The 45332-nt window shown below is 69.1% G+C and carries 45 protein-coding genes, 1 tRNA gene and 1 pseudogene; 29 read left to right on the forward strand and 18 right to left on the reverse strand.

From position 1 onward, the window contains the following. The 6 genes from V7E46_RS06380 to V7E46_RS06405 form a co-directional block, all read left to right on the forward strand. On the forward strand, positions 1-718 hold a 718-nt coding region (locus tag V7E46_RS06380), incomplete at its 5' end, for a ricin-type beta-trefoil lectin domain protein (RefSeq protein ID WP_333767488.1). A gap of 683 nt (positions 719-1401) precedes the next feature. Next, on the forward strand, positions 1402-1749 hold the full coding sequence (locus V7E46_RS06385; RefSeq protein ID WP_333767489.1) for a WXG100 family type VII secretion target: 348 nt from the start codon (positions 1402-1404) through the stop codon (positions 1747-1749). Between the two features lie 29 nt (positions 1750-1778). Then, complete coding sequence (locus V7E46_RS06390; protein WP_333767490.1) at positions 1779-2078, forward strand: WXG100 family type VII secretion target; 300 nt, start codon at positions 1779-1781, stop codon at positions 2076-2078. Further along, complete coding sequence (locus V7E46_RS06395) at positions 2075-3478, forward strand: hypothetical protein (protein ID WP_333767491.1); 1404 nt, start codon at positions 2075-2077, stop codon at positions 3476-3478. Before V7E46_RS06390 ends, V7E46_RS06395 begins: the two co-directional genes overlap by 4 nt. A 51-nt stretch (positions 3479-3529) precedes the next feature. Further along, on the forward strand, positions 3530-4009 hold the full coding sequence (locus V7E46_RS06400) for a hypothetical protein (protein ID WP_333767492.1): 480 nt from the start codon (positions 3530-3532) through the stop codon (positions 4007-4009). A 198-nt stretch (positions 4010-4207) separates the two neighbouring features. Continuing rightward, complete coding sequence (locus V7E46_RS06405; RefSeq protein WP_333767493.1) at positions 4208-4615, forward strand: SRPBCC family protein; 408 nt, start codon at positions 4208-4210, stop codon at positions 4613-4615. A 23-nt stretch (positions 4616-4638) separates the two neighbouring features. Here the strand turns inward: V7E46_RS06405 and V7E46_RS06410 are convergent, their stop codons facing one another. Continuing rightward, the gene (locus V7E46_RS06410) at positions 4639-4869 is read right to left on the reverse strand and encodes a hypothetical protein (RefSeq protein ID WP_333767494.1); all 231 of its coding nucleotides are present in this window, start codon (positions 4867-4869) and stop codon (positions 4639-4641) included. A gap of 57 nt (positions 4870-4926) precedes the next feature. Between V7E46_RS06410 and V7E46_RS06415 the strand changes: the two genes are divergently transcribed. Next, entirely contained in the window at positions 4927-5091 is a 165-nt protein-coding gene (locus V7E46_RS06415) for a hypothetical protein (protein ID WP_333767495.1), read from the forward strand. Between the two features lie 171 nt (positions 5092-5262). Further along, the gene (locus V7E46_RS06420; protein ID WP_333767496.1) at positions 5263-5907 is read left to right on the forward strand and encodes a dihydrofolate reductase family protein; all 645 of its coding nucleotides are present in this window, start codon (positions 5263-5265) and stop codon (positions 5905-5907) included. A gap of 217 nt (positions 5908-6124) precedes the next feature. On the opposite strand, the gene V7E46_RS06425 is transcribed toward V7E46_RS06420, so the two are convergent. Continuing rightward, the gene (locus V7E46_RS06425) at positions 6125-6565 is read right to left on the reverse strand and encodes a hypothetical protein (RefSeq protein WP_333767497.1); all 441 of its coding nucleotides are present in this window, start codon (positions 6563-6565) and stop codon (positions 6125-6127) included. Between the two features lie 452 nt (positions 6566-7017). Here V7E46_RS06425 and V7E46_RS06430 point away from each other — a divergent pair, with 452 nt between their 5' ends. The 7 genes from V7E46_RS06430 (at position 7018) to V7E46_RS06460 (ending at position 18753) form a co-directional block, all read left to right on the forward strand. Next, positions 7018-7683 (forward strand): vWA domain-containing protein, encoded by a 666-nt coding sequence (locus V7E46_RS06430; protein WP_333767498.1) that lies wholly within the window; start codon positions 7018-7020, stop codon positions 7681-7683. Between the two features lie 35 nt (positions 7684-7718). Then, the gene (locus V7E46_RS06435; RefSeq protein WP_333767499.1) at positions 7719-9140 is read left to right on the forward strand and encodes a protein kinase domain-containing protein; all 1422 of its coding nucleotides are present in this window, start codon (positions 7719-7721) and stop codon (positions 9138-9140) included. Next, on the forward strand, positions 9137-12559 hold the full coding sequence (locus tag V7E46_RS06440) for a DEAD/DEAH box helicase (protein ID WP_333767500.1): 3423 nt from the start codon (positions 9137-9139) through the stop codon (positions 12557-12559). The genes V7E46_RS06435 and V7E46_RS06440 overlap by 4 nt, the downstream gene beginning before the upstream one ends. Beyond that, positions 12543-13976 carry a hypothetical protein gene (locus V7E46_RS06445; RefSeq protein ID WP_333767501.1) on the forward strand — a complete coding sequence of 478 codons (1434 nt, stop codon included), beginning with the start codon at positions 12543-12545 and terminating at the stop codon, positions 13974-13976. The genes V7E46_RS06440 and V7E46_RS06445 overlap by 17 nt, the downstream gene beginning before the upstream one ends. Before the next feature lie 9 nt (positions 13977-13985). Then, the gene (locus V7E46_RS06450; protein ID WP_333767502.1) at positions 13986-16370 is read left to right on the forward strand and encodes a hypothetical protein; all 2385 of its coding nucleotides are present in this window, start codon (positions 13986-13988) and stop codon (positions 16368-16370) included. Then, positions 16367-18301, forward strand: a complete 1935-nt coding sequence (locus tag V7E46_RS06455; protein ID WP_333767503.1) for a DUF2357 domain-containing protein — start codon at positions 16367-16369, stop codon at positions 18299-18301. The genes V7E46_RS06450 and V7E46_RS06455 overlap by 4 nt, the downstream gene beginning before the upstream one ends. Before the next feature lie 218 nt (positions 18302-18519). Then, positions 18520-18753: a hypothetical protein gene (locus V7E46_RS06460; protein ID WP_333767504.1), complete on the forward strand. Its 234-nt coding sequence runs from the start codon at positions 18520-18522 to the stop codon at positions 18751-18753. Between the two features lie 182 nt (positions 18754-18935). Here the strand turns inward: V7E46_RS06460 and V7E46_RS06465 are convergent, their stop codons facing one another. Next, positions 18936-19661 (reverse strand): SDR family oxidoreductase, encoded by a 726-nt coding sequence (locus V7E46_RS06465; RefSeq protein WP_333767505.1) that lies wholly within the window; start codon positions 19659-19661, stop codon positions 18936-18938. 134 nt (positions 19662-19795) lie between these two features. Here V7E46_RS06465 and V7E46_RS06470 point away from each other — a divergent pair, with 134 nt between their 5' ends. Further along, positions 19796-20644 (forward strand): LysR family transcriptional regulator, encoded by an 849-nt coding sequence (locus tag V7E46_RS06470; protein WP_333767506.1) that lies wholly within the window; start codon positions 19796-19798, stop codon positions 20642-20644. 192 nt (positions 20645-20836) lie between these two features. Here the strand turns inward: V7E46_RS06470 and V7E46_RS06475 are convergent, their stop codons facing one another. Beyond that, entirely contained in the window at positions 20837-21706 is an 870-nt protein-coding gene (locus V7E46_RS06475) for an NAD(P)H-binding protein (RefSeq protein ID WP_333767507.1), read from the reverse strand. 90 nt (positions 21707-21796) lie between these two features. On the opposite strand from V7E46_RS06475, the gene V7E46_RS06480 reads away from it, so the two are divergent. Then, positions 21797-22525, forward strand: a complete 729-nt coding sequence (locus V7E46_RS06480; protein ID WP_333767508.1) for a TetR/AcrR family transcriptional regulator — start codon at positions 21797-21799, stop codon at positions 22523-22525. Positions 22526-22625: 100 nt separating this feature from the next. Here the strand turns inward: V7E46_RS06480 and V7E46_RS06485 are convergent, their stop codons facing one another. Further along, complete coding sequence (locus V7E46_RS06485) at positions 22626-22802, reverse strand: hypothetical protein (protein ID WP_329177393.1); 177 nt, start codon at positions 22800-22802, stop codon at positions 22626-22628. 240 nt (positions 22803-23042) lie between these two features. Here V7E46_RS06485 and V7E46_RS06490 point away from each other — a divergent pair, with 240 nt between their 5' ends. Further along, positions 23043-24230 carry a PP2C family protein-serine/threonine phosphatase gene (locus V7E46_RS06490; RefSeq protein ID WP_333767509.1) on the forward strand — a complete coding sequence of 396 codons (1188 nt, stop codon included), beginning with the start codon at positions 23043-23045 and terminating at the stop codon, positions 24228-24230. Positions 24231-24351: 121 nt separating this feature from the next. Here V7E46_RS06490 and V7E46_RS06495 read toward each other — a convergent pair whose 3' ends face one another. Further along, positions 24352-25185, reverse strand: a complete 834-nt coding sequence (locus V7E46_RS06495; protein ID WP_333767510.1) for a PIG-L family deacetylase — start codon at positions 25183-25185, stop codon at positions 24352-24354. Between the two features lie 244 nt (positions 25186-25429). Beyond that, positions 25430-25822: a nuclear transport factor 2 family protein gene (locus V7E46_RS06500; RefSeq protein WP_333767511.1), complete on the reverse strand. Its 393-nt coding sequence runs from the start codon at positions 25820-25822 to the stop codon at positions 25430-25432. 273 nt (positions 25823-26095) lie between these two features. On the opposite strand from V7E46_RS06500, the gene V7E46_RS06505 reads away from it, so the two are divergent. Then, the gene (locus V7E46_RS06505) at positions 26096-27064 is read left to right on the forward strand and encodes a helix-turn-helix domain-containing protein (protein ID WP_333767512.1); all 969 of its coding nucleotides are present in this window, start codon (positions 26096-26098) and stop codon (positions 27062-27064) included. Positions 27065-27186: 122 nt separating this feature from the next. Beyond that, on the forward strand, positions 27187-27375 hold the full coding sequence (locus V7E46_RS06510) for a hypothetical protein (protein ID WP_333767513.1): 189 nt from the start codon (positions 27187-27189) through the stop codon (positions 27373-27375). Here the strand turns inward: V7E46_RS06510 and V7E46_RS06515 are convergent. The 6 genes from V7E46_RS06515 to V7E46_RS06540 form a co-directional block, all read right to left on the reverse strand. Then, positions 27372-27593 (reverse strand): hypothetical protein, encoded by a 222-nt coding sequence (locus tag V7E46_RS06515; RefSeq protein WP_333767514.1) that lies wholly within the window; start codon positions 27591-27593, stop codon positions 27372-27374. The genes V7E46_RS06510 and V7E46_RS06515 overlap by 4 nt on opposite strands. Before the next feature lie 710 nt (positions 27594-28303). Continuing rightward, the gene (locus V7E46_RS06520; protein ID WP_333767515.1) at positions 28304-28726 is read right to left on the reverse strand and encodes a PIN domain nuclease; all 423 of its coding nucleotides are present in this window, start codon (positions 28724-28726) and stop codon (positions 28304-28306) included. Further along, positions 28723-28938, reverse strand: coding sequence for a type II toxin-antitoxin system VapB family antitoxin (locus V7E46_RS06525; protein WP_333767516.1), 216 nt, complete (start codon positions 28936-28938; stop codon positions 28723-28725). The genes V7E46_RS06520 and V7E46_RS06525 overlap by 4 nt, the downstream gene beginning before the upstream one ends. Before the next feature lie 905 nt (positions 28939-29843). Then, entirely contained in the window at positions 29844-30002 is a 159-nt protein-coding gene (locus V7E46_RS06530; protein WP_333767517.1) for a hypothetical protein, read from the reverse strand. A 148-nt stretch (positions 30003-30150) separates the two neighbouring features. Beyond that, positions 30151-30291, reverse strand: coding sequence for a hypothetical protein (locus V7E46_RS06535; protein WP_333767518.1), 141 nt, complete (start codon positions 30289-30291; stop codon positions 30151-30153). 34 nt (positions 30292-30325) lie between these two features. Then, the gene (locus V7E46_RS06540) at positions 30326-30904 is read right to left on the reverse strand and encodes a hypothetical protein (RefSeq protein WP_333767519.1); all 579 of its coding nucleotides are present in this window, start codon (positions 30902-30904) and stop codon (positions 30326-30328) included. A 531-nt stretch (positions 30905-31435) separates the two neighbouring features. Here V7E46_RS06540 and V7E46_RS06545 point away from each other — a divergent pair. The 4 genes and pseudogenes from V7E46_RS06545 (at position 31436) to V7E46_RS06560 (ending at position 34283) form a co-directional block, all read left to right on the forward strand. Then, positions 31436-31771, forward strand: coding sequence for a hypothetical protein (locus V7E46_RS06545; RefSeq protein WP_333767520.1), 336 nt, complete (start codon positions 31436-31438; stop codon positions 31769-31771). A gap of 5 nt (positions 31772-31776) precedes the next feature. Further along, entirely contained in the window at positions 31777-32088 is a 312-nt protein-coding gene (locus tag V7E46_RS06550) for a hypothetical protein (RefSeq protein ID WP_333767521.1), read from the forward strand. 430 nt (positions 32089-32518) lie between these two features. Continuing rightward, a pseudogene (locus V7E46_RS06555) lies at positions 32519-33129 on the forward strand (DUF4291 domain-containing protein). Between the two features lie 62 nt (positions 33130-33191). Beyond that, positions 33192-34283, forward strand: a complete 1092-nt coding sequence (locus tag V7E46_RS06560; protein ID WP_333767522.1) for a hypothetical protein — start codon at positions 33192-33194, stop codon at positions 34281-34283. A gap of 318 nt (positions 34284-34601) precedes the next feature. On the opposite strand, the gene V7E46_RS06565 is transcribed toward V7E46_RS06560, so the two are convergent. The 3 genes from V7E46_RS06565 to V7E46_RS06575 form a co-directional block, all read right to left on the reverse strand. Then, positions 34602-34934, reverse strand: a complete 333-nt coding sequence (locus V7E46_RS06565) for a helix-turn-helix domain-containing protein (RefSeq protein ID WP_333767523.1) — start codon at positions 34932-34934, stop codon at positions 34602-34604. Continuing rightward, on the reverse strand, positions 34931-35317 hold the full coding sequence (locus tag V7E46_RS06570; protein WP_333767524.1) for a type II toxin-antitoxin system RelE/ParE family toxin: 387 nt from the start codon (positions 35315-35317) through the stop codon (positions 34931-34933). Before V7E46_RS06570 ends, V7E46_RS06565 begins: the two co-directional genes overlap by 4 nt. 173 nt (positions 35318-35490) lie before the next feature. Continuing rightward, positions 35491-35997 (reverse strand): HAD domain-containing protein, encoded by a 507-nt coding sequence (locus V7E46_RS06575; RefSeq protein WP_443054029.1) that lies wholly within the window; start codon positions 35995-35997, stop codon positions 35491-35493. A 583-nt stretch (positions 35998-36580) separates the two neighbouring features. Here V7E46_RS06575 and V7E46_RS06580 point away from each other — a divergent pair. The 5 genes from V7E46_RS06580 (at position 36581) to V7E46_RS06600 (ending at position 43378) form a co-directional block, all read left to right on the forward strand. Beyond that, positions 36581-36955: a hypothetical protein gene (locus tag V7E46_RS06580; protein ID WP_333767526.1), complete on the forward strand. Its 375-nt coding sequence runs from the start codon at positions 36581-36583 to the stop codon at positions 36953-36955. Further along, a complete protein-coding gene (locus tag V7E46_RS06585) occupies positions 36952-38244 on the forward strand; it encodes a WXG100 family type VII secretion target (protein ID WP_333767527.1) in 1293 nt (430 codons plus the stop codon). Before V7E46_RS06580 ends, V7E46_RS06585 begins: the two co-directional genes overlap by 4 nt. 100 nt (positions 38245-38344) lie before the next feature. After that, positions 38345-39256: a hypothetical protein gene (locus V7E46_RS06590; RefSeq protein WP_333767528.1), complete on the forward strand. Its 912-nt coding sequence runs from the start codon at positions 38345-38347 to the stop codon at positions 39254-39256. Positions 39257-40151: 895 nt separating this feature from the next. Continuing rightward, complete coding sequence (locus V7E46_RS06595; protein ID WP_333767529.1) at positions 40152-40556, forward strand: hypothetical protein; 405 nt, start codon at positions 40152-40154, stop codon at positions 40554-40556. An 83-nt stretch (positions 40557-40639) separates the two neighbouring features. Then, entirely contained in the window at positions 40640-43378 is a 2739-nt protein-coding gene (locus tag V7E46_RS06600) for a tetratricopeptide repeat protein (RefSeq protein WP_333767530.1), read from the forward strand. 265 nt (positions 43379-43643) lie between these two features. Here the strand turns inward: V7E46_RS06600 and V7E46_RS06605 are convergent, their stop codons facing one another. Then, positions 43644-45053, reverse strand: coding sequence for an endonuclease NucS domain-containing protein (locus V7E46_RS06605; protein ID WP_333767531.1), 1410 nt, complete (start codon positions 45051-45053; stop codon positions 43644-43646). Positions 45054-45195: 142 nt separating this feature from the next. Further along, a tRNA-Ser gene (locus tag V7E46_RS06610) sits at positions 45196-45283 on the reverse strand. Positions 45284-45332 lie beyond the last annotated feature (49 nt).

A 45332-nucleotide genomic window follows, 5' to 3' on the forward strand; every position in this document is an offset into this window, starting at 1 on the left:
GGCGGGCGACGACACCGGCGGCGACGGCACCGCGGTCCAGCTGTGGGACTGCCAGTCGGCGGCCAAGGACCAGCACTGGACCTGGAGCGGCCAGACCCTCCAGACCCTCGGCAAGTGCCTTGACATCGCCGGCGGCAACAGCGCCGCGGGTACGAAGCTGCAACTCGCGACATGCAACACCAGCGGCTACCAGGCCTGGGTACGGCAGACCGACGGCTCGCTGCGGAACCCGGCCAGCGGCCGGTGCATCGACTCGCCCTCGGGCGCCACCGCGAACGGCACGCGGCTGCAGATCTGGGACTGCAACGGCGCCGCCGCCCAGAAGTTCGCCATCGGCACCCCGGTCTACGGTCCTGGCGGCAAGTGCGTCGACGTGGCGGGCGACGACACCGGCGGCGACGGCACCGCGGTCCAGCTGTGGGACTGCCAGCAGGCGACCGCGCTCGACCAGAAGTGGACCTGGAACGGCCAGACCCTGCGCACCCTGGGCAAGTGCCTCGACATCGCCGGCGGCGTCAACGCGGCGGGCACGAAGCTCCAGTTGGCCACGTGCAACGGCGGGGGCTACCAGAACTGGGTCGCCAACGCCGACGGTTCGATGTCCAACCCGACCACGGGCCGGTGCGTCGACTCGCCCTCGGGCGCCACCGCGAACGGCACGCAGTTGCAGATCTGGGACTGCAACGGCTCCGGAGCCCAGAAGTTCGCCCTGGCGTGAGGGGGACGAGGGCCTCGGGCCGGGCCGTCTGAACCGCACCGGCCAAGTCGTAGCAATCGGGTCGGCCAAGGGAGCAGCCAGCCCCGCTCCCTTGGCCGACCCGCGCCATCCCCGCCGCAGCCGCGGTCACGACCCGGCCCATCCGCCGCGGCACGCGCCGCTCAGCTGTCCGAGAAGAAGCCGTCGGCGTCCACGACGAGTTGGCTGGTCCCCCTGCGCCGGCGAAGGAGACCGCACCCGCCGTGCCCTTTCCGGCGAAGGTGAGTTTGGCGACCGTAGCCCCGGCACACTGCCAGTTCACCGTGGAGGTCACCAGTGCGGCGGGCCCGGCGGGACAGACGGCCCGAAAGCCCGCTGAAATGGTGGCGGGTCCGAGGCCCTGACCGACGATGCCGAGTAAGACCCGAGCCAACGGAAGCCGAGTCGATCGCAGCCGAACAGGCACGTGCTGACCTGCGGCAGGCCGGTGCCCGGCCGGGTCCGGCATGGCCGCACCCTTGGTGGCAGATGCGAGCCCGGGCCCACGGTCGAGGTCCGCCTGACGTGAAGGGTGTGGGGCACGCACGCCCACCCCGTCCTTGCCGCCTCACAAGACGGCTTTGACCCTTCCTTTACCATATGTCCCAACCGGTCGGGGTGTGGAGGTGCCACGATCGGGAGAGGACTTCCGGGGGAGGCGGGCCATGACGGAGCCGTTGCTGAGGCTCACTGCGGACGAGCTGACGGGCCTCGCAAACGAGATGAGTACGGCCGAGGGACTGTTGGAAGCGCTGGAGCGTCGGCTCACTGCGCTCGCCGAGACCGCCGAGGCCTGCTGGCTGAGCGGCGCAGCATCGGAATACCACGACATCCATCGGCGGGTGACCGGCGATACGGGGACGGTCCGACGGACTCTGGCCTTCGTCAGAGAGGCGGTCGAACTGAGCCGCGACGGGTTCAGTGCACAGGATCTGGAGACGCTGGACTCCTTCCGCGAATTGCACGTGGAACCGTCGGCGCCGCCGCCGCACAGCAGGGTGGCGGACCTCTGACGGTTCCGGCGCAGGGAGGGGAGTACGCGATGACACCGCGTCTGAAAGTGGAGTTGGCCGCATTAGCCGAGTTGAGCGGCGAGCTGTCGGGCCAGGCCGACAACCTGGAGAGCCTGCTGGCCCAACTGGACGCAGGCATGAAGCGCTTCGAAAGCTCGTGGGAGGGAGAGGCGCGGAACCGGTTCGGCACGGTATTCGCCCAGTGGCGGCAGGCGTCGAGTGACCTGCACAAGGCGCTGAGCGACATGCACCACGTCACGAACACGGCGCACGGCAACTACCACGGCGCCGAGACGGCGAACCTGCGAATCTGGGCTGGCAGCACGTGAGTTGGGGTGAGCCGAGCGGCCCCATCGACGTCACTCCGGCGGATCTTGACGCGGCGGCGACGACCTTCGCCGGCGGCCAGTCTTGTCTTGACGGCATCGCCGACACGCTGGGTTCGGCGCTGCGGGACGCGTCGGGCATGGCGGGCGACGACAAGTACGGCAAGCAGTTCGCGAAAGGGTACGACCCGGCGGCCAAGGCGCTGTTCCGAACGATATCCGCGGCGGTCCGGGCCATCGGCCAGTCGGCGGAGGGTCTGGTGCGTACGGCGAACAACTACTCTAAGGCCGACCACCACTCCAACCCGAGAGCGGGCAAGGGCGCACCGCAGCTCTTCGGCTGGCCCGACGTCGTTGACGACGTCACGTACCCCGATCCGCCCACCGCGATCGGCGGCGGCAGCAACCACTGGCCGCCGCCGATCGGCAAGTACTGGGTCAACGGCCACCAGGACAGGCTCCGCAATGCCGCGGCGGCCTTCCGTACTGCCGCGACGGACATCAACGGCCTCGGGGTGAGCCTGCACTTACAGGTGCAGGCAATCACCGACGTCAACACCAGTGGCGCCATCTCCGCGATGGCCGCCTTCTGGGGACAGATCTGGAAGGACGGCGATCCGGGCGGCTCGGCCCCACTGTCCACCGCCTACCTGGCCTGCACCCAACTCGCCTCCGTGTGCGAGAAGTTCGCCCGCGCCATCGACGAGGCGCACAGCGAGTTCGAGCACAAGATGTCCGAGGCCGGCATCACCATGGGCATCACCACCGCTCTCGGCGTCATCGGCACCGTCTTTACGTTCGGCGGTTCCGACGCCGGAGCCGCGGCCCTGGACGCCGGAGAGGCCGCCGCCCTGTTCGCCTCCGTCGACACCGTCATGGACGCCACCCTGGCCGACTACGCCGCCGAGGGCCTGGCCGAACTGGAGACCGTGCTCGCCTCCGCCGCCGAGAACGTCCCCGAGATCGAGGCAGTGGACGCCGAGACGGTGGAGGTCAGCCAGGCCCTGGACCGCGAGATGGCCCAGGCGGAGGCCAAGAGCGGCGGCTCAGGAGGAGGGGGCGGTGGAAGAGGAGGCGGAGGCACGCCGCCCGAGGAGGGGCCTCCCGCCCCCGACGGACCTGAGCCGTGGGGCACCAGCGATTCCGACGTCGTCGCCGACCGCATCGTCAATCACGCCCCGGGCCGCGACATCCCCGGCGTCGAAGAGGAAGACCTGCCGGAATACCTCGAGAACATCATGAACAAGCCGGGCTACCGGTTGCGGCCCACGCCGAACAGCTCTCCTCGCATGGCGTGGTGGGACGAGGACACGCAGACCGTGGTGATCCGCGAAGGCAACGGCGGGACGTTCTTCCAGCCCTCCGACGGCTATCCCTACTTCGCGAAGCTCCTTCTCGAATGACCGGCCGCCCTTCCCGGCTACCCTTTCACCTCACCGCACGAAAGGTCAGCGATGTCCCCGCTTTCCACCCCGGTCGCCGACGCCTGCTTCTCCTCGCTCTCCCACGCCGCCGCAGAAGCGATTGCCGCTCTCGACGCGGTGGCCCTGCGCGAGCAGAAAGCCCGCATGGCCCCCTGGGCCGCCGAGAAGCTGAGGGAGGCGACCAACAGCGTGCCGCGCCGCAGCCGGGAGTGGGAGCGCCTCACGGCGCGCATCGTGCACGACTGGCCCCCGGACGGCACCTACCTCGTGGACGAGTACGTCAACGACCTGGCGACCCGGGACACGCTGGAACGCACCAAACACGAGCTGCCGGCTTCCGCGGCCACCGAGTTCACGGCCATGTTGACGCGGCTCGACGATGCCTTCCGCGAGGTCACCGTCGACGACGGTGGCGCGTCGATCGCCTGGCGGACGAACGCGTCCGAGCCCGACCTCGCACAGCGTCCGTGGTGGTGGCACCGCCGCCCGGTGAACGCACCGTGGACATGATGTCCCCACAGCCGTGGAGCGCACGCCGATCCATACGAACGGTGCGTAGTCGCCGGCCGATCCACCGTCGAGGGGCGATGGTGAGCGACGCGTCGGATGTCTCGGCGAGCCCGGCGGGCAGGGTCAAGCTCCGCCGGCCGGCCGCCATGGCCGATTCGTTCAAGACGGCGTCAGCAGCGGCCCGATAGCGTCGCGGCCATGGAAACCACGGCTTCGGGCTCTCGGCACATCAGCAGGCATATCGATCGGCCTGCCCAGCAGGTCTACGACTACGCCTCGAATCCGGCCAACCTCCCCGGGTGGGCTTCCGGGCTGGCCGGGGACATCGACAGGGTCGGGGGGCAATGGATCGCCGAGTCACCCATGGGGCGGGTCGTGGTCGTCTTCGCGGACAGGAACGAGTTCGGCGTACTCGACCACCACGTCACCTTGCCCTCGGGCGAAACCGTCTACAACCCCGTGCGGGTCATCGCGGACGGCGCCGGGTGCGAGGTGCTGTTCACGCTGCGCCGGCAGCCGGGGATGAGTGACGAGGTCTTCGAACACGACGCGGATACCGTCGCCGCCGACCTCGCCGCACTCAAGAACGCGGTGGAGCGCGCGTAGCCGCGGGCCGGGTGGTGTCCCGTCTAGCGGAGGTGGGAGACGATTGCTCCGGCGAATTCCACCGCCAGGCCGACCGTGCCCGGTCCCTTCGGGGCGCCCGCACCGAATGAGGCGACGATCAGCCGGAAGGAATGCCCGGCGCCGACATCGACGACCATGAAAGCGGAGTCGTCACGCTGGTAGGTGCCCGCCCGGGCGCCGTGCCCGGGGACCGTCTTGCGGGTGAGGTCCCGGAAGCGGGCGTCCTCCGTCACGTCGGTCGAGGTGTACGGCCCACCGGCCCGTGGAGCCCCAAGCGCGCCGCCCACGTCGTGGCCAAAGTCCGCCGCCGCCTGAGCAGCGAAGCCGCCATCACCGGCCTCCTCGGAGACGACGTCCCCCCGCCGGTCGGCAACGCCCTCAACCACAACCTCATCACCGACCTGTTCCTCACCACCACGATCACCAAGGCCGACCTGCGGCTGCCGGGCGAATAACCCCCCTCCCCCCGGCGCCTTCCGCGTCACGGCCACCCCGCCGAGCCGGCCGCGCGCTGACGCGCCCCGAAAAAAGCGGTGGCCCGCTGTCGATCCGGCCGGGTCCCGTTCGACGCCATGATGTGCGGCGCCCGCCGCACGACGACGCGACAGGTCCGGACAGGGAAACCCATGAGTCAACTACTGAGAGTAATGAATTTCACCGTATCGAGTGACGGCATCGGCGCCGGAGAGGATCAGACACTGGAGCGGCCGTTCGGCCATGTCGATCCCGGGCGGCTGTTCGCCTGGGCAGGCGCCACGGCGAGCTGGCCCATGCGCACCGACGCCGGGGGCAGCCGGGGCATCGACGACTACTTCACGCGGGACTTCGCACGCGACATCGGCGCCGAGATCATGGGCCGCAACAAGTTCGGTCCGCAGCGCGGGCCGTGGCAGAACCACGAGTGGCAGGGCTGGTGGGGCGACGAACCCCCCTTCCACACACCGGTCTTCGTCATGACCCACCACAAGCGACCGTCGTTCGCGCTCTCGGACACCACCTTCCACTTCGTCGACGGCGACCCGTCCGCGGTCCTCGAACAGGCACGGGAAGCGGCGCGGGGCAAAGACGTCCGGCTCGGCGGCGGGGTCGGCACCATCCGGCAGTTCCTCGACGCCGACCTCGTCGACACCATGCATATCGCGGTCTCTCCGGTGAAGCTCGGATCCGGACTGCACCTGTGGCAATCGCCGGACGAGCTGCTCGACCGCTTCCACCTGGAGGTCGTGCCCAGCCCGAGCGGCATGACACACCACCTGTTCTGGCGAAAGTGACGCGGGGACCCGGCCGGGTTCCGTCCCGCCATAGCGCCGACGTCAGGCGCTGTGGCGGGCGGGCTTCTTCGCCAACCAGAACTCCGCGTGCAAGCTTCGGGCACACTTCACCATCGACGAGGTCTCCCGCCACTTCGACATCGCCTGGCACCGCCCGACCGGGCACGACGTCGGTCGCAGAGGGAGTCCACCGGCGAGACGGCCGCTTTCTCCTAGGTCAGCTGTAGGTCAACGCGGTGACAGAGCAGTAGCGGACGAACGGCCCGGGATAGACGTACATGTCCTGGCAGTTCCCGTTCGCGCTGATGGTGGACGTGCCCGGCACGATGCTGTAGCGGTAGCCCTCCCAGTACGGTGTCTGCGTTTCGTTGTCGCAGAAGCCGGTGTTGATGGCGAGGGCGCTGGCGCTGGCGGGTATGGAGACGGTGAAGTACTTGGTGTTGCCGGACGCGTAGCTCGAGCCGCTGGGGTAGTACCAGCCGGAGCCGTTGTCCACGCTCAGGCCGTACGGCAGGCCCGAAGAGCAGCTGAGGGCTACGTTGAACGTGCGCATGGTGTCGGCCGAGGCGGACTGGGGTGCGGCGAGTGCGATGAGCACGACGGCGGCCGTCGCCGAGGAGAGCGCGATCAGTCTCTTGCGTAAGCGTTCGGCGATCATGGGTGGACCGTTGTCCCTTCGGTGGTGACTCCTGCCGTGACTCGTTGACGGGAAAGGCCCCACAGGATCATGGGAGCGCTCCCATCGCTGCGATACGCAGTGTTGGCGCTCGCCGGCGACACGTCAAGGCGTTGCACCGAAGCGGTGCGCACGGGGCGCGCAGAGTCGCCAGGGCCATGCGCGGAGATCAGCGGCTCCGGGCCGCGGCCGACCTTCGCCCGAGTGCGAGACGGCGGCCTCCTCCGATCACGGATCACCAGCCACCGGCCGGCATCGCGGCGGGCCGCCGGCCCGGGCGCCCCCAGGCCGGCCGGTGCTTTTTCGCTGTGATCGGACACCGCCCAGTGTGATTCGTAGTACCTTGTCACTCTCAGCAGGAGGCTCATACCGCAGCTAAACACTGCAAAATTGCACCGCTGAGGTGAGGTCGACAGGGGGACACCGTGGGTGCCGTGCCACGTTTCATGGCCGCGAAGGCGCGTCCGTTACCGGTGCTCGTGCTGGCCGACGTGAGCGGCAGCATGGGCGAGCCGAAAGAGAAGATCGATGTACTCAACGAGTGCATCCGCCGCATGCTCGACGACTTCGCGGCTGCGGATGTCGGGCGAGGCACCATCCACGTCGGAGTGATCGCCTTCAGCCAGGACGGGGCCGTCCTGCACCAGAGGCTGGTACCCGCGGCCGAGGCCTCGTGGTCCGACATGCAGGCCCGCGGCGGCACTCCGCTCGGCGCCGCCCTCAAGCTCGCCGACGCGGTTCTGCGTGATGAGTCGGCGGTGCCGGCGCGGGCGTTCTCCCCCACGGTCGTCCTGGTGTCCGACGGAATGCCCACCGACGACTGGGAAGAGGGTCTAGAACTCCTTCTCGGCTCGCCGAAGGGCTCCAAGGCCAACCGGCTCGCGGTGGCCATCGGTCCGGACATGACCGAGCAGGCGAAGGCCGTACTCGGCCGTTTCGTCAGTGACGAGGCCGGCGGCGTGTTCGAAGCGCAGGACATCGGACGCATCCAGCAGTACTTCCGCTGGGTCACGGTCACCGTCACGCAGCGCGCTCTGAGCACCCGTCCGGATCGGACGCCGGTACTGAACCCGGAGGACCTTTCGGACTTCGGGGCCTGAGCCGCCCGAACCACGCGGCGAGAGGAGTACGGCCAGTGGCGTCGCACTGGGATCTCGGCGGCTTACTGCGGCCCGTCGAGGACGAGTACCACCAACTGTGGCCGCTGTCCCACGCGATCGGGATCGGGGGCCAGGGCGAGGTGTGGCTTGCCCGCGGCGGCCGCACCGCGGTCAAGTTGATCGCCGCCCCGACCCAGGAGGCAGCAGATGTCGTCCACGCGCGATTGCGCCGCATTCAGCGCCTGCCTCTGGACGGTATCCCGCTGGCCGGTGTGCTCGCCCTCCTCGCCCCGCCGAAGCTCGGCTATGTGATGGAACTGGCCGACGAGATGGTCTCGCTGGACACCCTGTGCGTCCCCGACGAGGAGGACCTGGCAGCGTGGTATCTCCGAACCGGCGGCCTGGAGCGCCGGCTGCGGCTGCTGGCCAAACTCGCGGACGCCGTGGCCCGGCTCCACGCGCGCGCCATCGTGTACCAGGACCTGTCGCCCGCGAACGTACTCGTGTCGGCCGCTCGCGAACAGCTGGAGATCCGGCTCATCGACGTGGACAACCTCGGTCTGGCCTCGACTGCCGAGTCCGCGCCTGTGCACACGCCGGGGTACGGGGCGCCGGAGATCGTGTCCGGGCGAAGCGGGGCCACGACGCTCTCCGACGCGCACTCACTGGGCGTGCTGATATTCGAGACCCTGACGGCGAGCCATCCGTTCCGGGGCGACGAGGTTCTCGACTCCGACCCCGACTACCAGCATGAATACGCGGACCGCTTCCGTCTGCCGTGGATCGACCACCCCGCGGACCGCACCAACGAGTGCACCGTGGGCATCACGCCCCGGCAGGAACTGCTCTCAGGCCACCTGTGGGATCTCTCGGCAGCCTGCTTTGTGGCCGCCGTGGCCGACCCGCTGCGTCGGCCGACCGCCGCGCGCTGGGCCGCGGCTCTCCACTCCGCGGCCGGACAGACCGTCGAGTGCCCGGAGTGCGGGTGGACCTACCGTGCCGCCGCCCGGTCCTGTCTTTTGTGCCGGCGGCCCACGGGGCGGGTCTGGGTGCTGCGCCACGGGCTGACGGGACCCGTGGGCACCGAACCCGATGACCGGTCGGAAGCCGGTGACGACATCCCCGGTGTCGGGATGGCGCAGGTACCGCTGCCGGACTTCACCGTGCTGCGCCCGGGTGCGGACACGGTGCTGACCGCCCGGCACACCTCACCGGCCCCCGAGCAGCCCGACGCGGCCGTCGCCCGGCTGCGGTTGCGTGACGGGTACGTCTCCGTCCTGAACCTCGCACGCGCCAGCATGTGGCTCGATCAGCAGGACGGGCGGCCCTGGCGGGAGATCAGCCAGGGGAGTCAGGCCACCGCCCCTGTCGACGGCCGCCCCTGGACACTCCATTTCGGGGAGCACGGGGCCGTCCACCGCTGGGTGGGCCTGACCGCTCTGGAGGTGAAGGGGTGAGCACCCGTCCCAAGGGACCTGCCATGCCGGCCCGCATGCCGGGAGAGCCGCTCTTCGTGTCGCTTGTCTGGCATCGGATTCCCCAGGGGCTCGCTGATCGGACGATTCCCGACGGCGGCGAGGTCCGCCTCTACCGCCGGCCCACCGGCCAGCTCGATCTGGTCACCGACCAGGCGACTTTCGGCGTCAGGCCCGCGAGCCCCGAGGACGGGCGGAAGATCGACGAGGTCGAGGCGGCGGGGTCCAGCTGTGTGGCGGTGGCCGCTCATCCTGTCCAGCCCCGGTCCCCCTCCACCGCGACACCGCGGCAGCCCCACGGCCGCCGTTCCGGGCAGCCCGGGCCTCCGGCGCCCCCTGCCGGCGAACCGTTCACCTTGCGGGTGCACGTCTACGCGCCCGCCGTCGCGCTGGCGGTGGCGCTCAGTTCAGGACTGCTGCTCGACATCGACGACACCGTGCTGGAGAAGGTCGCGGAGTACGGGGACCGGGCGGACACCGCCGGCGTCGGGACGGCCATGGAGTTCCTGAGGCGTGAGCTGCTCCTGGAGCCCCGCCACGGCGCCACCGCGGGCGCGTGGCGCATGGTGGTCTCGGCCGGGGCGGCCGGGACCTTCGAGACCGGCTTCCGCGTGCACGGTCCGGGGCTCATGGCCGACGTGGAGAGGCACAGCGACGGCTACCGCGTCGTGCGCCTCCTCAGCTCGGTCCACGACCGGCAGGGCGCCGGCCGGAAAGCACTCGCGGTCGGTTCCATCGGCTTCCGCGACATGACCGCCAGGCAGCTCCACCGCGAGCGGATCCAGCAGGGACTCGCCCTGGTCGGGGGCCAGAACAGCTACCTGGCGATGTGGGAGAGGTACCAGGAGCTGGAGGCCCGCCATATCAGGGGGCGGATCCGCGATTTCGGGACCGTCAGGTACGGCGACGTCAAGGTCGAGCCCGACGGCCGCTGCACCTTCACCGTGGACCTGAACCGTGCGCTGCCGCGTACCCGGGCGGCCCTGGAGAACACGACCGGGGTCGAACGTATGGAGATCGAGGCGGCGCGAGAGGTGCCGGCCTCGGTGACGGACACGGCAATGACCGATCGCGAGTGGCTGATGGCCTCTCGCGCGCAGAAGGTACAGGCGTGGGTCGGTGAGCCGCTCAGCTACGACCCCGTCACCGAGACCCTGCGGGTCGCCGCGACCCTCAACGACCAGCACGACCCGCCTCGGCAGGGATGGCTCTACTTCTCGCACCGCGGTGACCAGCGCCGCCTCGACCGGCGCGAGCAGGCCATGCAGAAGCTGCGCACGGACGGGACACATATTCCCGCGCTTCCGACCCTGTTGGAGGGCGGCTACTGGCCGCAGGGGCCGCGACGGCGGACAACCGAACTCTCCCGGGCCGCACTCGACTGCTTCGCTCCCCACGGGCCGACACCGGCGCAGAGGGAAGCGGTGCTCACCGCCCTGAACACCCCTGACGTTGCGATCATCCAGGGGCCGCCCGGTACCGGCAAGACGCAGGTCATCGCGGCACTGGTCAACCAGCTGGGAGACCTGGCCCAGGGAGGGGACGTCGCCGGCAGCACCCTGCTGACGAGTTTCCAGCATGCCGCGGTGGACCACCTCGTCACCCGCGGCTGGGTCTTCGGGCTGCCTCCGCTCAAAGTGGACTCCCGAGGACGAGGCAGCAAGGTCGCGCTGGACACCTGGCGTATCGACGCGGCGCGGGCGGCCGACCTGCGACTGCGCGAGCGCCCGGCGGGACGCCACTTGGCCGCGCAGCGAGCTGCCGCCGAGTTCGCCGCCATCTACCGGGTGGCACCGGTCCCGCCCGAGTTCCTCGCTCCGTTCCTCGACCAGGTTCGTGCTCAGATCGGCGACATCGCAGAGCCGGCACTGCTCGCGGAGCTGCGCAGCCACCGCGACAGGGCCGAGGAGGTCAGGACCCGGGCCGCCGCCATGGCCGATCCCGACGTCCGCGCCGACCTCGTGCCGTACGTGAGAGCGCTGCGCTGCACGGCGACCGGCTTCCACGACGACGGGCCGGCCACGGCCCGGGCACTGCTGACACGGCTCGAACTCGTCGAGCCTCCGCTGCTGGACGGCATCGCGTACCGGAAGGCGCTGCGTGCCGCGATCAGTACGACATCACCGCCACCCGAGCTCCTCGACGAGCTCGCCGCCGTGCGGGACGAGGTCCTTGACCGCCTCACCGTCCGGTTGCGGCTGCCGGAGATCACCGTCGCCGACCCCGCTGTCGTCGACCTCCTCGACACGCTCGCGTCACACCTCGCGGAAGCGGTGACCCGGTCCCCCGATGCCATAGCGGCAGCACTGCTCGAATACCGCGACGATCTGCGCAGCGACCCGGAGGGCGTCGACGAGACCCTGCGCGCCTACACCGTCTCGCTCGCGTCGACCTGCCAGCAGGCGGTGTCCAAGGCCATGGTCGACGCCGGCCGCCAGAACGGAGTCTTCGAATCCGTCGTCGTCGACGAGGCGGCTCGGGCCAACCCGCTCGACCTGCTCATCCCCCTCGCCCAGGCCCGCCGACGGATCGTGCTGGTCGGGGACCACGCCCAGCTTCCGCACATGCTGGAGCCCGACGTGGAGCGCGAACTGGGCTCGCAGGGCGACGATGTCCGTGACCGGTTGCAGGAAAGCCTGTTCCAGCGCCTGGCCAGGCAGTGGGAGAACGTCTCGCCCGACGGACATTCCCGGTTCGTCCGTCTCGACAAGCAGTTCCGCATGCATCCGGTACTGGGCACCTTCGTCAGTGACAACTTCTACGACGGCACCCTGAGCAACGGCCGCGAAGCGGCCGACTTCCGCCACGGAATCGACCGCTACGGGGAGGTCCCGGCCGTGTGGATCTCCGTGCCGCGGTCCGCCGGCCGAGAAGCCCAGCGGGGAAAGAGCCGTGCCCGCCAGGCCGAAGCCGCGGTCATCGCGAGGGAGGTGGCCGCGCTGATCGAGCAGCACCCGAGCCTGACGTTCGGAGTCATCTCGTTCTACTCGGCCCAGGTCACCGAGGTCTGGAAGGAACTGAAGAAGGTCGGGCTCGCCGAGTTCACGGACACGGGCGGATGGCGCCCCGTACCGCGGCTGTGCCGTGACGAGCACGGCGCCCCGCTGGACCGCTTGCGGGTCGGCACCGTCGATGCCTTCCAGGGGATGGAGTTCGCCGTCACCTACCTGTCCACGGTGCGCAGTTGCGAGCCGGCCGGAAGGACCGACGCGAGGCGCGCGTACGGACACCTGACCGTCATCAACCGGCTGTGCGTGGCCATGAGCCGCCAGCAGAGGCTGCTGGCCGTGGTCGGTGACGACGACATGTTCGGGGCCGATCACCCGGATGCTGTCAAACCCCTCGCCGCGTATCTGGACCTCTGCCGGAAGGGGGCGGACGGCCGTGTCCTTCGGCCCTGAGACCCCGGTCTTCCAGCTGGCCTATCCGCCCTCGTACGCCTACCGGCCGGTCCTGCTGCCGGTGTGGGTCTATCAGGTGACCGCTCCGACAGGCCATTCCCGCACGCTGGACGTCTTCCAGACGGTGACCCTGCGCCTGTGCGCCGCCGGGGTCCGGGACGTCGGCGACCTGTCCCGGCTCATCGGGCTGGACCGCGCCCTGTGCCGGACGGTGATCGCCCGGCTCGTGGAGGGGCGGTTGCTGGGCCCGGAGCTGAAGCCCACAGCGGCGGGACACAAAACGGTCGCTGACGGAGAGGTCGCCGAGACCGATCCGCGGTTGGTGCGCGTCTTCCAGGACCCCGCCACAGGCGCGCTGCTGCCTCGTATCCTCGTCTCCGACCCGGTGCGCGCGGACCTCCGCGGACACCGTGGCCGCTGGGTCACCATCCAGTTCGGCACCGCCGGCGCCTCCCGAGAGGTCGGCGCGCTGACGCTGCGTGGCGACGGCTACCCGATGCGCCCCGCGGAACGCGACGTCCTCGACGCCTGCCGGAGCCACGACATGGCAGCCCGGGGCATCCGCGCAGGTGGCCGGTCTTCGCACGACACGGCTCGGCGGATCGGGTTCCACGGCGCGGCGAACCCGGCCTACCTGGTGTGCTACGTCGTCGAGGGCGACGACGGATCCGGACGGATGTGGAGTGCCGAGGACCCCTTCGCGGTGGGCGGCGGACGTTTCCTCGCCGACCACCTCGCCGCCCGCACCGAGAACGACGAGCACTTGGGCCGGCTGATCGACGACGTGCTCGGGAGGAACCGCCGCGAACGGACCGCCGCCGCCCGCAAAGTCGACCGGGAACTCGCCGAGAGCGCTCGGGCGGACATCGTGAACATGCTCGGCGAGGACATCCGGGACCACCCGGAGGTCTTCACGCACCTTGCCGACATCGAGTTGTCGCTCGTCAAGGACACCGCGAGGGAGCGGGAGAACGCGGCACGCAACGCGATCCGCGTGTTCGAGTGCATCCTTCCCGCGCTCAACGAGCGATTCCCCGCGGGATTGCCGGCCTCCAAGGTGCCGGGCGTACGGGAGCGCGCGTTCGTCCTGACCGCCGAGCGTCTGGGGGCCACCTCCGTGCCGCCGGACATCCGCAGATACTGCGGCCACCCGGCCAAGGGGTTGGTGGGAGACATCGTCACAGCGGTCTGGGCGGCCGGGGCGAACGCGCACCACCCCTTCGCCACCTTCCTCCAGCACCGCCCTACGCTCCTGGAGGATCTCGACAGGTCCCGGATCCTGCGCAACAACGCCACGCACGGCTCCACCGGCGCCCCGCCTCAGGACGAACTCGAGAACATCCGGACTCTCGCCCACGAAGCAGCCCGCTACCTGCTCGGGCTGAGCGGGGGCCGACCATACCGAGCAAGAGGATGAACTGACGACATGGCGAAACGGCAGACCCGGACGCACGGCAAGCCCAGGAACGCGGCGGGGCCGGGCCAGCCTGCGGCTGCCCAGCGCACCGCGGCTGCGCGTACCCGTCAACCGGTTCCGGCGGCACCGGCCGCCGACGCCCAGGACGGGGCGAGTGTGGCGGCGCTTCTGGCGGAGATCCAGCAGGCGGCGGACGACACCCAGGCGGTCCTTGCGGCGGGTGACGGCTCCGGCGGTTCCGGAAGCACCACAGAAGACGCCTCCGCACTCGAACAGGCCTGGCAGCTCTACCGCTCACTCGCCGAGCGGCAAGCCGGGGCCGTCGAAGCCCTGGCCCTCCAGGGGGAGCGGTTACGTGCCGAGCGGGCGGAACTCGACGCCGCGGTCGCCCGCCAGGCGCAGGAGTCCGCGGAGCTCCAGCAGCAGCGCGCGACGCTCGACACCCGCACCGACCTCATCGACGGCAGGGAACGCGAGCTGTTCGACCGCGAGCAGGCGGTCGAAGCGGAATTCGCCCAGCGGCGTCTGAAGGCGGGCCAGGAGCTGGACGCGTGGATGGCCGACCAGCGAAGGGCGGCGGTGGAGGCCGCCGACAGCGAACGGCAGGCCTGGCAGACCCGGTGGAGCCAGGCACGGGACGGCCTGGCCGACGAGCAGAGGGCCCTGGACCGGCGTGAAGGCGATCTCGCCCGGCGCGAGCGGGATCTTCAGTCCGCCCGTCTTCGGCTGGAGGACGAGCTCGAGGATGCCGCCCGGCTCAAAGCCGCGCTCATGGAGCAGCAGGCCAGCCGCGCGGGCCGGCTGGAGCGTGAGGTGGCAAGCCGCACGGACCGGCTTGTCCAGGAAGGAGAGGAGACCCGGCGCAGGCTCTCCACCGCTACGGAGGGCTTCGCCCGGCTGAGCGCGCAGCTCGGAGAGTACGACGCCGCGCTTGCCTCACTCGGTGGCATGACCATGGACCAGGCGGTGGAGCGCCTGACGCAACTGCGCGCGGAGAACGCCCGCCTGCTGGAGGAGAACGCCTCCGCGCCGCGCGCTGACGCGCGCATGCTCGAACAGTTGAGGCAGCAGGTGGTCCAGCTCGCCGCGGACAACGAGGAACTGGTGCGAGAGCGCGGCGAGCTGGAGTCCGCCCTCCAACGCGACCGCATCGCTGTCAACGAGCGGCAGAACTACGTCGAGACGAACAACTGGCTGCGAGCCGCCAACAGCCAGCTCCAGCACCTGCTCACCGAGGAGGCGGCCAAACTCAACGCCACCGCGCAGGCAGGCAAGGACGGCAACGCCCTTCCGGCATGCTCGCGCATGGACCTGGACCTCGGCAGTCCGTCACCATCGGACCCGCGCGCGCCCGAACTGCCGGACCTCGCGGGCAGGATGCAGGCAGTCATCCATGAGCGGCTCGGACTCTCCTACCGGCTGTCGGACCTGCGGCTGGTCCTGGGCGGGATGGCCATGAGCCGCCTGCACCTCTTCCAGGGCATCAGCGGCATCGGCAAGACCGGCCTGGCCCGTGCGCTCGCCACCGCCTTCGGCAGCGGCAGCAGCGTGGCAGTGGTCCCCGTCCAAGCCGGCTGGCGGGACCCGCAGGACCTCATGGGCTACTACAACAGCTTCGACCGGACCTTCTACGAGTCGGAGTTCACCAAGGCCCTGTACCGCGCTCAGTGTCCCGCCTTCAGGGACCGGCCCTACTTCATCATCCTCGACGAGATGAACCTCTCCCATCCCGAGCAGTACTTCAGCGGCGTGCTGTCGGCCCTCGCCATCAGCGGCGAGCCCCGGCTCGCGCTGACCAGCGCGCCGGTCAGAAACCCTCCCGAACTGCTCATCGACGGCACGCACATCGCGATCCCGGAGAACGTCTGGTTCATCGGAACCGCCAACCACGACGAGACGACGGTCGGCTTCGCCGACAAGACCTACGACCGGTCCTTCGTACTGGAACTGCCGTGGCAGCATCCGGCCCTGCCGGATGCGCAGTCGGCTCCGGCGGAGCCCCTCGCGTACCGGGGCATCAGCCGGGCGTTCACCGAGGCGCAATCCACCTACGGCGCACAGGCCGACGGCGTCATCGACTTCCTCGACGCCCACTGGCGGGGCCGGCTCGCGGAGGAGATGCGGCTCGGGTGGGGCAACAGGCTCGAGCTGCAGATCAAGGAGTTCGTGCCCGTCGTCGTCGCCGCCGGGGGCAGCCCGGGAGAGGCGCTCGACCATCTCCTGGCCACCCGGATCCTGCGCTCGGTCCGGGGCCGCTACGACATCCACGCGGACACTCTCGAAAGGCTGCGTACCGATCTGGTCGACAGCCTGACGGCGTTCGACGGCGGCCACGTCCCCGCGGCGGTACAACGGCTGCTGGACGACGAGATACGCTCCCGCGGCCGCCGGTGAGCCGGGAACCGTCCGAGCCGGAGCCGGACTCCCTCGTGGTGCGTCATCTGCTGGCCCTGTCGAGCCGTCTCGCCGCCGGGGCGACGGGGCTCGACGAGTGGCTGGCCCTGCCGCCGATCGTTCTCGACGTCCACGACGAGACGGAGGCCCTGCCCGTGGAAGAGGCGTTCGAGCGCGGGTCCGGCGCACTCCACACCGTGTGCAACCGCCCGTACACGCGCCTGCGTACGGTCGAGGAGACCGTACCGACAGCTCAGGTGCGGTCCGTGGCAGCCGGCGCGGCGGCACGTCTGGCCGGCCACCCGGAGGACTGGGCATCGCGCACATTCGCCGGAGTCAGACCCGCACGGCTGCTGGCCCGCCGCAGCGAGGAGGACGTCGACATCTACGAGAACCGGGTGGCGGTCGCGATCCTCGACCTCATGCGGTCGCATCTCCAGCGGCGAATCGCCGGCATGAGGGACCTGAGCCGGATGGTGGGCGACGTACACGGACTCCTGATGTCCTCCGGGGAGAGCTCCTGGCGGGCCCGGCGCGACCTGACCGGGCTGCTTCGGAACATCGAGGACTCGAGCAAGCACCAGGCGGCTGTGGACGACCGCCTGGAGGCCCTCGAATCCTCCCTCGCGCACGTGGAGGTCATGCTCGGCTCACCGCTGGCCCAGGCGGTCGACCACAGGTCCTCGCCCCCGCGTGAACTGCACCCGACGAACCTGTTCGGCAACGACCCGCACTACCGCAGAGTGGCCCTGCTCTGGCAGGACTGCACGGCGATCGACGCGGCGCCGGCCGGGGATACGGACGGTACCCGCCGCGGGCAGGAACTCGGCGCGGCCTTCGAACGGTTCACCGCTCTGCTCCTGCTCCTCGCCTGCACGCTGCTCAAAGCGAGCCCGGAAGCCGGCCAGCCTGCTCCCGCGCCTGGCCGCACCGCCCGATTCATGCTCCGCGGCGCGCCGCTGTCGCTCCACTGGCGCTCCACGGGCGGCTTCGTCCTCGAATGGCGCGGGCGGCAGGCGCTGGGCGTCCTGCCGATCACGACCGATCTCTGCACCGCCCCTGACGTAGGTTCAGTCACCGCGTCGATCGATGACGTCCGCGGGCGCCGACCGCCGACCGGGTGCGAGAACGACCTGATCGTGTATCCAGGCGCGCTAGGCCCACGGCAGACGGCGGAGCCCGGCGTGGTCGAGGCCGCCTACCGGATCGGGCAGCTCCGCGACGGCGTGCCGGGGGAGCCCGCGGATGTCGCGCCCCTGTCGCCGTTGGACATCTTCAGCGTCAGCCGGCTGGTGCGGGCCGTCCAGTGGGCGACCCTGGGCGCCGACGCCCGCCGCTACCCGCGCACGGTGCCGGTCACCCTGGCAGAGCGGTCCGCCCTCGCCGACTGCGACTGGACCGAGGAGCGCCCTGACGCCGTCGCAGTCGTACGCCCCCCGCGCCCGGAGGAACTGGACCGGCTCCCGCTGATTCTCCAGGGGACGCGGGGGCGCTCCAGCGGGGGGCGGGCCGCCCGGGACGCGGCCCAACGACAACGTGCCGTGCGTGAGGCGCTGGAGGACGCAGCCGCCGAGGCCGAGCTTCTGGCCGTCTGCCCGGTGTGCGCCAAGCCCGGTGCGCAGCGGCAGACGGTCTTCGAACCACGCGAGGCAGGGGGGTTCGCCGCGGCGTGCTCCGCGTGCAGCACCCGGTGGGAGGTGCGGCGCTGCACGGTGTGCGGCGCCGGCTATCCGCTGCTCGACCCGGACAACCTCGCTGTTGCCGGGGGCCCCGAACCTCATCTCGACCGTCACGTCGGCGGTGCGGTTCTGGCTGTCCCCTGCTGGGCCGGACCTGGCACCAGTCAGTCGATCTGCCCGGCGTGCGGCACCTGCGGGCACGAGGGCCGAGTGCCCTTCTGCGCACGGGAGTGCGCGACGCGGAAGCTGTGAACGCGCTTCACGGGGCGAACCGGCTGGCCGCGCCCGCGGGGAGGGCTATGTGGCGTACGCCGCCGGGGCCGGCTCCTGCCCGGAACCGCGGGCAGGCGGGAGACTGACGGCGATCACCGTCCTCAAGCCTCGGGCGGACTGCGCGTCGCTGGCGAGCGGACGAGTCGACGCAGAGCATCACGCTGACCCCCACCGGCCTCCCCGAGCTGACGCTGGCGGTGCTGGCCGGCCTCCCCGACCGCGACCCGGCCGGCTGCCTCGGGTTCGTGGTCGATCTGGCCGGTGCCACGGCCGCCGAGGACTGGGACCGCATCCTCACCGGCCCCGGGGGGCCGATCACCGTATGGCCGGACACCGTGGGCATCCTGCGCGAGCGTGTCCCCGAGCACCCCGAACCCTCGGCGGGCCGGCGCACCCCGCACGGCCCACTCGACGTCTTCCCCCGCCCGTGACCGCCTGCTGATCCGCTCACCAGCCCCGTCGTCCGGAGCAGGTCGCTCCCGGACCGGGCTGGCAGTCAGCCGAGGCGCTTCCGAACGGCCGCGGACGTACGTGAATGAGGCGGGCGCACGCGACTGCCCGAGAAAGCCGCCGACGCCCGTCCTACGGTCTCAGCCCGGGACCGCTGCCGAGGTCACCACGGCACCACCCCGTCCTCGTCGAAGAACGCGCCGGTCGGGCCGTCGTCGGGGAGGGAGGCGAGCCGGATCGCGATCGCCGCGCCCTGTTCGGGAGTGCGCACGCCGCGGAAGCCGTTGAGGTCGGTCGCGCAGTAGCCGGGGCAGGCGGCGTTGATCAGGATGTTCGTGTCCCGCAGCTCCTTGGCATACTGCACGGTCAGGGCGTTGAGGAACGTCTTCGACGGTGCGTACGCCGCGGAGATCGGCCCCGTGTCGGCGCCGGGGGCGGTCTGCCTCGTGAGCGAGCCGACGCTGCTGGACATGTTGACGATCCGCGGCGACGCGGAGCGGCGCAGCAGCGGCAGCAGCGCGTTGGTGACGCGGATGACGCCGATCACGTTGGTCTCCACCGCCGTCCGTACGGCCGAGGGATCGACCGTGGTGGGCGTCTGCGGCATGCCGCCGGTCACTCCGGCGTTGTTGACCAGGACGTCGAGGCGGTCGGCGCGCTCCTCCAGCAGCCGGGCGGCGGCCGCCACGCTCGCGTCGTCCGTCACGTCGAGCGGCACGCCGAACGCGTCCGCGCCGCCCGCCCGCAGTTTCTGTACGGCCGCTTCCCGGCGTGCCTCGTCCCGGGCGCCGACGCCGACGCTCCAGCCGAGGGCACCCAGGCCAGCCGCGATCTCGTACCCGATTCCCTTGTTCGCGCCGGTGACCAGCGCGATCGTCTGTCCGCTCATACGGTCCATCGTGTTCCGCACCCCCGCGACGCGGCCAACACCGTCTGGGTAAGCAGCGATACCTTCCCGGTATCGAACCAGCTCACCGCGGCGATTCCGTCCGGCGCCGAGGCGGAGTCAGGTAGCTTGGCGGCATGGAGACGAGGGAGTTGCGGTACTTCGTCGCCGTCGCCGAGGAGTTGCACTTCGGGCGGGCGGCGCGGCGGCTCGGGATCGCCCAGCCTCCGCTGTCGCGGGCGATCCAGCAGCTCGAACGCCGGCTCGGGGCCGCGTTGCTGGAACGCGGCAGCCGCGGTGTCACCCTGACCGAGGCCGGATCGGTGCTGCTGCGGGAAGGGCAGGCGGCCCTCGACGCGATCGATGCCGCCGAGCGCCGGACCCGCCGCGCCGCTCTCGCGCCGACCGGCCACCCCGGCGTGGTCCTCGTCACGAAGGCCGGGGCGACGGGCGAGTTGCTGGCGAAACTGCTCGACGCCTACGCGGCAGAACCCGGCGCGGTCGCCGTCGACGTGATGCTGTGCGGGATCGGCGAGCAGGAGCGGCTGCTGCGGGACGGACGGGCCGATGTGGCCCTGCTGCACCGGCCGTTCGACTCGACTGCCGGGCTCGACACGGAGGAGTTGCACACGGAGGGACAGGTCGTGGTCCTTCCGGCCGGGCACCCCCTCACCGGCCGGGCCCATGTGCGGATGTCCGACGTCGCCGCACTGCCCGGCCTGCCCATGCCCCGCTGGCCGGACCCCGACGGCACTTTCCCGGACGGTGCCGGGCCGCCGGTGCACAACCACACGCAGCTGCTCCAGCTGATCGCGCTCGGCCGGGCGTCGGCGATCCTGCCGGAGTCGGTGCGCGCCGGGCTGAGGGACGGCCTCGTCACCGTCCCCGTGGCCGACGCGCCGACGGTGACGACGGTGATCGCGTGGCCGCCCCACAGCCGCTCGCGGGCGGTCGCCGCCCTCGTCCAGGCCGCTACCCGGCTGTGAGGACTCCCTGCGGAAGGGAGCGGTCCTGTCGGGTACGGAGGCGGGTGCCGTCCGCTCATCCTCTCCGCTTCTGTGTAAGCCCCCGGCGGAGGCGTTCTTCGTGCGGCATGCGACCCGCCAGGACGCTGGTACCCGCCAGCGCCTTGCCCGTCCCGTCCTTCGCGGACGGGGTCATGGCCGCGGATGTGCGCCCTACCCGGTCTGTTCGGCCCATGCCTGCTCCAGCAGGGTGCGGAAGGCGGCGGGCTCTCGGCCGATCAGTTCGGCCAACGCCGGGTGGACGGCGGCGAACTCGGCATTCCGCGCTGCTGCGAAGATGTCCAGCATCAGGTCGGCGATCGGCGCCGGGGCACCGTGCGCCAGGGCCTGCTCGCGGAAGTCGTCGGCGACGAGGACGGTGCGGGTGAAGGCCCGTCCGGTGACCTGGGCGGCGATCTCGGCGACGGCGTCGAAGTCGAGCGCCGCCGGACCGGTGAGCGGCGGGGTGGGTCCCTCGAAGCGGCCCTCGCCGGCGAGGATCGCCGCAGCGGCCTCGGCGAGGTCGTCGTGGCCGGTCCAGGCGACGGGGCCGTCGGCGGGGAGGGCGATGTCGCCGGTATGGCGCGCGGTCTCCAGGAACAGCACGGCGCTGGCCGCGTAGAAGCCGTTGCGCAGCGCGGTCCAGGGCAGGCCGGTGGAACGCAAAAGGTCCTCGGTCCGGGCATGGTCGCGGCATGCCTGGAAGCGGGAGTCGTGGGCGGCGCCCATCTGGCTGGTGTAGAGGATGCGGCCGACGCGGGCTTCCACAGCGGCGTCGATGGCGGTGCGGTGCCCGGTGACGCACTCCTCGCCCGTGCGGTCGAGGGATACGAGGAGCAGTTGCTCGGCGCCCTCGAAAGAGTGCACGAGCGAGGCGGGGTCGTCGAAGCTGCCCTGCCGGACGCGTACCCCGCGGTCGGTGAGGTCCTGCGCCTTGCGGGGGTCGCGGACACTGACCCCGAGGCGGTGGGCGGGGACGCGGTCCAGGAGGCGCTCGACGATGCGGCGTCCGAGCTTTCCGGTGGCTCCGGTCACGATGATCACGGGGGTTCTCCCAACGATGCTTCCAGTGGAATCAATCCAACGGTAACACCGATATTATCGGTGGAAGCACATTCCGATAACCTTGAACCCATGCCTCCTCGCGACACCGCCGACAGCTCTCGACGCCGCATCGTCGTGGCGGCCGTCGAGCTGCTGGAGAAGGGCGGGCCGGACGCGGTGAGCACCCGCGCGGTCGCCGCCGCGGCCGGGATGCAGCCGCCGGCGATCTACCGCCTCTTCGGCGACAAGGAGGGGCTGCTGGAGGCAGTCGCCGAGCACGGCTACGCGCAGTTCCTGGAGAGCAAGCGCGCGCAGCTCGATCCCGCGCCGCCGGACCCGGTGGAGGAGCTGCGCCGCGGCTGGGACCTGGTGGTGGGGTTCGGGGTCTCCCGCCCGGAGCTGTTCGCGGTGATGAACCGGGCCACCGGCCGGGGACCGGACGCGGCACACCGCGCGGGCCTGGAGATCCTCCGCGGGCGGGTGCGCCGGCTGGCCGCCGGTGCGTGGCTGCGGGTCGACGAGGAGCTGGCCGCCCAGATCATCCAGGCCACCGGCCAAGGCGCCGTCGCCACCTGGCACTCCACGCCCGCGGAACGCCGTGATCCGGCGCTGCTGACCATCCTGCGCGAGTCGATGGTCGCCGCCGTCACCCGCGCCGAGCCGGCGGTCCCCGATACCGAGTCCGGCCCCGCCCCAGCAGCCCGCGCGCTGCGCGCTGCCCTCCCCGATGACGCCGGTGTTCTGAGCGACGCCGAGCAGCGGCTGCTGCGCGAATGGCTGACCCGGCTGGCGGCGGACGGTGGCACACCGCGGGCCTGATCCCAGCAGTGACCCCGCGCCCGGCGGTGTCCCGCCGTTCGGCCATGACGGCACGCTCGGTCGCGGTCACGGTGCGTTCAGCGGCGCCGGGGCGTAGCCGTCAGAGCCTGTGCAGGTCCTCCAGCGGTCTGCCGATGGCTTCGGCGACCTCATCCTCGTCGACCCCCTGCGCCAGGGCGGCTGCGCTCTCGGCTTTGAGGTCGTCCGCCGCCGCCTCACGGGCGTCTTCGGCGTCGTCGTACCGCTGGGCGGCGAGGGCCAACTTAGGCGTGTCCACACCGCTATGATGCCACCCGCTGGCCGGTTCGCCCCGACCGGACACGGCCGGGCATTCGTCCTGAACCTGAGGGAATTGCGGGCGGTGTGCCCCACCTGGCCCCGGGCCGACTGTGCCGCGGCGGCGGTAGGGTGACGGCGACCGAGTCGCCGGGGCTTCTCGCAGTCGTCCGTCGCGCTGCTGGTGGCCGCGGGCCGCATGGGGCGGACCGGCTCCATCCCCTCTTCCCCGGGGTTCACTATGGCAGCACCGCACACCGATGGGTCCGGCGCGCTGACCCGCCTGCTGAAGGACAGTTGCCGAGCGGCCTTCGAGCAGCTGCCGGCGCTGCTGGACGCCGCCGCGGGACGCCTCGGTGTCGGCCGGGCCCGGTTGTACGTGGCGGACCTCCAGCAGGATGTGCTGCGCGAGGTCACCGGGCACGGCCAGAACGCCGGTGCAGGCGGCGCCGAACTGCGCATCGACTCCACGCTGGCGGGCCGGGCCTACCAGACCGAGCAGATTCTGAGCGGTTCGGGCGGACGCGAGCACTGGCTCCCGATCGTGGACGGCACGCAGCGCCTGGGTGTCCTGCGCCTGCGCTCGCAGAAGAACGCGGAAGCGGATCTGCCCGCCGCGCAGTCCCTCGCCCTGGTGACCGGGCTGCTGCTGATCGCCAAGCGCGCGCAGAGCGATTCTTACGCCCGGCTGATCCGAACCCGGCACATGGCCGTCTCCGCGGAGTTGCAGTGGACGCTGATGCCGCCGCCGACGTTCGCCAACGAGCGGGTCACCGTGAGTGCCGCCATGGAACCGGCGTACCAGGTCGCCGGCGACGGCTTCGACTACGCGATATGCGGCGACACGGTGCACCTGGCGGTCTTCGACGCCATGGGCCACAACACCACTTCAGGGCTGACCGCCAGTCTGGTGATGGCCGCCTGCCGCAATGAGCGCCGGCAGGGCGCGGGCATCGCCGAAGTGAGCCGGGCCATCGAGGACCTGCTGCTCCAGCAGTTCGATCACGGAAGCTACGCCACCGGCATACTTGCCGATCTCGACCTGAACACCGGAGTCCTGACCTGGGTCAACCGCGGCCACCTGCTGCCCATCGTCATCCGTGGCGGGCGCTGGGCCAGCGTTGTCCGCTGCCCCCCGGCCGGTCCGATGGGCGCCGATCTCAAGCTGCCGATCACCGTGTGCCGCGAACAGCTCGAACCCGGGGACAGGCTGCTGCTCTACACCGACGGCATCACCGAAGCGCGGGACGCCGACGGAGGGCAGTTCGGCATCGACCGGTTCACCGACTTCGTCATACGCCACCACGCGGCCGGCCTGACGGTCGCCGAAACGCTGCGCCGTCTCATCCACGCCCTCCTGGAGCACCAGCAAGGCCGCCTTGAGGACGACGCCACCGTCCTGTTCTGCCAGTGGAACGGCGCCGCCTGATCACGGTCGACACCGGCGAGAGCGTCCGGACAGAGGCGTACGAGGACCTCGACCACGCCAACGCCGACCACCTGCCGGCCGCCGCCCCATCCGCCGGCCGGCAGGTGGTCGGACGGGCGGATCAGCGCAGCCCGGCGAAGAGGTCGTTCTCGGGTACGGCCGCGCCGGTGGTGTCCCGGACCCGTACGAAGGTCTCCACGCCCATCAACTCGCCGAACCGCTCCCTGCCCATCTTGAGGAAGAAGATGTTCTCGCCCTGACTGGCGTGCGCGGCCAGCGCGTCGAACTTCTGACCGCTGAACGCGGTGGTGTCCACCCACGTGGTGATCTCGTCGTCGGGGAGGCCGATCCCGGCCATCGCGGCGGTCTCGGCAGGGTCCGGTTCGGGCATGTCCGCACCGAACTCGCGCATCACCTCGCCGAACCGCTGCATCATCGAGCGGGGCGCCGTGGTCCAGTACACCTTCGGTGTCGGCGCGGTCATCTCCAGCGCCGCCATCGTGATGCGGTGGGCCTGAATGTGGTCGGGGTGGCCGTAGAAGCCGTTCTCGTCGTAGGTGACGACCACATCAGGTCGGTAGTGCCGCATGAGTTCCGCGAGTCGGGCGGCGCCTTCCTCGACCGGGGTCCGCCAGAAGGCCCCAGGGGCGTCGTTGCTCGGCCAGCCCATCATCCCCGAGTCGGCGTAGTCCAGCATCTCCAGATCGCTGATCTTGAGGACGTCGCAGCTCGCCTTGAGCTCCTGACGGCGCATCGCGGTGACCGCCGCCGGATCGTGCCCGGGATCGCCAGGCTTCACGCCCTCCGGCCCGTCACCGCAACCGCCGTCGGTACACGTCACGAGAACCGTGCGGATGCCCTCCGCCGCGTACCGCGCGAGGATGCCGCCGGTTCCGGTGGCCTCGTCGTCGGGGTGGGCGTGTACCGCCATGAGCGTCAAGGGCCGGTCAGTCATGAAGCAGTCCTCCTGCAGAGATACGTCCTGATCCGAAGCGCGTGCCGGACATACCGCGATGCCCGGGTCCTGGCGCGGCGAGACGGGCGGCGCTGCGGCCTCCGTGTCTCCTGCCCGTGCGGGGCCCGTCCCTCGGCCAATGCAACCGTGCCGGCCGGGTGCGGCGTTGCCCCAACACGCTTTCCCACGGGTCACGGGGTCGTTATGGGCGCCTCACCCGCCCACCCGGCCGATCCGTAAGTCCTTAGCCGGCATCCGGGACGGCGCTGGCGTGGGCGGCAAGGACGCGCCAGGTGCCGTCAGCGTGTATCCAGGTGCGGGTGTAGCGAAGGCGCGCCGTGAACGGATGTCCCCCGGCGGTGCCCTCAAGCCCAGCCAGCACGCGGGTGATCCCGGTGGAGTTCACCACGGTCACCTGCAGGTCCTGCTGGTCGAAGACCTCGACGGTCAGGGTCCGGGACCTGTGCGCTCCCAGGTCCTCCTCCTTCGTCACGGTGCTGCCGTCGGGTCCTGTGTACACGACGCGGTCGTCCAGGAGCAGGTCCAATGCCTGCGCGTCACCTGATCGAACAGCGGCTTGCAGCCTCTGCTCGGCATCGTGGAGAGCGGCTTCAAGAGCCACCTGTTCCGTCCCCATCCCGATCCTTCCTGCCCGGCCGGCCTGCGCGATGACGGGAACGCTACTCCAACGCACTGACACCGCAGTCGCAGGACCGGTCCTCCTTGCCCGGGAGCCGGCCGTTCGGCGTGCCGGCGGCAGCAGCGCCCGGGTGACCGCCCTCAGGTACCGATCCGTGGCGGCGGCGCAGCGCGGCCCAGTGCTGGGCCGCTCTTGTGCGCCCGTAGCCAACTCCGCGGCGCGTACGCCGGCCCACAATGCTTCTTATGGCCGGCAAGGAAGGCAGAAGCGATGGACACGCTGTACGACACCGCAACAGTTCACCCGCCCGATCGTTACGAATACTATCGCGCGGAGTCTGCCGCCGAACTGGCGCCGGTGACCGTCCATGGGCGCCCGCCCGGGCAACTGCGCGCGGTGATGTCGGTCGCGAAAATCAGTGACTTCGAAATCGAGAGCCACACCTTCGCCGCAGACCGCGAGATCTCCGTACGGCGCACCGAGCGTCTGATCGGCGTCAGTGATCCCGAGTGCTACCGGGTGGTCACCGCTCTCACCCCCGGGATACGGGTGAAGCACGCAGGGCACACCGTGGACTTACGTGCTCGGGACATCGCGCTGTACGACAGTTCGCAGCCCTGGGAGACGACGAATCCGACCGGCCTCATTCAGACGGCCATGCTGACGTTTCCACGGGCCCTGGTGCCCGTTGACTACGCTGCCGTTCGTCCGCTCGTCGGCAGCGTCACGCCCAAAAACGTACCGGGGCGCAGTGCGCTCGCGCAGTTCCTGATCGGGCTGACCGAACCGGCCGGCCTAGAGGTCCCGGCGCTGGCGGAGGTTCTGTACGAATGCGTGGTCGGACTGATTCGTCAGAGACTCGGTGAGCCGGGTGGAATCACTCCGCAGACACACCGGTTGCTGCAGCGGACTCACATCAGCGGAATCATTCGCCGGAATCTTGGCGATCCGGCGCTCGGCCCGGAGGAGATCGCCACAGCAGCGAACCTGTCCACCCGGTACCTCTACTCATTATTCCAGGACGCCGAACTCACGCCGATGCGGTTCCCCAAGAACCTGCGCCTTCAGGAAGCCCGCCGTCGACTGGAGGATCCGGCGCTGGCGAGCCTTCCCATCTGTGACGTCATGTCGGCTGTCGGGTATCGCCGGTCTGACCAGTTCGCGCGCGACTTCCGGCAGATGTTCGGCGTCTCGCCCAAAGACCACCGTCAATTGTCCTGCGGGCAACGCACGTCGTGAGCGCCGTCCCGGAGAGAAGCCCGGACACGGAGCAGCCAGCTCCGGACGAACGGTCCCATGAAGCACCGGCTGTAGCCGCAGCACTTGCCGAGTGCTTCCGAGTGGCCGTCCGTGATGTCGATGTGGCCGACGAGAACTCCGATCAGGACGCGCGGAACCGGGACGCGCCGATGCTCTGCGGAACGCACGCGGTCGGAGGCGATGTGAGGACATCTCTGGACGTCTATGCCCAGGACAGCGTTCAGCCGCAGCAGAGTGAGCCGGAGCTGGCCGCAGCGCTCGCGCGTGTGCTCGGCCGCTCGGTCCTCTAACCGACGGAGTCGATCCGGCCGAGCGCGTACTGGCTCGCGACCGCCGATGGTACGGTCACCCGGGCCCGGCTGCTCGACTCGGACGACGAGAAGCCTGTGTCCACGGTCGATGCCGTCGAAGCGCCTGTTGCCGACCTCCCGCGCGCCAGGGTCATCCGGATCCCCGAGATCGTGTACGACCAGCGGAAGCCGACACCGGTGAGCGACCGCTTCGTCACATCTCTCAACGCTCTGGGGACGGGCCGAACCGACGAAACCGACTGCCCGTACTGGACGGCTGCGACGAACTTGGGCGCATGGGAACACCTCGTACAGACGATGACGGACGACTGGGCTCCCGCGGGTTGGTACCCGGCGGACCTGTACGTACAAAACCTCATGGCACGGGACGAGTTGGACCACCTGCAACAGCAGCTTCCAGAGCGGGCGGCCGAGTTGCTGGAGGCCGCGGTGGTCCCGCCTGGTACCTGGACCTCGGCAAGCAACCAGACCTGGACGTCCCCGGCACGGACGACGCCGGCTGGTGGTGGGACCGCCGCCCCGCCCCCTCCCCTGGTAGCCCCACGACGGCGCCATCCGCCACGGCAGAGGCCCGTAGCCGTCGTAGAGGTGGACGGACAACGGCTTGCGCCCCAGTCAGCGGTGGGCTGCGGATCCACACAGGGCGAGACCACGAATGTCGTCGGCCCCCGCTGCGAGCAGTGGGGGCCAACGACGTCGTGCCCGGTGAGGCACTGGCGGAGGATACGCGATCCGAACTCGTGAGGGGTTGCCCCCAACACGCTTTCCAACGCATCGCCTTCGAGTTCGCGGATGGCTCCAGGCGCTCTGACCTGCGATGGAGCGGTCGGGCGAGAGACGTGCGGACGCCGATGAACGGGCACGAATGAGACCAGGACTGAGACCGTCGACGCCTCGCGCAGTCGGGCTACTTCCCGGCGTCGGGGCCGTACCACTGGAGGGGCTGCCCGGTGACGGCGGCGATGCACTCGAAATCCCGGTCGCGGTGGAGGAGGGTCAGTCCCTGCAGTTCCGCGGTCGCCGCGACCACCAGGTCCACCGGGCCTGCACTGCGGTGCTGCCCTTTGCGGGTCAGCAGCTCCTGGACGCGCCAGGCCCGGTCGTAGGCCCGGTCGTCCACCGGCACCCAGCCGAAGAGCAGGCGCATGTCGTCGATGCCCTGGGCCCGATCCTCGGCAGACCGCGCGCTGTAGAAGAACTCCAGCTCCGTCACCGGGCAGGTTGCGATGAGGCCCGCTGCAGCTGCTCTGTCCCAGCCGTACTGCTCGGCGTCCCCTCGCATGAAGCGGGCGAGAGCGCTGGTGTCGATCAGGAACTGTGCCGCGCTCACCGGCGGTAGTTCCTCTTGTCCTCGAACAGATCCAGGTCGAAGCCGCCCTCGTCCGCGGCCGTCCGCAGACGGGTGAGGGCAAGGGCACGCCGGCGGTTGTCCAGCACCTCACGCAGAGCCATGTTGACCGTGTCCTTCTTAGTGTTCGTACCCAGCGCCTGGGCCACACCGGCCAGCAACTCGTCGTCGAGGTCGATCACCGTTCGACTCACAGCTACCTCCCTTGATATCATCGATCCGAGTTATTATACACGCGTGGATGCATAGCGTAGGAGTCCAGCCGAGTCCCTGGTCGCAAGATCAGAAAATGCCCGGCCGCCGCTGCTGACTGCTGACCTCGAAGCCGAGAGCCTGCAGTGGCCATCGACGTCATGCCCGGTGAGGCACTGGCGGAGGATACGAGATTCGAACTCGTGAGGGGTTGCCCCCAACACGCTTTCCAACTGCCCGTCCCGCGGTACGGCGGGGTTCGCCACGGTTCTGAGCTGGGGTGCCGTGTGGGCTGGCGGTCCCTGCGGACATCCGCGAACAGGGGTAAACGCAACCCGAACTGCAACCCTCCGGGGTGCGGGGTGCTGACCGTGGTCGGACTGGTGATCGGGGGCCGTGCGTGCGGTTCCGCAAGCCTGGCCCTGTGGAGAAAAAGGCAGGCGTATCAGCGTGGATTGGGAGGGTCACCGGTGTCGGCCGGGGCTTAGGCGTGCCTGCGCGCGGCAGACATTGGGGTCCAGCAGGACGCGCGTGATCTCGTGCAGCGTCGGGGCGGGGCGATATTGACGCGGTGCTGCCCTGGTTGCAGTCCCTCGTGAAATGAACTGGCTGCTTTTCTCGTCGGCCGTACCCTGTTTGCCGGGAAGGTGGATCTCGGCCTGAAGGCGAGATGCTCCTTTTGTGGCTTTCGCTGAAGTTGGTTCTGTACGGCTTCGGCTCGTAGAAGGACTGCAGGTCAATCAGATTGCTCTCCGCGCGAGAGGGGTGGAGCCCGGGCGACTGGTACCCGAGCCTCGACGGCATCCTTCTCCCTCACCCGGGGGCCGCTTGTTCGCCGTCGCCGGAATCGTGCTCATTCCGGTCGGGATGTGGCTCATCGTCTGCTGACATACGGGCTGTGGTGACGTCAGGGCTTGATGACGACGGTGTGGACGATCTTGTCGGCGAAGGTCTGCTTCTTGCTGTCCCAGGCGGCCCAAAGGAAGGCTAGGTAGCAGGGGATGGCGACGACGAGGTGCAGGAGCCGCCTGCCGGTACGCCAGACCGAGGCCGGCGGCCTGGCCACCGCCCTGCGCGGTAGCCGGGTGCCGGGCGCCTAGCGGTCTGGGGTGCGACGATTGTGCACCGGTCGGCGGCGGGTCCGGACCGCGGGGTTGTGGTGAGGTGTGCCGAACTCCGCCTGTCCGCAAGGGGCCGGGCCGCTTGTTGGGCCGTCATTTCCTGCGCGCGCGGTGCTTGCCGATGATGACGATGACGGCGAAGACGGCTATGCACACGGCTATGCCCAGGAGGTCGACGAGCGGACCTCCGGGCAGACGGGTTACGCCCACTGCGATGGTCAGGCTTGTTCTCACGTGGTACTCCCTATCAGAACCTGCGCGGCACTGGTCATGACCCGTACACGGGACCGGTTGTCAGCGGTGGTGGCGGCGGGGACAGCTGTTTCTCGATCCGGTCGAGGCGCCGGAGTGCGCGTCGGCCGGCCACTGCGCCGGTTCCGACGCCAGCGGCTGCCACCAGTGCCAGTGTCCCCAGGGCCGTCCGGCTCGTGACCAGGCAGGCGATGCCGAGCATCCCGAAGACAACGGCGAGTGCGGGGTTCATCCAGCGGCCCCTTTCAAGTGCCGTGCGCTGGCGTCGGGCCAGGAGCGCCATCGCGTGTCGGGCCGCAGGGTCGCGGGGGATGCGGCCCTGGCGCAGTCGCCGGGAGGCCACCGGAACCTGCCAGGTTTTCAGGCCGGTCTCAGCTGCGACCTGCCGCCGGATCGCCAGCGTCTGCCACGTCACACCGGCGGAAGCCGCCAGGCCGCCACCGAAGCCGCCGGGATTGTCGGGCAGCCACAGCGACCACCCGGCTATCAGCCCGGCATACACCAGTAGCACCACGGCGATGCGTGCCCACGCCGGGTCGTACCAGCGCCGCTCGCCCTCCCAGTCCACCACAGCGCAATGGACCTCACTGCTCATCGCATCCCCCCAACGCCCCGTCACCCAGAGCCAGTCGCCTACCCTCAGGCGCGGGCAGCAGGCCCTCCGACCACGTCAAGCAAGCTCTGAGGACGAAGCGTCAAGCATCTCCTGAGACTTCACAGACCAGCGCATCAGTGCCCGTATCCCTGGTGGGCAGGTGCGGAGGATACGAGATTCGAACTCGTGAGGGGCACGTATGGCGTCGCCGGGCAAACGGGTCGGCAGCCCAGGCTCCGCGCGCCCGCGACGCCTATGCGGGAAGCCGCCGCGGCCCTCTTCCTGCCGACCTGGCACGGTTCATACAGCCCTACGGCCCCCGGGCGCTCCGCCGCTGCAACGACCGTGGCGCCCATGGTGAGGTCCCGACATACCGCGACACGAGCAGGAACCGAGCTGCTGCGCCAGGACCGACAGCGGCGGCAGTGCGTAGGCGTGTCTCTGCCTTTCCACGGCCGCGCCCGTGCCAGGGCGCTGCGAAAGTCTGTTCTCCTCTCGGAAACTTCGCTCCGTGCCGTACGAATGGCTAGCGTGAAGCCGGAAACGATGAGCCGTGACATCGGCAACCCCACCCTGGAGACGCATGCGATGACATCCCCCGCCCCCTCCGGTAAGGGCAGGAGCACCCGGCCCTTACCCCGCACGATCGCAGCGATCAGCGCTGCGCTCGGTGAGGAGAAGCGACAGGCGTTCCACACGGCGCTTTGGCATGCGCCGCTGGGGCCGGAACTCGACGACGTAATGAATGTGTGGTGGATGGAGGCGATGTTCGATGCGGTGCCCGGCCGTGAACACCGTCTGACCAGGACGGTCGCCGGCCGTGACCTGGTACGCCTCCCGGACTTGTGCGCGGATGATCACCGGTGAGGCCCGTGTCACGCGGCTGGCAGGCCGTCGCCGAACTCAGAGCGGCCGAAGTCCTGCATGACATGGGGATGTCGGGATGCAGGGAACTCCACGACCAGATGGTCCTCTTCTTCCGCGCGCTGGCTCTCGAAGTGGGCGACTCCGTCGAGTCGGGCAAGACGCCGCCGGGACTGCCAATGGAAATCGACGGTGTCATCTGGTATAGCGTGGCCGTGCCCCGTGAAGGCGTCTTCTTCAGCTACAGCATCTATCCCGGCGAACGGCAAATACGTATCTGCGACCTCATCTGGATCATGTCGGATCCGGATCTGGCCTGACCGGTCTCCACCCTGAGTTCCGGAGCCGTCACCATGAACGGCGCTGCGGTCCTGGTGAGATGGCGGGGACACGAACGATGCCGCAGCAGGACGGCCGTCTCCCTGCGACCGCGTGCCCGAGGGCGGGCTGGCACGCGAGCTGTGGTGTGCCGGCCGTCCTCGTGAAAAAGGTCGTAGCGATGTCCATCGCAAGGACTCCGCCGAGGGCCGCGGACTCCGGCTCGTCGCGCGGTCGCCGCTGGTGCGATGAGCGACGATCATCTGTCGGACACGCAACGGAGCGCGTGCGTACTTCCGTATCTACGCAGGATCGCGGGTGACGCGTCCTCGCGAGTCACAGCGAGCCCAGGCCGGTGAACGTCCAGGCCAGGGCAGCAAGTGCCGCTCGGCGGTGAAAACCCGGTGGCCCGTGACGGCATCGATGGCGAGCATGGCACCTGTGTCTGTCGTGACGCGCGAGATCCGCGCCCTCTATTCCGCCGAGACGGTCACGGTCTACCAGGCGTATTCGCCGGAGACCGCCTACCCGGCGGCTGCCGCGGGACGGTTTTCCGACGGCTACGACCGCGGGCGGATGACGTGGATCAAGCCCTCGTTCCTGCCGATGATGTACCGCAGTTCCTGGGGTTCGGCGGTGGGGCAGGAGAGGGTGCTGGCGATCCGGATCCGCCGTGAGGGGTTCGAGTGGGCTCTCGCCCACAGCGTGTTGTCCGGGTACAACGGCCGGTTGCACGCGTCCCGCGACCAGTGGAACGCGAGATGCGCCGCAGCTCCGTGCGCATCCAGTGGGACCCGGAGCGGGACCGGCGCCTGCAGCCGATGCCGGATCGTTCCCTCCAGGTCGGCCTGCGCGGCGAGGCCGTTCACCGCTACGTCGACGAGTGGATCGTGGGCATCGACGACGTCACCGAACTCAGCCATGCGGTCCACGCACTGACCGGGGACGGTCTGACGGCTGAGGCCGCACGGCTGTTGCCGGTCGAACGCCGCTACCCGCTGACCGGGGCACTCGCGTCCCGCATCGGCGCCACGTCCCTGTGACGTCCGCTGGACGACGAAACAGCCCGACGGGTCGGGCGGCAGGTGAGGGGAGAATGCGGCCGGTGAGCGATGTTGAGTTCTACGCCGATGTGCTCTCCTCCGGCACCGTGCTCGGCCTCGATGCGCACAGCACGCCGGAGCAGGTGACTGCCGTGCTGGGAACGGATTTCGGTGAGTACCGGTCGCGCGGTGCGATGATCCGGGATTTCGGGCTGGTCGAGTTCACATGGGAGCGTCGGCGAGCCGACCGGACATGGTCGGGAGTGGGATTCGCCGTTCAGGTCCACCGCCTGGAGACGGCCGGCACGGAAGCGGTCAGCCCTGCGATCAGGGCGGCCTACGGCACGTTCCCCTCCGCGCCGCCCCGCCTCGAGGAGCTGAGGGCGCTGATGGATGCCGAGCGGTGGCCGCTGCGGGATGTCCCCGGCGCCGATCCGGACTTCCGTGAGCTGTGGCAGCCCGAAAGCGGGGTCTCCGTCATGACCGGCCCGCGAAGGAACAGCCTGTCCTCCGGCACGGACGACCTGCCCGTCTACCGGATCGGAGCACCGCTCACCGTCGGGCAGGCAGTCGTGCGCTCCCAGGGCTCTGCCCGTCGCAGCCCGGCGCTGGACCGTCTCGACCACCTGCTCGGGGCCACCCCGGAGGAGCGGTTGGACTGGCTGGCCCGTCGCGGATCCGCGCCGGAAGCGGGGCGGACCAACTGGTGGCTCTATCACCTGCAAGTCATCGACTTCCGCATCGCCCAGCAACGGGAGAGCCAGGTTTCCTGGATCGGACTCAAACTCTGGCTCCTCGACCAGGGCGAGCGGCAGGGGCTGTTCACCACCGCGGCGACGGTCGAATCGCGCGCCTGGTTCGTCGCGGCGCTCCATGACCGGTACGCCCCGCTGCCCGACCGGACCGTGCTCCCAGAGGCCGACACTCTGGTCCGCGACTGCCTGGAAGCGATCCCTGGCACGGCGGCGAATCTCGCCCGCCGCCGCGACCTCCACTCCTGCTCATGCGCAAAGCTGCTCCGCTCACGCCACGCCACGCCACGCCACGCCAGGAACCTCATCCGAGCCGCGGAGCAACACCGCAGCCGCCTTCGGGACCCACTGCTGGCCGCCCATCTGGACGATTGGTCCACCTTGCGGCCCCAGTTGGTGTGATGCCGAGACTGGGGATAATGACGTAGGTCCTGAATGCCTGAATTGCGGTGACATAAATGCAACCCAAACTGCAATCTAACCATAGCGGGGTGTCGGACCGCAGGAGCGGCTCGGCACCCCGTTTCGCCTGGTCAGGCGGTGTACGGAGGATACGAGATGCGAACTCGTGAGGGGTTGCCCCCAACACGCTTTCCAACCGGTCACTACGGCGTCCGCCACGAGCCAGATCCGGTCTGACCTGCGATGAATCAAGTGGTGGGCCGGGCTCCGTACGCCGTCGGACGGAGCCGAATGAGACCAGAACTGAGACCAGTGCCCTCATGCTGCGTGGGGGATGAAGGCGACAGTGGAGGTGTCGCCGTCGAGGGCGATGTTGAGCGACGCGTCGAGTGCTCCCGCAAGCCGGGCGAGCAGGGGAAGGGTAGGGACGGTGCCACCGAGTTCGAGCTTGGACACCTGGGGCTGCGTCATGCGGGCTCGTCGGGCAAGTTCGGTCTGGGAGATTCCCAGTTCGGTCCGGCGGTCGTACACCGCTTGCCCAAGGTCGAAGGCCATCCGGATCTCGGTGCGCGTCGCTTCCACTTCGGGAGGTTCGGCGTAGCCTTCTGCGGCCTTCCGCTCGCGGGCGAGCTTCCACTGGGCGTGGTTCACGGGCCTTCTCCTTTCGTGACATCGCGGGTGAACTCGTCGTGCGCGGTGTGGCGCTCGGCCTCGCATGCCTTTCTGGCCTGCTTCGCACGATCCACTTCCGCATCCTCCCGCATCCGCGTCTTGCGGAACACGGTCAGCAGCACGATCCGGCGCTCGGAGGCGAGCCAGTAGGTCAGACGGACGGCGTTGCCGTCGTGGCCGAGGCTGAACCGTAGTTCCCGTAACCCGTCGCCGAGGTATCGGGCGTAGGGCTCGGAGAGGGTGGTGGGCGCGTCGAGCAGACGTTCAGCCGCATGCTCGGCTACGAGGTAGTCGCGATCGGACAGGGTGTCCAGCCAGCGCCGGACTTCCGGTTCGATCTCGATCTCCCAGCCATCGCTCATATAGCTGACTATATAGATAGCCCAATGTATGGGCAAGCAGGGATGAGCGGTCGGCAAGCACATCGGCCAACATCGACAGGGCGCCGCCCGGCGACCTGCCGCGAGGGACGGATAGGAACGAGCTCAGGGCCGCCGGCCTCGTCGGCTCGCACACATAGCGCGCCCGAAGACGACTACCCCGCCCGCAGCCATGTGTCGAGTGCGGCGAAGTCCGTGGCGGTGGGTCCGTGACGGTTGTCGACACGGTGCAGGAAGGCGCGGGCGGGGTGGTGGACCTCGGCCCAGGTGCGGTCAGCGCCAGTGATCTCGTCGTCGAGCCAGACGAAGGGTCGTCCGGCTGCCCAGTCGAGAAGCGTGCGGGTCTTCCAGTGCAGGCCGGCCGGTTCGGGATCGTCGGACGGCTCCGGCCAGGTGACCACAGGGAGCTGTGGCAGTCCCAGGAGCGGCGCGAGGCACTCGTTGGCCTCGGACTCCCACGTGGCGGCCCACACCAAGTCGCATGGCAGCGCCAGCAACTTGGCCCCAAGGGCGGGATCGACCCTGGCCAGCAGCGGATTCCCACCGACAGCCTGCGGCACGTAGGTCGGATAGCCGTCCGGGTACTGCTCCCGCGTCCCGCCGAACGGGATGAGTGGTCCATCCACGTCAACAAAGAGGACAGGCCGCGGCGGGAAAACGATCACCCCCGCACCGTAGAGGCAACACGGGTGGGCCTGGAAGCGGCCCGACGGCCGCCCGCCCGACCATGGCCGCGCCGCTGGCGAGCCCTGGACGTCGATGGGCCCCGCTGCGAGCAGCGGGGCCCATCGACGTCGTGCCCGGTGAGGCACTGGCGGAAGATACGAGATGCGAACTCGTGAGGGGTTGCCCCCAACACGCTTTCCAACCGGTCACGACGCTGTCCAGGAGGAAGCGGAGGCGGTCTGACCTGCGACCGAGCCGATGCCTGGGCGGGTGGCGGACGGACCCGGACGCGGCTGAATGAGACCAGAACTGAGACCGAGGGCGTGGGGGCGCCGGGGCCAGCTTCTGCCGTGGGCCTCGGACAGGTGAGAATTCGACAACCGTTTCCTTTCCCGGGCATGGGGCAGCACTGCGCATCACTGAACACAAGCCAGCGAAACCGCTGTTCAGGCCATTCCCTTTCCACTTGTCGCGGTTCTTGTCCGCAGCCGATGCGCGCTCGCCAGAGTGGTAGGAGGCAAAAGCTGTTGATCAGCTGATGCTCTGGAGGAATCGTTGATTCATGGGGGTAGATGACGTATGGGTGACGCCGACGACGGCGAGATACTCGACATCAAGCTCGCTGACCTGCAGGCGACGGCACCGCAGTTCCTCATGCACAGTTCGTACCTTGCCACGGCCCTGGTCAAGCTCCAGGGCGCTCTGGCCGCGGCCGGTTCAGCGTGGGGGGCGGACGACCAGGGCAAGCAGTTCGAGGGCCAGTACGTGCCGAACGTGACCAGCATGACGATGGCGGCCGAGGTCCTGGCGCTCGGCCTGGCCAGCATCCACGACGCGATGGTCGACATGGCGGACGGCCACGTGGGCAACGAGGAACTGGTCCGGTCGATGTTCAGCCGGAACGGGCCGAAACCGGAGCCTCCCCCGCACACCGCCGGAGGCGGCCTGCAGTGAGCGTCGCCGACGAGGCCAAGAAAATCGTCATGAAGCTGACCGGCATGTGGTGGCCGGACGCCGACGAGGGAGGTCTGCGGGACGCGGCCACTGCATGGCGGACCTTCGCCGACGACGTCGAGACCCTCACCGCCGCCGCGAACACCTCAGCCCGCACCCTGATCGAGAACAACACGGGCAACGCGATCTCCGCCTTCGACGACCCGTTCTGGCGCCGCTACTACTACGGCAACAGCGGCTGGCTCCAGGACATGGTCGACGGCGCCCGCGACCTGGCCACAGCCCTCGACCAGTACGCCGACAGCGTCCACAGCGCGGTGACGCAACTCGAACACGAACTGGAGATGGTCGGCGCCACCATCGTCGCCGGCACCGCACTGGCGTTCTTCACCGCAGGACTCACCGAAGCCGCTGCTGCGGCTGCCACTGCTGAGATCGTGGACCTCTCCGCCACCCTGGGCGTGACCGTCACCGCCGAGGTCGCCACCATCGCCGGCACCACACTCGCCACCGCCGCCATCGCCGGCGTCGAATCGGTCACCGTCGACCTCGCCGTCACCCAACCCATCGCGATCGCCACCGGGCAGAGCAACGGCCTCAGCCTCGACGAGGCGGCGGACTCCGCGCTCTTCGGGATGGTCTTCGGCGGCGGCTTAGGAGCGGGCGGCGGCACCCTCAAGGTCGTCGCCGAGAACGGCGGCCTGCAGAGCGTGCTCAACGGACTCCGGCTGAGCAGCGCTGACCTCGACGCGATGGGCAAGTCCCGTACGTGGAAGCTGTTTCAGTCACCGGACTCGAAAATTCCCGTGGCACCGCTTACACCGGGCGACTACGACCTGATCTCCGGCGACCCGGTCTACTTCGGGCAGGACAGCACGACCGTGGGCTACGACGGGCTCACCCTGAACAACCTGCAACGGGTCGCCCGTGTCCCGGGCGTACACGACGTAATCATCCACGGAACGGACCAAGGCGTCTTCGCGCCCGGGCGCGTCAACGCGGCCGGAAAGATTCTGACGGACTTCGAGGTGAACCCCACCCATATCGCGGACGCCATCCGAAGCAATCCCGGTTACCACGGCGAACCGGTGCGCCTCGTTTCCTGCTACTCCGGTGCCGACACGAGACCTCCGGAGCTGCCCCTCGCACAGACCATCGCCAACGAACTCGGCGTGCCGGTGACCGCGCCCACCAGCAAGGTGGGTACATCCCCGGATCTGGGACTCAACCAGACCCCCACTATCGGCAACAATGGCTACTGGCGCATCTACCTGCCCATGGCCCAGTGACGGCAGGATCACGGGAGTGGCGATGATCAAACGAGCAGGTTTCTACCGGGAGACCGGCAGTCCGGATCCCACAGGTGACGCACCCTGCCTGCGGGACGCCGTGCGCGACACCGGCACCTGGGACGAGGACAGCGTCGTCGCCTATCTGGAGTCGGCCCGGGAGATCTACAGCACTATGGGCGCCGAGCAGGACGTTCTCACCGGCGACAAGTGGATCTCGGGCGCTGGGTCCCTGATGACCGATGGCACCTGGATCTGGCCCATCGACCTCGCGCACTACGTACGACGCCACCACGCGGCCCTGCCCGCCGAGTTCCTCGACCACATCCGGGCCCGCAGCTACACGGTCCCCTCAGTGGAACACGAACGCGCCAAGGAGATCTTCCTGGCGGAGTTCCCGAACGCCGCGCCCCGGCCGGCCGCCGCGCCCGACGGCTTCTTCACCTGGTACCTGCCGAAACTGACGGACGCCAGGGCTCGTCGGCTCCTCGGTGACCTGGCCACGTGCGGGCTGTCCGCCGTCCATCCGCTGACGAACTCCCTCTTCGGGTTCCGCGAGACGCCGACCGGTGCCCGTAAGCCGCTCCCCCTCAAGGTAAGCGACGAAAGCCTCAGTGCCGATCTGGCCGAAGAGGATTACCGACGCGTCGAGTTCACGTGCTGGAAGGGATACGACCGGCCCCTGACGGTCGTCGTCCGGCGAACGGACGCGTCGACGCAGAGCGTCGCGCTAGCCCTCACCGACCTGCCGGAACCCGCCCGCGAGCCGATGCTGGCAAAGCTGGCGAGCCTCCCCGACCGGGATCCGGCCGGTTGCCTCGGGTTCGTGGTCGATCTGGCCGGTGCCACAGCCGCCGAGGACTGGGACAGCGTCCTCACCGGTGCCGGAGGGCCGATCACCGTATGGCCGGACACCGTGGGCATCCTGCGTGAGCGTGTTCCCGAGCACCCCGAACTCTCGGCGGGCCGGCGCACCCAGCACGGCCCGCTCGACGTCTTCCATCGCCCGTGACCGCAGGCTGAGCCGCTCAGCAGCGCCGTCGTCCGGAGTAGGAGACAGGTCGCTCCCGGACCGGGCTGACGGTCACCCGAGGCGCCCTCGAACGTCCGCGGACGTACGTGAATGAGATCAGGCCCGAGAACTCTGGCCGGCCAGTGTCTGGAGTACTCAACTGCAACCCTCGACGTGGGGGGGGGGGGGGGGGGGGGGGGGGGGGGGGGGGGGGGGGGGGGGGGGGGGGNACGTCGTGCCCGGTGAGGCACTGGCGGAGGATACGAGATTCGAACTCGTGAGGGGTTGCCCCCAACACGCTTTCCAACTGCTCGTCCGAGGGTTCAGGTAGGTACGCCACCGTCCTGACCAGGGCTGAAAGCGCACGGTGGATGCACTCAGGACACCCCTGAACAGGGCTGAACGCAACCCAAACTGCAACCCTCGGCGGCCTCGGTGGCGCGTCTGTCGTGCTGCGCTGTAACTGTCGCAGCCTCTCGTCCCGGATTCATGGCAGGGCGGGCCCGTGAGGTCATCTCGCCACCTCAGAGGCGGAGAGGGTATCGCTGCAGGACGATGCGGTTGCTGTACGGTGCTGCTGAATTTGCGGTCCGGAGCGAGGCTGCGGGCCGCCCGAGGGTAACTGCCGATTCCTTGATGGCCCACGGCTACCGGGTCTTCCTGCGTGATGCATTCAGCCCGTTCCGTTGCCGCTTCTGCTCTGACGCCATGAACTGAACTCCTCGCTGGCAATGTCCGCTCGCGGTGGGTTCGGTAGTTGCGGCGGTGAGCCGTTGCGCGGTGGGGTGACAGTAGGCCGGGCCGGCGCGGCTCGGGATGTTCAATGCCCGAAACATCCGCTTCGCGCTGACAGAATGTGTTACTCGACCAGCAGGGACCGGCGTCAGGGTTAGTCATGGAAGATGATTTGTCCATCTTTATTCAGGCAGCTGGAAGCACGGTAGTGGCCCTTTTGGCCTCGGCCGCTTTCAGCGGTGCCAAACGCGCTGTTCTCGAACTGTGGGCCCGCCTGCGCCCCGAGGAGGTGACTTCGATCGCTGCGGAGTTGGAGGCGACACGAACGACCCTGACCCAGGGAGCACAGGACGACCAGGCGGTCCAGGACCTTGCACAGGCATGGCAGCGCCGCCTCGCCCCGCTGCTGTCTGCCGAATCGGATGCCGCCGCCCTGCGCCGCGCGCTCGCCGCGGCAGACGCTCCACAGGAACAAGGACCAGCTACCGGGGTCCGTATGACTGCCGAAGCCCACCATGGCAACAACTTCCAGGCCGGGCGGGACCAGTACGTCATTGGCCGCTGACCTTCATGACCGGTCGGCAGCCAGGGCCGCTGGTTGTAAGGACTGACTCGGACGAAACGCTGCGCCAGAAATACGGAGTAACGATGCGGGTTCCCGACGGCGACCTGATTTACATCAAGCAAAACGCGGAATCCGGCGGGTCCGGCCGTAATATCCAGGCGGGACGCGACCAGTTCGTGTTCGACTCAGGGAGCGTCCATGTCCACTTCAACGGCTTGCAGTCACCCAGTACCCCTACGCCTTCGCTGCGGCCACCGATCAATCTCAGGCCGCCGCAACTGCACGGGCGAGACATCGAATTGCGCGACCTAGGCGGCGGGGACTTGGCAGCACTGATGGGCCGCATCACCGTCCTGGGCGGCCTAGGCGGGATCGGAAAGTCCGCGTTGGCCCTGACCATTGCCTACATCGCGAAAAGCGCTGGGGTATGTGTGCTGTGGGTCCAGGCGTCCAGCGGGCCGGAAGTGAGCGAGGCGTTCCGGCAGATCGCAAGGAAGCTGAGCCAGCGGGACGTCGGGAGTGACGAGGTGCCGCTGGAGGGGCTGAACACTGCGGACCTCGCCTGGGAAGCTCTTCATGCCAGCGAGAAGCCTTGGCTGCTGATCCTCGACAACGCGGATGATCCCTCGCGGCTCGACCAAGACTTGGGGTCCAACTGGCTGGAGCCATCTGCGTCCGGGGCAGTCTTGGTCACCACCCGCCAAGCGCATAGAGACGTGTGGCCACCGGGGACACAGTTGATAAGGCTCGGCCCGCTCGACCCTCCGGCCGGCGCCGCTATGCTGCTCGCCCTGTCCGGCAGCACCGCACCGGATCCCGCGGAACGTGACGCTGCGCAAGACCTGTCCGAGCGGCTGGGTGGAGTGCCCCTAGCACTGCGGGCTGCCGGGCTGTGCGTGGCGCAACCTCTCTCTCCCATCCGCGACTTCACGGCCTTCCGTCACGCACTCGACCGTGACTTCCCGAATGTGGTTGACCGGGCAGCCGCCACCTCACCGCGCTCGTCCACGACCGATGACGCCCGGAGTCTGGTAATGCAGACCTGGGAGGTGTCTCTGGACGCACTGGAGCAGCAAGGGGTCTCTCAGGTAAGGCCGATTCTGCGGGTTCTGTCGTGCTGGGCTTCCCGGCCGGTACCAGTGGCCCTACTTTCTCCCAAAGTGCTGGGCAGGACCCACGGCCCGGACAGTGGCGGCTGGAACAGCCTTGTCGTGGAGCGTGCTTTGAATGCCCTCAGTGCCGTCGGCCTGATCGACATCGCCGACGAGAATTCCGACGTTTCCTCCGTAGAGGCCGACGCGTTCTATCGCCAGACTGGCGACGTGCGGCGGCACCGGTGCGTGGTTGTGCACCCTCTGGTCGCCGAAGTGAACGCTGCGCATCTGGAACGTTCCCCCCACCGGGTCCGTACCTGGGGTGCCGCGGTCCGTTGCCTTGGAGCTCTGCGGGATACCGAGGACGAGGAGATCGCCGCACAATGGCACCTCGCGGTCCCTCACATGATGACGGTGGCGGGCCGGCTCCCACCATCGCACGGTGAGTTGTTCGAAATCGTCGTGGATACGCATATGTACTTGAGTCGCTACCTGAGAATGGTCGGTCAGTACGAAATTGCGTACAGGTGTGCTGCGGCTCTTCGTACGCGACTGACCGCTTTCACACCCAACGACCGAGTCCGTTACCGGGTCGAACTCAATGCGGCAGAGTGGGCCTGGCACATGTCTCGCCTGGACGAGGCGGACGCCACGGCTGCGGCTGCCTGCCGCCTAGCCGATTCTTCACTCGGAACGGATAGTGTCGAATTCCTTTCGGCTCGCGCGCTGGCTGTTGCGATCCATTCGGAGCGCGGCTTTCTGGAGTCGGGAGAGAAAATGGCACGCGAGCTATGCGCGGAGATGGACGGCAAGCCGCACCTCCCCTATCTCGGCATGCAGGCTCATCATCATCTCGCCACGATTCTCCGTGAGGCAGGACGTCTCGATGAGGCAGAGAAGCATTCCCGCCGAGCGGTGGAGTTCTCGGACTGCCTGGAAGCCGCGCCCTTCAGTCGGGCCATCATCCGCCATGAGCTAGGCGTCATCTTGTGGCATCGAGGCCATCTCGACCAGGCACTCACTGTCCTATTGGAGGTGCTGCGGCAGCAGCGCTCCTACCTGCCTGCCTGGCACCCATCAGTCCTGGTCACCCGCTATGACGTCGCCTCCATCCACAGCCTGAGGGGAAACTCAATCAGGGCCTTCATGGACTTCATGGATATCTGGCTGGCCGAGCAGGATCTGCTGGGGAACGGTCACTACAAAACACTGCAGACTCGGCATCAGATTGGCCAGATTCTGGTGGAAATCGGTCAGGTCGAGCAAGCCGAGTCGATCCTCAGCGAGGTGGAGGAGGAGTACGGAAAACAGGGACTGGATGGGCGCCTCACCGATTTCCTGTCCACCCGGCATGAGAGGGTGCACATTGCGGCACAGCGAGGCCAGCACGTGGAGGCTCACCGGGGGTGGCGCCGGATCCTCGATGAAGAGCAACGCAGCCTGGGTGGGCGACACCCCTCCACTCTCCGCACTCACTACAACTGGGCACTCTGCTGGGCGGTCCTCGGCTCTCCCCCGGTGGCGCGTGCCGAGATGAGAAAGGTGCTCGTCGCTCGCCGCGACGTGCTCGGTAAGGATCACTACGAGACAGTGCAAGCCGCAGACGCGCTCGCGGCATTGGCCCGCAAGCCGTACCTGAGCTGGCGGTTTGGCGGAGACCGGAGACGCAACGTGCCTGTGAACCGGGCGGCACGTAGAAATACCAAGGGCCAGGCTGGCGACCTCTGAGTTCGAACTCGTGAGGGTTGACCCCAACGCGCTCTCCAATTCTTCGTCCCGTCGTACGCTGGAGTCCGTTACCGTTCTCGTGCCGACTGTCAGAGAAGGACACGGACATTGTGCACGTCCGACTGCGGGACAGCCCTCAGCGGCTACACGACCACGGCCGAACGCAGACGGCCGCGCTGAGTCATGGAGAGCACTTCTTGTCTGTCGAACACGTCAGGTGTGCTTATCGCCAGCGCAGGTGAGGGTCGCGAAACAAGGGCAGATGTCATCCGCTCAGTGACCGGCTGAGTTCTTCCGGCGTCATGCGGGAGCCGGGGTCGGCCATGTCTCCGTGGAAAACGATGCCCTCCTTACGCAGGAGGTCCGCCGCGGTATCCGTACGCTCGGAGTCCAGCCAGCGGAACTTGGGGCTGACGCGTCTCTTGACCGTGAGCACTCGCCAGGCATTGGGGCAGTCCTCGCAATTGGCGATGTGCGTACCGATGGGGAGCGCGTGACTGCCGATAGCGGTTGCGAGGTCCCCGTACGTCGTCCAGCGCCCGGAGGGTATGGCGGCCAGCACGGTGTGGAAATCCGTCCAGTCCCTACCCACGGATACGTCGCCTCGTACCTGCTTGGCCAACTGAGCCAGGTCGGTGTCCGCCAGGGCAGCCCACTCGTCGGGGTCGACACCCTCCGGGACATGGTCGGCATCGACTACCCACCAGGTGGTGCCCTGGATGCTGGAAGGGGAACGTCCCGTCACGGTAGTGAAGATGTGCTCAGTCAGATGACCGGCGGAGTAACTCTGCCCGTCCGCATCCCACGTGAGCTGGTCGGTAGTGGTGTTCGCCCACCGGACCGTTGTGCGGCCGACCTCTTCGGCCGCCCAAGCGGTGATCGCTTGCCGGATCTCCTCAGTCACGCGGTGCTGCGGCCTCAGGCGCAGCCGTGTTCCGTCCGGCAGGATTCCGGCGCTGACGAGTTCGCGCACGGCGTCCTGTGCGCGTGAGCGTTCCTTGATCTTGAGGGCCGCGGCCTCGGATCCGATCCGGGCCGGGGCCAGGGTGAATTCTTCGACCTCCGGCGTCGGATACACCTTGGCGAAGCCGGCGACAAGGTGTCCCTCCGCTTTCCACAGGCCGACCTGGATCAGGTCGATGTCCAGGTTCATTTCCGAGAGCCACACGGCGGTGTGGGTCACCTGCTTGGGGAAATCGGCGGCGATGATGACGAGCCGGGGGCGCCGGAGGAGTTCCGGATCCCACTCGCCGTCCACGTGGTCGAGCAGACGTTGCCGGCAATCGCCCTCCGTCACCGTCTCACCCCGGTTCTTGCGGAACCTGTGGTGTGCCTGAGCAAGGCTATCGAGGTCGAACCGGGAAACCAGGGCCGCGTAGGTGATCACCTGGAGGTGGACGTCTCGGTCTGCCCTACGACGCTTGAGTTCCACCACGACGAGCCGCCCGGTCGCGTCCAGGCCCAGCACGTCCAACCGGTCCTTGGCGGGGACGCCGTCGGAGTCGGCCCAGCGGTCGAACTCCGCCGTGACGACCAGCACGGACTCACCGAGCACCTGGGGGTGGGCAATGACCCACTCCTGGAGGTCCCGCCGCTCCTCCAGGCCCTCCGCCGCCAACCCGGTCCGCGTGACCGGAGTCGCCTTCTGCCCCGACACGGTGAAGAGGTGATCCATGCTGCATCCCCATGACTGCCCGGCATCTCTTGCGGGGCATCGCCATCATAGAAAGCACGGATCACGGCAACTGCACCCCCCCAACGTCGAAGGGCCCCACCGCGAGCGGTGGGGCCCTTCGACGTCGTGCCCGGTGAGGCACTGGCGGAGGATACGAGATTCGAACTCGTGAGGGGTTGCCCCCAACACGCTTTCCAAGCGTGCGCCCTAGGCCACTAGGCGAATCCTCCGCCGCAAACAGTACAAGACGCGGAGGGGTGGTTGCGAACTCGATGGGGG

It is taken from the genome of Streptomyces sp. IBSBF 2435, assembly GCF_036815005.1.
Taxonomy (GTDB): Bacteria; Actinomycetota; Actinomycetes; order Streptomycetales; family Streptomycetaceae; genus Actinacidiphila.

Excerpts from the sequence above, each read along its gene's own strand:
- V7E46_RS06465 (WP_333767505.1), bottom strand. The coding sequence starts at position 19,661 with ATGAGCGGACAGACGATCGCGCTGGTCACCGGCGCGAACAAGGGAATC.
- V7E46_RS06420 (WP_333767496.1), top strand. The coding sequence starts at position 5,263 with ATGAGTCAACTACTGAGAGTAATGAATTTCACCGTATCGAGTGACGGC.
- V7E46_RS06570 (WP_333767524.1), bottom strand. The coding sequence starts at position 35,317 with ATGAGCGATGGCTGGGAGATCGAGATCGAACCGGAAGTCCGGCGCTGG.
- V7E46_RS06500 (WP_333767511.1), bottom strand. The coding sequence starts at position 25,822 with ATGGGGACGGAACAGGTGGCTCTTGAAGCCGCTCTCCACGATGCCGAG.
- V7E46_RS06490 (WP_333767509.1), top strand. The coding sequence starts at position 23,043 with ATGGCAGCACCGCACACCGATGGGTCCGGCGCGCTGACCCGCCTGCTG.
- V7E46_RS06390 (WP_333767490.1), top strand. The coding sequence starts at position 1,779 with ATGACACCGCGTCTGAAAGTGGAGTTGGCCGCATTAGCCGAGTTGAGC.
- V7E46_RS06405 (WP_333767493.1), top strand. The coding sequence starts at position 4,208 with ATGGAAACCACGGCTTCGGGCTCTCGGCACATCAGCAGGCATATCGAT.
- V7E46_RS06600 (WP_333767530.1), top strand. The coding sequence starts at position 40,640 with ATGCGGGTTCCCGACGGCGACCTGATTTACATCAAGCAAAACGCGGAA.
- V7E46_RS06595 (WP_333767529.1), top strand. The coding sequence starts at position 40,152 with ATGGAAGATGATTTGTCCATCTTTATTCAGGCAGCTGGAAGCACGGTA.
- V7E46_RS06425 (WP_333767497.1), bottom strand. The coding sequence starts at position 6,565 with ATGATCGCCGAACGCTTACGCAAGAGACTGATCGCGCTCTCCTCGGCG.
- V7E46_RS06400 (WP_333767492.1), top strand. The coding sequence starts at position 3,530 with ATGTCCCCGCTTTCCACCCCGGTCGCCGACGCCTGCTTCTCCTCGCTC.
- V7E46_RS06470 (WP_333767506.1), top strand. The coding sequence starts at position 19,796 with ATGGAGACGAGGGAGTTGCGGTACTTCGTCGCCGTCGCCGAGGAGTTG.
- V7E46_RS06505 (WP_333767512.1), top strand. The coding sequence starts at position 26,096 with ATGGACACGCTGTACGACACCGCAACAGTTCACCCGCCCGATCGTTAC.
- V7E46_RS06540 (WP_333767519.1), bottom strand. The coding sequence starts at position 30,904 with ATGAGCAGTGAGGTCCATTGCGCTGTGGTGGACTGGGAGGGCGAGCGG.
- V7E46_RS06450 (WP_333767502.1), top strand. The coding sequence starts at position 13,986 with ATGGCGAAACGGCAGACCCGGACGCACGGCAAGCCCAGGAACGCGGCG.
- V7E46_RS06385 (WP_333767489.1), top strand. The coding sequence starts at position 1,402 with ATGACGGAGCCGTTGCTGAGGCTCACTGCGGACGAGCTGACGGGCCTC.
- V7E46_RS06495 (WP_333767510.1), bottom strand. The coding sequence starts at position 25,185 with ATGACTGACCGGCCCTTGACGCTCATGGCGGTACACGCCCACCCCGAC.
- V7E46_RS06580 (WP_333767526.1), top strand. The coding sequence starts at position 36,581 with ATGGGTGACGCCGACGACGGCGAGATACTCGACATCAAGCTCGCTGAC.
- V7E46_RS06480 (WP_333767508.1), top strand. The coding sequence starts at position 21,797 with ATGCCTCCTCGCGACACCGCCGACAGCTCTCGACGCCGCATCGTCGTG.
- V7E46_RS06605 (WP_333767531.1), bottom strand. The coding sequence starts at position 45,053 with ATGGATCACCTCTTCACCGTGTCGGGGCAGAAGGCGACTCCGGTCACG.